52 protein-coding genes (1 of these 52 only partly in view) are annotated in these 55,065 nt (G+C 71.9%); 30 read left to right on the forward strand and 22 right to left on the reverse strand.

Translation table 11 applies throughout. The annotated features are described in order from the left end of the window. Position 1 precedes the first annotated feature (1 nt). A complete protein-coding gene (locus tag ACLBWX_RS13330) occupies positions 2 to 1,690 on the reverse strand; it encodes a HAMP domain-containing methyl-accepting chemotaxis protein (protein WP_447677541.1) in 1,689 nt (562 codons plus the stop codon). A 368-nt stretch (positions 1,691 to 2,058) separates the two neighbouring features. Here ACLBWX_RS13330 and ACLBWX_RS13335 point away from each other — a divergent pair, with 368 nt between their 5' ends. Further along, complete coding sequence (locus ACLBWX_RS13335; RefSeq protein ID WP_447677542.1) at positions 2,059 to 2,415, forward strand: hypothetical protein; 357 nt, start codon at positions 2,059 to 2,061, stop codon at positions 2,413 to 2,415. 18 nt (positions 2,416 to 2,433) lie between these two features. Here ACLBWX_RS13335 and ACLBWX_RS13340 read toward each other — a convergent pair whose 3' ends face one another. Beyond that, positions 2,434 to 3,060 carry a TetR/AcrR family transcriptional regulator gene (locus ACLBWX_RS13340; RefSeq protein WP_447677543.1) on the reverse strand — a complete coding sequence of 209 codons (627 nt, stop codon included), beginning with the start codon at positions 3,058 to 3,060 and terminating at the stop codon, positions 2,434 to 2,436. Between the two features lie 211 nt (positions 3,061 to 3,271). On the opposite strand from ACLBWX_RS13340, the gene ACLBWX_RS13345 reads away from it, so the two are divergent. Both ACLBWX_RS13345 and ACLBWX_RS13350 read left to right on the forward strand, forming a co-directional pair. Beyond that, on the forward strand, positions 3,272 to 6,685 hold the full coding sequence (locus tag ACLBWX_RS13345) for an acyl-[ACP]--phospholipid O-acyltransferase (protein WP_447677544.1): 3,414 nt from the start codon (positions 3,272 to 3,274) through the stop codon (positions 6,683 to 6,685). Positions 6,686 to 6,987: 302 nt separating this feature from the next. Further along, complete coding sequence (locus ACLBWX_RS13350; protein WP_447677545.1) at positions 6,988 to 7,389, forward strand: hypothetical protein; 402 nt, start codon at positions 6,988 to 6,990, stop codon at positions 7,387 to 7,389. Between the two features lie 13 nt (positions 7,390 to 7,402). Here the strand turns inward: ACLBWX_RS13350 and ACLBWX_RS13355 are convergent, their stop codons facing one another. Further along, positions 7,403 to 8,587: an aminotransferase class I/II-fold pyridoxal phosphate-dependent enzyme gene (locus tag ACLBWX_RS13355; protein ID WP_447677546.1), complete on the reverse strand. Its 1,185-nt coding sequence runs from the start codon at positions 8,585 to 8,587 to the stop codon at positions 7,403 to 7,405. 222 nt (positions 8,588 to 8,809) lie between these two features. Between ACLBWX_RS13355 and ACLBWX_RS13360 the strand changes: the two genes are divergently transcribed. After that, positions 8,810 to 9,193, forward strand: coding sequence for a response regulator (locus tag ACLBWX_RS13360; protein WP_018046001.1), 384 nt, complete (start codon positions 8,810 to 8,812; stop codon positions 9,191 to 9,193). A 50-nt stretch (positions 9,194 to 9,243) separates the two neighbouring features. Next, complete coding sequence (locus ACLBWX_RS13365) at positions 9,244 to 9,777, forward strand: protein phosphatase CheZ (RefSeq protein ID WP_447677547.1); 534 nt, start codon at positions 9,244 to 9,246, stop codon at positions 9,775 to 9,777. Here the strand turns inward: ACLBWX_RS13365 and ACLBWX_RS13370 are convergent, their stop codons facing one another. Together ACLBWX_RS13370 and ACLBWX_RS13375 are read right to left on the reverse strand one after the other, a co-directional pair. Continuing rightward, a complete protein-coding gene (locus ACLBWX_RS13370) occupies positions 9,778 to 10,692 on the reverse strand; it encodes a TIGR01459 family HAD-type hydrolase (RefSeq protein ID WP_447677548.1) in 915 nt (304 codons plus the stop codon). It lies immediately after the preceding gene. 88 nt (positions 10,693 to 10,780) lie between these two features. Continuing rightward, the gene (locus tag ACLBWX_RS13375) at positions 10,781 to 12,244 is read right to left on the reverse strand and encodes an EAL domain-containing protein (RefSeq protein WP_447677549.1); all 1,464 of its coding nucleotides are present in this window, start codon (positions 12,242 to 12,244) and stop codon (positions 10,781 to 10,783) included. 236 nt (positions 12,245 to 12,480) lie between these two features. Between ACLBWX_RS13375 and ACLBWX_RS13380 the strand changes: the two genes are divergently transcribed. The 3 genes from ACLBWX_RS13380 to ACLBWX_RS13390 all read left to right on the forward strand — a co-directional run bounded on the left by ACLBWX_RS13380 (position 12,481) and on the right by ACLBWX_RS13390 (position 15,503). After that, positions 12,481 to 12,702, forward strand: coding sequence for a heavy-metal-associated domain-containing protein (locus ACLBWX_RS13380; protein WP_056472567.1), 222 nt, complete (start codon positions 12,481 to 12,483; stop codon positions 12,700 to 12,702). 231 nt (positions 12,703 to 12,933) lie between these two features. Next, entirely contained in the window at positions 12,934 to 14,607 is a 1,674-nt protein-coding gene (locus tag ACLBWX_RS13385; protein WP_447677550.1) for a formate--tetrahydrofolate ligase, read from the forward strand. A gap of 218 nt (positions 14,608 to 14,825) precedes the next feature. Beyond that, positions 14,826 to 15,503: a spermidine synthase gene (locus tag ACLBWX_RS13390; protein ID WP_447677551.1), complete on the forward strand. Its 678-nt coding sequence runs from the start codon at positions 14,826 to 14,828 to the stop codon at positions 15,501 to 15,503. 7 nt (positions 15,504 to 15,510) lie between these two features. Here ACLBWX_RS13390 and ACLBWX_RS13395 read toward each other — a convergent pair whose 3' ends face one another. The 3 genes from ACLBWX_RS13395 to ACLBWX_RS13405 all read right to left on the reverse strand — a co-directional run bounded on the left by ACLBWX_RS13395 (position 15,511) and on the right by ACLBWX_RS13405 (position 16,829). Then, positions 15,511 to 15,726 carry a hypothetical protein gene (locus tag ACLBWX_RS13395; protein ID WP_447677660.1) on the reverse strand — a complete coding sequence of 72 codons (216 nt, stop codon included), beginning with the start codon at positions 15,724 to 15,726 and terminating at the stop codon, positions 15,511 to 15,513. A 124-nt stretch (positions 15,727 to 15,850) separates the two neighbouring features. Beyond that, a complete protein-coding gene (locus tag ACLBWX_RS13400; protein WP_447677552.1) occupies positions 15,851 to 16,165 on the reverse strand; it encodes a hypothetical protein in 315 nt (104 codons plus the stop codon). 94 nt (positions 16,166 to 16,259) lie between these two features. Then, complete coding sequence (locus ACLBWX_RS13405) at positions 16,260 to 16,829, reverse strand: N-acetyltransferase family protein (protein WP_447677553.1); 570 nt, start codon at positions 16,827 to 16,829, stop codon at positions 16,260 to 16,262. Between the two features lie 245 nt (positions 16,830 to 17,074). Between ACLBWX_RS13405 and zapE the strand changes: the two genes are divergently transcribed. The 4 genes from zapE to ACLBWX_RS13425 all read left to right on the forward strand — a co-directional run bounded on the left by zapE (position 17,075) and on the right by ACLBWX_RS13425 (position 22,322). Then, positions 17,075 to 18,310 (forward strand): cell division protein ZapE, encoded by a 1,236-nt coding sequence (zapE, locus tag ACLBWX_RS13410; RefSeq protein ID WP_447677554.1) that lies wholly within the window; start codon positions 17,075 to 17,077, stop codon positions 18,308 to 18,310. Between the two features lie 410 nt (positions 18,311 to 18,720). Next, entirely contained in the window at positions 18,721 to 19,200 is a 480-nt protein-coding gene (locus tag ACLBWX_RS13415) for a (2Fe-2S)-binding protein (protein ID WP_447677555.1), read from the forward strand. A gap of 17 nt (positions 19,201 to 19,217) precedes the next feature. Then, positions 19,218 to 21,560: a molybdopterin cofactor-binding domain-containing protein gene (locus ACLBWX_RS13420; RefSeq protein ID WP_447677661.1), complete on the forward strand. Its 2,343-nt coding sequence runs from the start codon at positions 19,218 to 19,220 to the stop codon at positions 21,558 to 21,560. 369 nt (positions 21,561 to 21,929) lie between these two features. Continuing rightward, positions 21,930 to 22,322 (forward strand): hypothetical protein, encoded by a 393-nt coding sequence (locus ACLBWX_RS13425; RefSeq protein ID WP_447677556.1) that lies wholly within the window; start codon positions 21,930 to 21,932, stop codon positions 22,320 to 22,322. A 110-nt stretch (positions 22,323 to 22,432) separates the two neighbouring features. Here ACLBWX_RS13425 and ACLBWX_RS13430 read toward each other — a convergent pair whose 3' ends face one another. Further along, a complete protein-coding gene (locus ACLBWX_RS13430; RefSeq protein WP_447677662.1) occupies positions 22,433 to 22,660 on the reverse strand; it encodes a hypothetical protein in 228 nt (75 codons plus the stop codon). A 393-nt stretch (positions 22,661 to 23,053) separates the two neighbouring features. On the opposite strand from ACLBWX_RS13430, the gene ACLBWX_RS13435 reads away from it, so the two are divergent. The 6 genes from ACLBWX_RS13435 (at position 23,054) to ACLBWX_RS13460 (ending at position 28,523) form a co-directional block, all read left to right on the forward strand. Continuing rightward, positions 23,054 to 23,242: a hypothetical protein gene (locus ACLBWX_RS13435; RefSeq protein ID WP_447677557.1), complete on the forward strand. Its 189-nt coding sequence runs from the start codon at positions 23,054 to 23,056 to the stop codon at positions 23,240 to 23,242. A 704-nt stretch (positions 23,243 to 23,946) separates the two neighbouring features. Then, on the forward strand, positions 23,947 to 24,993 hold the full coding sequence (locus tag ACLBWX_RS13440) for a sulfate ABC transporter substrate-binding protein (RefSeq protein WP_447677558.1): 1,047 nt from the start codon (positions 23,947 to 23,949) through the stop codon (positions 24,991 to 24,993). 82 nt (positions 24,994 to 25,075) lie between these two features. After that, the gene (gene cysT / locus ACLBWX_RS13445) at positions 25,076 to 25,930 is read left to right on the forward strand and encodes a sulfate ABC transporter permease subunit CysT (RefSeq protein WP_447677559.1); all 855 of its coding nucleotides are present in this window, start codon (positions 25,076 to 25,078) and stop codon (positions 25,928 to 25,930) included. After that, on the forward strand, positions 25,923 to 26,807 hold the full coding sequence (gene cysW / locus ACLBWX_RS13450) for a sulfate ABC transporter permease subunit CysW (protein WP_447677560.1): 885 nt from the start codon (positions 25,923 to 25,925) through the stop codon (positions 26,805 to 26,807). The genes cysT and cysW overlap by 8 nt, the downstream gene beginning before the upstream one ends. 79 nt (positions 26,808 to 26,886) lie before the next feature. After that, positions 26,887 to 27,873 (forward strand): sulfate/molybdate ABC transporter ATP-binding protein, encoded by a 987-nt coding sequence (locus ACLBWX_RS13455; protein WP_447677663.1) that lies wholly within the window; start codon positions 26,887 to 26,889, stop codon positions 27,871 to 27,873. Between the two features lie 89 nt (positions 27,874 to 27,962). After that, entirely contained in the window at positions 27,963 to 28,523 is a 561-nt protein-coding gene (locus tag ACLBWX_RS13460; protein WP_056472524.1) for a DUF4337 domain-containing protein, read from the forward strand. Positions 28,524 to 28,574: 51 nt separating this feature from the next. On the opposite strand, the gene ACLBWX_RS13465 is transcribed toward ACLBWX_RS13460, so the two are convergent. Both ACLBWX_RS13465 and ACLBWX_RS13470 read right to left on the reverse strand, forming a co-directional pair. Further along, positions 28,575 to 30,905 carry a Tex family protein gene (locus tag ACLBWX_RS13465; protein ID WP_447677561.1) on the reverse strand — a complete coding sequence of 777 codons (2,331 nt, stop codon included), beginning with the start codon at positions 30,903 to 30,905 and terminating at the stop codon, positions 28,575 to 28,577. Positions 30,906 to 31,115: 210 nt separating this feature from the next. Continuing rightward, positions 31,116 to 32,591 (reverse strand): glucan biosynthesis protein, encoded by a 1,476-nt coding sequence (locus tag ACLBWX_RS13470; protein ID WP_447677664.1) that lies wholly within the window; start codon positions 32,589 to 32,591, stop codon positions 31,116 to 31,118. Between the two features lie 226 nt (positions 32,592 to 32,817). Between ACLBWX_RS13470 and mdoH the strand changes: the two genes are divergently transcribed. Further along, positions 32,818 to 34,752 carry a glucans biosynthesis glucosyltransferase MdoH gene (mdoH, locus tag ACLBWX_RS13475; protein ID WP_447677562.1) on the forward strand — a complete coding sequence of 645 codons (1,935 nt, stop codon included), beginning with the start codon at positions 32,818 to 32,820 and terminating at the stop codon, positions 34,750 to 34,752. A gap of 15 nt (positions 34,753 to 34,767) precedes the next feature. Here mdoH and ACLBWX_RS13480 read toward each other — a convergent pair whose 3' ends face one another. Continuing rightward, positions 34,768 to 35,190 (reverse strand): hypothetical protein, encoded by a 423-nt coding sequence (locus ACLBWX_RS13480; RefSeq protein WP_447677563.1) that lies wholly within the window; start codon positions 35,188 to 35,190, stop codon positions 34,768 to 34,770. A gap of 136 nt (positions 35,191 to 35,326) precedes the next feature. Further along, positions 35,327 to 36,508, reverse strand: a complete 1,182-nt coding sequence (locus ACLBWX_RS13485; protein ID WP_447677564.1) for a trans-sulfuration enzyme family protein — start codon at positions 36,506 to 36,508, stop codon at positions 35,327 to 35,329. Between the two features lie 136 nt (positions 36,509 to 36,644). Between ACLBWX_RS13485 and ACLBWX_RS13490 the strand changes: the two genes are divergently transcribed. Beyond that, positions 36,645 to 37,178: a TspO/MBR family protein gene (locus ACLBWX_RS13490; RefSeq protein WP_447677565.1), complete on the forward strand. Its 534-nt coding sequence runs from the start codon at positions 36,645 to 36,647 to the stop codon at positions 37,176 to 37,178. Positions 37,179 to 37,223: 45 nt separating this feature from the next. Here the strand turns inward: ACLBWX_RS13490 and hemA are convergent, their stop codons facing one another. Next, positions 37,224 to 38,561: a 5-aminolevulinate synthase gene (gene hemA / locus ACLBWX_RS13495; RefSeq protein ID WP_243214510.1), complete on the reverse strand. Its 1,338-nt coding sequence runs from the start codon at positions 38,559 to 38,561 to the stop codon at positions 37,224 to 37,226. A gap of 361 nt (positions 38,562 to 38,922) precedes the next feature. Between hemA and ACLBWX_RS13500 the strand changes: the two genes are divergently transcribed. Then, on the forward strand, positions 38,923 to 39,120 hold the full coding sequence (locus ACLBWX_RS13500; protein ID WP_447677665.1) for a hypothetical protein: 198 nt from the start codon (positions 38,923 to 38,925) through the stop codon (positions 39,118 to 39,120). Positions 39,121 to 39,294: 174 nt separating this feature from the next. Continuing rightward, entirely contained in the window at positions 39,295 to 40,584 is a 1,290-nt protein-coding gene (gene murA / locus ACLBWX_RS13505) for a UDP-N-acetylglucosamine 1-carboxyvinyltransferase (protein WP_447677566.1), read from the forward strand. A gap of 46 nt (positions 40,585 to 40,630) precedes the next feature. Here the strand turns inward: murA and ACLBWX_RS13510 are convergent, their stop codons facing one another. Together ACLBWX_RS13510 and ACLBWX_RS13515 are read right to left on the reverse strand one after the other, a co-directional pair. Then, complete coding sequence (locus ACLBWX_RS13510; protein ID WP_447677567.1) at positions 40,631 to 40,972, reverse strand: hypothetical protein; 342 nt, start codon at positions 40,970 to 40,972, stop codon at positions 40,631 to 40,633. A 99-nt stretch (positions 40,973 to 41,071) separates the two neighbouring features. Further along, positions 41,072 to 42,199 carry a glycosyltransferase gene (locus ACLBWX_RS13515; protein WP_447677568.1) on the reverse strand — a complete coding sequence of 376 codons (1,128 nt, stop codon included), beginning with the start codon at positions 42,197 to 42,199 and terminating at the stop codon, positions 41,072 to 41,074. A 205-nt stretch (positions 42,200 to 42,404) separates the two neighbouring features. Here ACLBWX_RS13515 and ACLBWX_RS13520 point away from each other — a divergent pair, with 205 nt between their 5' ends. From ACLBWX_RS13520 to ACLBWX_RS13535, 4 genes are read left to right on the forward strand one after another with little or no spacing between them, the layout of a single operon-like run. Beyond that, positions 42,405 to 42,929: a DUF2948 family protein gene (locus ACLBWX_RS13520; protein WP_447677569.1), complete on the forward strand. Its 525-nt coding sequence runs from the start codon at positions 42,405 to 42,407 to the stop codon at positions 42,927 to 42,929. Then, complete coding sequence (hisD, locus tag ACLBWX_RS13525) at positions 42,929 to 44,224, forward strand: histidinol dehydrogenase (protein ID WP_447677570.1); 1,296 nt, start codon at positions 42,929 to 42,931, stop codon at positions 44,222 to 44,224. Before ACLBWX_RS13520 ends, hisD begins: the two co-directional genes overlap by 1 nt. A 7-nt stretch (positions 44,225 to 44,231) precedes the next feature. Beyond that, positions 44,232 to 44,765: a UPF0262 family protein gene (locus tag ACLBWX_RS13530; RefSeq protein ID WP_447677571.1), complete on the forward strand. Its 534-nt coding sequence runs from the start codon at positions 44,232 to 44,234 to the stop codon at positions 44,763 to 44,765. A gap of 53 nt (positions 44,766 to 44,818) precedes the next feature. Then, on the forward strand, positions 44,819 to 45,280 hold the full coding sequence (locus ACLBWX_RS13535; protein ID WP_447677572.1) for an arsenate-mycothiol transferase ArsC: 462 nt from the start codon (positions 44,819 to 44,821) through the stop codon (positions 45,278 to 45,280). Here ACLBWX_RS13535 and ACLBWX_RS13540 read toward each other — a convergent pair. Beyond that, positions 45,258 to 46,130 carry a C40 family peptidase gene (locus ACLBWX_RS13540; RefSeq protein ID WP_447677573.1) on the reverse strand — a complete coding sequence of 291 codons (873 nt, stop codon included), beginning with the start codon at positions 46,128 to 46,130 and terminating at the stop codon, positions 45,258 to 45,260. The genes ACLBWX_RS13535 and ACLBWX_RS13540 overlap by 23 nt on opposite strands. 248 nt (positions 46,131 to 46,378) lie before the next feature. On the opposite strand from ACLBWX_RS13540, the gene ACLBWX_RS13545 reads away from it, so the two are divergent. Further along, positions 46,379 to 46,756 (forward strand): hypothetical protein, encoded by a 378-nt coding sequence (locus tag ACLBWX_RS13545; protein WP_447677574.1) that lies wholly within the window; start codon positions 46,379 to 46,381, stop codon positions 46,754 to 46,756. Positions 46,757 to 46,832: 76 nt separating this feature from the next. Here the strand turns inward: ACLBWX_RS13545 and ACLBWX_RS13550 are convergent, their stop codons facing one another. The 5 genes from ACLBWX_RS13550 to ACLBWX_RS13570 all read right to left on the reverse strand — a co-directional run bounded on the left by ACLBWX_RS13550 (position 46,833) and on the right by ACLBWX_RS13570 (position 52,170). Beyond that, positions 46,833 to 47,516 carry an SDR family oxidoreductase gene (locus ACLBWX_RS13550; RefSeq protein WP_447677575.1) on the reverse strand — a complete coding sequence of 228 codons (684 nt, stop codon included), beginning with the start codon at positions 47,514 to 47,516 and terminating at the stop codon, positions 46,833 to 46,835. Between the two features lie 145 nt (positions 47,517 to 47,661). Continuing rightward, positions 47,662 to 48,378 carry an MgtC/SapB family protein gene (locus ACLBWX_RS13555; protein ID WP_447677576.1) on the reverse strand — a complete coding sequence of 239 codons (717 nt, stop codon included), beginning with the start codon at positions 48,376 to 48,378 and terminating at the stop codon, positions 47,662 to 47,664. Between the two features lie 51 nt (positions 48,379 to 48,429). Then, on the reverse strand, positions 48,430 to 49,131 hold the full coding sequence (locus ACLBWX_RS13560) for an orotate phosphoribosyltransferase (RefSeq protein ID WP_447677577.1): 702 nt from the start codon (positions 49,129 to 49,131) through the stop codon (positions 48,430 to 48,432). Between the two features lie 162 nt (positions 49,132 to 49,293). Further along, complete coding sequence (locus tag ACLBWX_RS13565) at positions 49,294 to 50,985, reverse strand: methyl-accepting chemotaxis protein (protein ID WP_447677578.1); 1,692 nt, start codon at positions 50,983 to 50,985, stop codon at positions 49,294 to 49,296. A 270-nt stretch (positions 50,986 to 51,255) separates the two neighbouring features. Beyond that, complete coding sequence (locus ACLBWX_RS13570; protein ID WP_447677579.1) at positions 51,256 to 52,170, reverse strand: alpha/beta fold hydrolase; 915 nt, start codon at positions 52,168 to 52,170, stop codon at positions 51,256 to 51,258. 445 nt (positions 52,171 to 52,615) lie between these two features. Here ACLBWX_RS13570 and ACLBWX_RS13575 point away from each other — a divergent pair, with 445 nt between their 5' ends. The 3 genes in view from ACLBWX_RS13575 to ACLBWX_RS13585 are tightly spaced (at most 42 nt apart) and all read left to right on the forward strand, a layout consistent with a single transcriptional unit that may run on beyond the window. Then, complete coding sequence (locus ACLBWX_RS13575) at positions 52,616 to 53,626, forward strand: AAA family ATPase (protein ID WP_447677580.1); 1,011 nt, start codon at positions 52,616 to 52,618, stop codon at positions 53,624 to 53,626. 8 nt (positions 53,627 to 53,634) lie between these two features. Further along, a complete protein-coding gene (locus ACLBWX_RS13580; protein WP_447677581.1) occupies positions 53,635 to 54,579 on the forward strand; it encodes a DUF58 domain-containing protein in 945 nt (314 codons plus the stop codon). Positions 54,580 to 54,621: 42 nt separating this feature from the next. Further along, positions 54,622 to 55,065, forward strand: partial view of a DUF4381 family protein gene (locus ACLBWX_RS13585; RefSeq protein ID WP_447677582.1) — the 5' portion only. The gene runs 15 nt beyond the window's last position; only the first 444 of its 459 coding nucleotides appear in the window; its start codon is at positions 54,622 to 54,624; its stop codon lies off the right edge, out of view.

Genomic DNA, 55,065 nt, shown 5'->3' on the forward strand with positions numbered 1-55,065 from the left:
CTCAGGCGGCGCGTACGGTGGCGAGGAAGCGCTGGACCTCGGCGCTGAGATGCTCGGACTGGCGCGACAGCTCGGAGGCGGCGCCCAGCACCTGGGCGGCGGCCGCGCCCGTCTCCTCGGCCGCGCCGGCCACGCCCGCGATGTTGGTCGTCACCGCCCCCGTGCCCTGCGCCGCCTGGGCCACGTTGCGCACGATCTCCTGGGTCGCCGCCCCCTGCTCCTCCACCGCCGCCGAGATCGAGGTGGCCACGCCGCTGATCTCGCGGATGCGCGCCGCGATCCCGCCGATCGCCTCCACCGCCTGGCCCGTCGAGCCCTGGATCTGGGCGATCTGCCCGCCGATCTCCTCGGTGGCCCGCGCCGTCTGGTTGGCCAGCTCCTTGACCTCGGCCGCCACCACCGCGAAGCCCCGCCCCGCCTCGCCGGCCCGCGCCGCCTCGATGGTGGCGTTCAGCGCCAGCAGGTTGGTCTGGCCCGCGATCGAGGTGATCATCGTCACCACGTCGCCGATGCGCGCCACCGCCGTGTTGAGGGTCTGCACGAAGGTGGCGGTCTGGGCGGCCTCGGCCACGGCGGTCTGGGCCATGGCGGCCGAGTTGCTGACCTGGCGGCCGATCTCCTGCACCGAGGAGCCGAGCTCCTCGGCCGCCGCCGCCACGGTGTTGACGTTGCAGGCCGCCTCGTCGGCGGCCGCGGCCACGCTGGTGGACTGGTTGGCCGTCTGGGTGGCGGTGCCGGCCATGCTCTGGGCGGTGGCCTGCAGCTCGGTGGCCGAGCTCGTCACCATGCTGATGATGCCGCCCACCGCCCCCTCGAAGCTCTCGGCCATCGCCCGCATCGCCGCCTTGCGCTGCGCCTCCGCCCCGGACCGCGCCAGAACCGTCTCCTCCTCGAGACCCCGCATCCGGATCAGGCCGTCCTTGAACACCTGAACGGCGTCCGCGATGGTGCCGATCTCGGTCCGGGCGCCCTGGTGCGGGATGGTCGCGGAGAGATCGCCGCCCGCCAGCGCCTGCATGGGTCGGACGACGGCGCCGATGCCGCGCGTGACGCCGCGGATGATGACGAAGGCGGACGCGGCCGACAGGACCAGCGCCAGCACCATCGCGACCAGGCCAACGGTCTGGGTCTGCTCGAAGGTGGCCTTGCTGCGGGCCTGCGCCTGGGTGGCGCCGTCGTTGTTGAGGGCCGTGAGCTTCTCGAGGGCGCTCGACGCGGCGCGGCGCACCGGCAGGCCCTTGCTCTCGTAGAGCTCGAAGGCCTGGGTCTTCTGCCCGCTGCGCGAGAGATCCATGATGGCCTGGCGCACCGGCAGGAAATTGGCCGCCTCGCGCAGGTAGCTGTCGTAGAGGGCGCGCTCCGCCGGTGAGGCGATCATCGGCTCGTAGATCGCCCGGCGCTCGCCCAGCATCTTGTCGAAGCGCACGAGGTCCGCCTCGATCGATGCCGCGAGTTTCGGGTCGGTGGCCTGGGTGTGCCGAAGGACGACGGCGCTGATGCGAGCCGTGACGGTGTCGATCTCGCCCAGGACCCGGATGCTCGGCAGCCAGTTCGTCTCGATCTCGAGGCTCTGCTCGCGCATGCGCTGCGTGCCGAGGAGCCCAAGGAAGCCCAACCCCACCGCGAAGAGCGTCAGCAACGAGAAGGCCGCGATCAGCCGGGCGCGGATGGACACATTCTGGAAGGACACGACGGACCTCGTTCGGGAAGCCGCCCTGGCTCGACTTACATGCGGGGCAGGAGACGAGGTTGCTCAGAGAATCCTTAAAAGATTACGCGCCAATACCGTCACTCTACTTCTGATTGCATGTCTCCAGCCCATGCAGGCACCGCTTTGGTCGGACGGCATCGCGATGTCCTGAATTCATCCCGCGATTCTCGATTCACCTTCGGTCCCCTTTCCCGGGGCGTTTCCTTTCGAAAGGATCGTCGGCCTCCCCGGATCGACAGATCGGTCCGCCAGGGAACCCATTCGGCCGTCCTCCGCGTCGCGATACTTCTACAAATTGAATCGATTGCCTCACGGGTTCGTGATCGCCGCGCGGCAGGATGGCTCCGATGACCATCGATCCCTTCTCTCCGCGCAACCTCGCCGCGGTCTTCGCCCTGGGCGGGCTCGGCACGATGATGCTCGCGCCGGAACCGAGCTGGCACTCCGTCGGCATCGGCCTCGCCTGCCTCGCGGCCTTCGGGGTCCTGTCGCTCCTCCCCTCGTCCCGGCCGGGCGGGGATGAGACCGAGACGGCGGCCGCGTACCGGAGCGGCCGGCGGAAGGGGGCGGAGCGGCGCGCGCGCGAGGCTCCGCCGGGGCCGAACCCCGGCAGCCCGGGGCCACCGGCCCCGCGCGGCCTCAACGACCCCCATCCGGCCCTGTTCAAGGGCCTGCGCACCCGCCACAGCGGAACCTCGCGCTGAGTCTCCGGCCGGAATCGCTCACGCGTCCGGCCGGCTCGGCGCTCCGAGAAACCGGCGGATCAGCAGGCGCGCCAGGTCGCGGGGCGATTCCGGGGTCAGCACCGCGAGCTTGCGCGAGGTCGAGAGGGAAGCCAGTCCGTGCAGGGCGGCCCAGAGGGTGGCCACCGCCTGCCGGCGCTCGTCCGGGTCGGGGATCATCGGCGCGAGCACGCGGGCGACGAGATCGGTCGTCTGCCCCAGGGCCTCGGCGTACCAGTCCGGGAAGGCGCTGTCCGGCGCGATCTGGTGCTCGTAGACGAGGCTCCAGACCTGCGGGTCCGCGGCGACGAAGGCGAGGTAGGCATCGGCAAGGGCCAGGGCCTTGTCCTGCGGCACCGCATCGGCGGCCACCGCCGCCTCGAGGGTCGCCTGCAGGCGCGCCAGGGTGCGGGCATTGACCCGCATCGTCACCGCGTCGAGGTCGCCGACGGCGTTGTAGATCGAGTTCGGTGCGTAGCCGATGGTGCTGGCGAGGCGCCGCATTCCGAGGCCCCGCAGTCCCTCGCGCCGGACCAGCCCCTCCGCGGCCTTCGTCACCAGGGCCAGGAACTCGTCGCGATTGTGCTCGCCGCGCGGACCCGTCCCGCGCTTCTCCACCCGCGCCATCGCCACTCCCGCTCCGCTGCCTCTGGTTCCGAAGGATGTCGCCGGTGCGCCGCCGCACGGGCCCGCCGCCAGGATTGTACGCCGTGCAATCTCGCTGTTGAACCCGATCTGCGGCGACGATATGTTTTGAACGACGTTCAAAGAGCGTCCGGTTCACCATTTGACGCTACCGCCGCGTGCGGGCAGTCATGCGTCGTCCGAGGAGACTTTCATGTTTCGTACCTTGATGACGACGCGCCGGTTCGCACCCCTGTTCTGGTGCCAGTTCTTTTCGGCCTTCAACGACAACTTCCTCAAGAACGCCCTGGTGTTCCTGATCCTGTTCAAGGTGGGCGGCGAGGGCGGCGGCTCGCCGATGCTGGTGACCCTGGCGGGCGCGGTCTTCATCGGCCCGTTCTTCATCCTGTCGGGCCTCGGGGGCCAGATGGCGGACCGCTACGACAAGGCCCTCATCGCCAAGCGGCTGAAATTCGCCGAGATCTTCGGTGCCGCCGCCGCCGCGCTGGGGTTCTGGATGCACTCCGTCCCGGTGCTGTTCGTGGCGCTGGGCCTGTTCGGCACGATCGCGGCCCTGTTCGGGCCGATCAAGTACGGCATCCTGCCCGACCACCTGCGCCGGGACGAGCTCACCGCCGGCAACGCGCTGGTCGAGGCCGCGACCTTCCTCGCCATCCTGCTCGGCACGATCGTGGCGGGGCTGGCCACCGCCATGGGCGGCGGCGCGCTCGCCTTCAGTTCGATGATCATGGTGTTCGCCGTCCTGTGCTGGCTCTCGGCCCGGGCGATCCCGTCCACCGGCGAGGCCGCCCCGACCCTGCGGGTCGACCCCAACGTCGCCCGCTCCACCGGTGCCCTCCTGCGCGACCTGTGGGGCGACACCCGGCTGTGGCGCGGCTCGCTCATCGTGAGCTGGTTCTGGCTCGTGGGCGCCGTGGTGCTGTCGCTGCTCCCCGTGCTGGTGCGCCAGAGCCTCAACGGCTCCGAGACCGTGGTGACGACCCTGCTCGCGGTGTTCTCCATCGGCATCGCGGTGGGCTCGGGGCTGGCCTCCTGGCTCGCCAGCGGCCGCATCGTGCTGCTGCCTACCCCCATCGGCGCCCTGCTCATGGGCGCGTTCGGCCTCGATCTCGCCTGGACGGTGGCGCACCTGCCCCCGGTCTCGGGCGATCCCGCCGGGGCCCTCGCCTTCCTCACCACCGGCACGGGTCTGCGCGTCACGATCGACCTGTTCGGCCTCGCGGTGGCGGGCGGCCTCTACATCGTGCCCTCCTTCGCGGCCGTGCAGGCCTGGACCGACAAGGACAAGCGCGCCCGCGTCATCGGCGCCGTCAACGTGCTCACCGCCGCCTTCATGGTGACGGGGGCGCTGGGCCTCGCCGGCCTGCAGGGCGCCGGATGGTCGATGACCGCGCTCCTGGCCCTGCTCGGCGTGCTCAACCTCGTGGCGGGCGTGATCATCCTCGCCGTCCTGCCGACGAGCGCGTTCCGCGACTTCCTCTCGATCCTGTTCCGGGCCTTCTACCGCCTGGAGGTGCGCGGCCTGGAGAACGTCGAGAAGGCCGGTCCGAACGCCATCGTCGCGCTCAATCACGTCTCCTTCCTCGACGCGCCGCTGGCCCTCTCGCTCCTCGACCAGGAGCCCGTCTTCGCCGTGGACCACGGAATCGCGCAGCGCTGGTGGGTGAAGCCGTTCCTGGCGGTGACGAAGGCGATGCCGCTGGATCCGACCCGTCCGCTGGCCACCCGCACCCTGATCAATGCGGTCAAGAACGGCGAGACGCTGATCATCTTCCCCGAGGGGCGGCTCACCGTCACCGGCAGCCTGATGAAGGTGTATGACGGGGCCGGCCTCATCGCCGACAAGTCGGGCGCCATGGTGGTGCCGGTGAAGATCGAGGGCCTGGAGAAGACGGTCTTCTCGCGCCTGTCGAAGAACCAGGTGAAGCGCCGCTGGTGGCCGAAGGTCACCGTCACGATCCTTTCGCCGGTGGCCCTTACCGTGGACCCGGCCCTCAGGGGCAAGGCCCGTCGGCAGGCGGCGGGCGCCGCGCTCTACGGAATCATGTCCGACCTCGTCTTCCGCACCACGGATATCGACCGCGGCCTGATGCAGGCTCTGATCGAGGCGGGCGACCGCCACGGCTGGCGCCGCACGGCCGTCGAGGATCCCACCGGATCCTTGAGCTTCTCCCGCCTGGTCATGGGCGCCAACATCCTGGGTCGCAAGCTGCAGGGGCTCGGCGCCCCGGGCAAGCCGCTCGGCGTGATGCTGCCGAACGCCAACGGCGCGGCCGTGACCCTGTTCGCCCTGGCCTCGGCCGGACGGGTGCCGGCGATGATCAACTTCTCGGCGGGCGCCGCCAACATCCTGTCGGCCTGCAGAACGGCCGAGGTCGACACCGTCCTGACGTCCCGCGCCTTCATCGAGAAGGGCCGGCTCGGCGCCCTCGTCGAGGCCATCAAGGGCGCCGTCACCCTGGTCTACCTCGAGGACATCCGCGCCGGGATCAGCACGGGCGACAAGCTCCGGGGCTTCCTCGCCAGGCGCGCGCCCCTGGTGGCCCGGCGCGGGGACGACCCGGCCGCGATCCTGTTCACCTCCGGCTCGGAGGGGGCGCCCAAGGGTGTGGTTCTGGCCAACCGCAACATGCTCGCCAACACCGCGCAGGTGGCCGCCCGGATCGATTTCGGGCCGACCGACAAGGTGTTCAACGTGCTGCCGGTGTTCCACGCCTTCGGCCTGACGGCGGGCCTGGTGCTGCCCCTGGTCTCCGGGGTTCCGGTCTACCTCTATCCCTCGCCGCTCCATTACCGGATCGTGCCGGAGCTCATCTACGGCTCCAACGCCACCGTCCTGTTCGGCACCGACACCTTCCTGTCGGGCTATGCCAAGACCGCCCATTCCTACGACCTGCGCTCCCTGCGCTACGTCGTGGCCGGCGCCGAAGCGGTGAAGGATTCCACCCGCAGGACCTGGGGCGAGAAGTTCGGCCTGCGCATCCTCGAGGGCTACGGCGTCACGGAGTGCGGACCGGTGGTCGCCCTCAACACGCCGATGTTCAACCGCTTCGGCACGGTCGGCCGGCTCCTGCCCGGTCAGGAGTGGCGCCTCGAGCCGGTACCCGGCATCGAGGCGGGCGGGCGCCTGGTCCTGCGCGGACCCAACATCATGCTGGGCTACCTGCGGCCCGAGCGCCCCGGCAGCATCGAGGCGCCCCCCGAGGGCTGGCACGATACGGGCGACATCGTCGCCGTCGACGCCCAGGGCTTCGTCACCATCAAGGGCCGGGCCAAGCGCTTCGCCAAGATCGCGGGCGAGATGGTGTCGCTCGCGAGCGTCGAGGCGATCGCGGCCGAGCTGTGGCCGGACACACCGAGCGCCGTCGCCGCCGTGCCGGATGCCCGCAAGGGCGAGCGGCTGGTTCTGTTCACGGAGGCCAAGGACGCGACCCGGGCCGCCTACCAGAGCTTCGCCAAGGGCAAGGGCGCGCCGGAGATCGCGATTCCCGCCGAGGTGGTGGTGCTGGAGCGCGTGCCCATGCTGGGGACCGGCAAGGTCGATCAGGTCAGCGTGGTCAAGCTCGCGCGCGAGCGCGCCGCCGGCGAAGCGCCCGCGGCGGCCTGAGCCGGGGCTCCGTCACGGGTCCGGGCGCCGGATCCCGGCTGTCCGGATCTTCGTCCGGCCCGAGGTCTCGCGCGACCGGCGGCGGGCCGTGGCGCCTCGGACATCGCCGCTCGGAGGTCGGTTTGGGACGCCGAGACAACAGATATGGACTCCCAGACCAAGCAATCGGCTCAACCCGGCGTCGGGATTGACTATGTTGTTGCATACGCTGCAGGACCCGAATGCCGGGCCGCGCGGCGGGTCGGGATCACGGGTGCGCGCGGCGTGCCGCGCTGGATCTCGCGCAGATGGCAACAGGCGAGATGACCGCTGACATTCGCACGATTCGATCCCCCCGCGTCCGGCCCGGCGACGACGCGTCCGGCCTTCCGGACGCCACGGCGGTCGCCCGCCCCGTCGTGCTCGCGCGCATCGCCCTGCCCGCCGACGGCAACGCCCAGAATTCCCGGGGGAGACTCAAGGTTGTGACGGAAAAGACCCATCCCGAAGCCTTCGGCCACGACGCGCCCGCCGGCGAGGCCCGCCCCGGGGACGAGGCAGCGGAGACCGGCGAGAGCAAGTCCGCTGTGCCGATCGTGCGCCGCCGCGGCCCGCTGGTCACGCGCTGGATCGGGTTCTCGGCCCAGCGCCGGCGGGCGCGGGAGCGCTCGAACCAGCTCCAGGCCAGGCATCGCGGGGCCGGCGAGGCCCGCTCCAACTCCTGAACCCACATCCGGCTCAGGGCTCGCGAGCGCCCTGCGGGCCGATGCCGAGCGCGCGCAGGGCATCGGCGAGGCCGTCGACCTGATCCGCCTCGTGCGCCGCCGAGAACGCCACCCGCAGCCGGGCCGTGCCGGGTGGCACCGTGGGCGGACGGATCGCCACGACGAGGTAGCCGCGCGCCTCCAGGGCGGCCGAGAGCGCCAGGGCCGCCTCCGCCGCCCCGACCAGGACGGGCACGATGGGGCTCGCCGCCTCGGGCAGGCCGAGCCGCGCGGTGAAGCGGCGGGCCAGGGCCAGGGGCCGGGCCGCCCGCTCGGGCTCCGCCTCGATGATCTCGAGGGCGCGCAGGGCCGCCGCCGCCGAGGCGGGCGGGAGGCCCGTGGTGTAGACGAAGCTGCGGGCGCGGCTCGTCATCAGGTCGATGACGTCGCGCGAGGCGCAGAGATAGCCGCCGTAGGAGCCCAGCGACTTCGACAGGGTGCCCATTTCGAGGGGCGCCCGGGCACCCGCCTCCACCACGCCGAGGCCGTGGGCATCGTCCACCAGGGTCCAGGCATCGTGGGCGGCGGCGAGTTCCAGGATGGCTTCGAGGGGCGCGCGGTCCCCGTCCATGCTGAAGACCCGCTCGGTCAGGATCAGCGCCCGCCCGTGCCGGCCCCGACGCGCGGCGAGGATGTCCTGCAGGTGGCCGAGGTCGTTGTGGCGGAAGCGCAGCATCGTCGCCCCCGAGACCTGCGCGCCCGCGAACAGGCAGGAATGGCCGAGCGCATCGACGAGGACGAGATCCTTGGCGCCGGCCAGGGCCGGCACGATGCCGAGATTGGCCATGTACCCGCTGCCGAACACGAGGGCCGCATCCTTGCCCTTGTGAGCGGCGAGCCGGGCCTCCAGGGCGGACAGGACGGGATGGTTGCCGGTGACGAGGCGGGAGGCTCCGGCTCCGGCCCCGTGGCGCGCCAGCGCCTCCTGGCCGGCGGCGATCACCCGGGGGTCGTCGGAAAGGCCGAGATAGTCGTTGCAGGAGAACGAGACGAGGCTCCGCCCGGCGCGACGCGCGACCGGCCCGGGACCGCGGGCGGTGTCGACGAGACGGCGGCGCAGGGCGCGCGCGTCGAGGTCGGCCAGGGTCTCCCGGGCGAAGGCGTCGAGACTGGACGGCGAGGAATCGGCGGTGTCGGGCAGGCGCGGAGCGAGGGACATGCCGTCCGCATGGGTGCGAGGGCGACGGTCTTGTCAAGGCGAACGCGGTGCATCTCCGCCACGCCGGGTCACGCGGAAGGCTGGACCGCCGGGCAGTTAACCGCTTCGCAATGCGATGCTGCGTAGTTTCATCGCCAAGGGGCGCCCAAACCTTGGCGCTCCGGCCCATTCTGGAGGGCCGTGCCCCGGCACGGGCCTTCCCCCGACGGAGCACACCGACCCATGGCCCTCGATCTCGGCATGCCGATCCTCGTCGTCGACGATTATCAGACGATGGTCCGTATCATCCGCAACCTGCTCAAGCAGCTCGGCTTCGAGGAGGTCGACGACGCCTCCGACGGCACCGCTGCCCTCGCCCGGCTCAAGAACCGCAAGTACGGCCTCGTGATCTCCGACTGGAACATGGAGCCGATGACCGGTTACGAGCTGCTGCGCCACGTCCGCGCCGACGAGGCCCTGCGCACCACCCCGTTCATCATGGTCACCGCCGAATCGAAGACGGAGAACGTCATCGCCGCCAAGAAGGCGGGCGTGAACAACTACATCGTCAAGCCGTTCAACGCCGCGACGCTCAAGAGCAAGATCGAAGCCGTCTGCGGCGCCTGATCGATCCGGAACGCAGACCAGGAACACCGTATTCGGGGAGCCGGGAGCCCATGGCACTCGCCAAGCAGGCGCGGACGTCGAGACCCGCGCCGGATAAGCCGTCCTTGATCCGCGAGCTTGTCGAGATCGCGGACTACATCGCCCACCTGCGCAACGAAATCGCTGCGCTGCGGGCCAACGAGCTCACTCGGGACCGCCTGCCGATGGCGCACGAGGAGCTCGGCAGCGTGGTGGCCGCCACGGCGGGTGCCACGAACGCCATCATGAACACGGCCGAGGAGATCCTCGGCCTGCCTGACGACCGGAACTACCGCGCCACCGTCGAGGCGCGGATGAACGACATCTTCGAGGCCTGCACCTTCCAGGACATCACCGGGCAGCGCATCGCCAAGGTGGTGGAGGCCCTGCGTCAGCTGGAAAGCCGGCTCTCGCGCTTCGCCAACGCCGTCAAGGCCCGGGACGAGGGCGGCATCGACCCGGAAGAGGTCGAGCGCCGGGTCCGCAACGAACTCCTCATCCTCAACGGCCCGCAGCTCCACGGCCCGGCCGTCGCCCAGGACGAGATCGACGCGCTGTTCGCCTGATCACCAGACCAGGCGCTCGATCACCGCGTCCGGCCGGACCGCCTGGCGGTCGAGCCAGCCGGCGATGTCGCCGAGGGTCGCGTGCGCCGCGGAGACGCCGAGTTCCTCGGCGTGGATGCCGCGGGCCACCAGCAGGCTGGGAATTCCGAAGGCAGACGCGCCCGCGATGTCGGTGCGCAGGGCATCGCCGATGGCGAGGACCCGGGCCGGCTCCGGCGGTGCCCGGTCGTCGAGGCCGCCCGCCAGCGCCAGCGCCGCTTCGTAGACGGGGCGATGGGGCTTGCCCGCATAGGTCACGGCACCGCCCATCGCCGCATAGGCTTCCGCGATCAGTCCCGCACAGGGGATCAGCTCGCCCCGGCGTTCCACCACGAGGTCGGGATTGGCGCAGATCATCGGCACGTTCCGGGCCCGCATCGCCTCCAGCGTCCCACGGTAATCCTCGGCGGTCTCGCAGGTATCGTCGAACAGGCCGGTGCAGACGACGCGCTCGGCCTGCGCCACCGCGACCAGGGTCACGTCGAGGCCATCGAAGATCGTGGCGTCGCGTTCCGGCCCGAGGTGGTGGAGGCGCGCCCCGGGGCGATCCGCGATCAGGCTGCGCGTCAGGTCGCCCGAGGTCAGGATCGCGTCGTAGGCGCCGCGGGGCACGCCGAACCCGTCGAGGATCGCCTGCACGCCGGCCCAGGGACGCGGCGCGTTCGAGACGAGGACCACCCGGCGCGGACGCCCGGCCTCCGGCAGGGCGCGGAAGCGGATCAGCGCGTCGCTGGCCCCCCGGTGCGCGTGGGTGCCGTCGTGCAGCACGCCCCAGACATCGCACAGAATCAGGTCGTGATCCGCCGCGATCGCGGCGAGGCCGTCCAGGGTCGGGACGGGCCGGGGCGCAGCGGGGCGTGCGGGCGTATCGGGCATGCGGCGGGCCTCAACCTGTACGGCGGACGTGGCGGGGAGCGCGGTCCGGTTAGGCGGGACGTCCGCGAAAATCAACGCCGCACGGGTTTCAGCCGGCCCGGCGCAGGAAGTCGCGGAAGGGCCTGCGCTGGGGCGGGGGCTCCGGATCCTCGTTCGGCGGACCCGGCTCGGGCGCCGGCGGGGCCGCGTTGAGCACCTCGGCGCGCACCACCCGGGCCGGCGCGAACACGCTGCCCTGGGCCAGGGGCACGTCGAGTTCGATGAGGTCGGGCACGTCGGTCTCGCGCTCCACCCGTTCGGCGACGAGCCGGATGCCGGCGCGCGCCAGGGAGGCCACGAGGTCCTCGAGGGCGATGTCGGGCATCGCCTGGCGCGAATCCGGGCGCAGGAGCAGGTCCGCCGGGATCTTCACCTGCGCGACCCCGCGGTCGGCCAGCGCCAGGGGATCGAGGCGCAGGTCGAGGGGCCGGTCCAGGATGAAGCCGATGCGGCCGCGCAGGTCGGCCAGCGCGCCGGCCTGCTCGGCGTCGAGGCTGCGCCAGCTCACCTGAGGCAGGGCCAGCATGACCCGGCCCGACAGGTCCGGCGTGCCCTCGACGAGGCGGCCCAGGGAGCGCAGGAAGCCCGGCTCGAACAGGGAGCGCGGCGACAGGCCGTAGGCGACCGCCGCCTGGCTGCCCCGTCCGGCGAGGTGCTGCGCGATGGTGGCGACGCGCTGGATCATGCGGCGGTCGAGATCGGTGGTCCGCCCGTGGCGCTCCAGCACCGGCACGAACGCCTCCGGCATCAGGGTCTCGCCGGCCAGCCGCAGGCGCGCCATCGCCTCGTAGGACACCACCTTGCGCTGGGGCAGCGACACGATGGGCTGGAGGTGGACCTCGAGGCCGGCCGCGTCGAAGGCGGCGATCAGCGCGGCATCGCGCTCGGGGTCCTGGGCCGGGGCGTCGGCCCGGGACAGAGCCCGCGGCGTCCAGGGGGCGACCGGGGTCGGGTCCGCGCGGCGGGGTGGCGCCGCCTCGAAGCGGGGTTCCCCGCGCAGATCGGGATCGGGGGCGATGACCCGCGGCGCCGGACGGAGCGGGGGTGCGGCCGGCGGGGCGACCGGAGCCGGAGCGGCCTTGAGGCCGGCGATCTCGCCGTCCTGCGCCGCGACCACGGCCGCGAGTTCGCGCACGATGCCGCTGAGGAGGCCGATCTCGGCCGTGACCTCCTCGAGGCCGGCGCTGAGGTCGCGGCTGTCCGGACCGGGCGCGGATGCGCCCGCAGCCGTTCCGGCATCGACGGCGCGGACCTGCTGCTCGGCCAGGGCGCGGGTGACCGTCTCCAGCCGGACTAGGCGCTGCGAGAGCACGTCGACCTCGCCCGACAGCTTCTCGCAGCGGGCGTTGAGCGTGCCGGCCCGGCGATGGGCGACGAGGGCTGCCGCCAGCCCGATCCCGGCCAGCCCGAGGCTCGCCCCGAGCGGGGAGAAAACCGCCAGCGGCCCGAGGAGACAGAGCCCGAGCAGAATGAGGGCCCACAGGCTCGTACGCCGGCCGACGATCCGGGCCATCGGAGTCTTCGATCCTCGAAACCAGGGGACATAGGGGTGCCGTTCCGGCCTCGGCCGGTCCGCAGCCCTTTTGTTGCCGAGACGCCGCTGTCCCACAAGCCATGGGCCGGCCCTGGAAACGGATTTTCCCGAACTGTGACTTGCGGTTCCGGTCCTCGGCGCTGCGGCGCAGCTTGCATCGACGGGTCCGAGCGCCACAATGCGCGTCGCGGAACGAGAAGCCCGGAGCGAACCTCATGGACGCGACGCCATCGGACCTCCTGATGCAGGTGGAGGGCATGACCTGCGACGGCTGCGCGGCGGCGGTGCGCCGGGCCATCCAGCGCCTCGATCCCGAAGCCCGGGTCGCGGTCGACCTCGACCACGGCCGCGTCGCGGTGACGACGACCGCCCAGGCCCTGAGCATCGCCGAGGCTCTGACCGAGGCCGGATACACGGCCAGTGCCATGACGGGCTGACGGAGATCTGATCCCAAACAAATTTTTGCCTGCAAATTCAAAATTTCCGACGCGCTTTTGCTTGTCCGTTCACGCAAACTGATGCGATCGATGATGCGTGGCCGTTCGGCCGATCCGCACGGCCCAACGTCGGCGGATCCGGTCCTGGCGGCAGACGACGAACGCCAGCGGACGGGATGCGGCCACGTACCGGTCCCGGGCGCACAAGAACAATCCGGGAGAAACGCAACCATGCCCTCAGATATCGAGATCGCGCGCGCGGCCACGCTTCAGCCGATCACCGACGTGGCCGCCCGGATCGGCATCCCGGACGACGCGCTGCACCATTACGGCCGGCACATCGCCAAGATCGACCACGCCTTCATCAAGTCCCTGGAGGCCAAGCCCGAGGGCAAGCTCGTCCTCGTGACGGCGATCAGCCCGACGCCGGCCGGCGAGGGCAAGACCACCACCACGGTCGGCCTCGCCGACGCGCTCAACCGCGTCGGCCAGAAGACGGTGGCCTGCCTGCGCGAGCCCTCGCTCGGCCCCTGCTTCGGCATGAAGGGTGGTGCCGCCGGCGGCGGCAAGGCCCAGGTCGTGCCGATGGAGCAGATCAACCTGCACTTCACCGGCGACTTCCACGCCATCACCTCGGCGCACAGCCTGGCGGCCGCCCTCATCGACAACCACGTCTACTGGGCCAACGAGCTCAACATCGATGTCCGCCGCATCCATTGGCGCCGGGTGGTCGACATGAACGACCGGGCCCTGCGCGCCATCACCCAGTCGCTGGGCGGCGTCGCCAACGGCTTCCCGCGCGAGGACGGCTTCGACATCACCGTGGCCTCCGAGGTCATGGCGGTGTTCTGCCTCGCCCGTGACCTCGACGACCTCGAGGCGCGCCTCGGCCGCATCGTCATCGCCGAGACCCGCGACCGCAAGCCCGTGACGCTCAAGGACGTCAAGGCCACGGGCGCCATGACGGTGCTCCTGAAGGACGCCCTGCAGCCCAACCTCGTGCAGACCCTGGAGGGCAACCCGGCCCTGATCCATGGCGGCCCCTTCGCCAACATCGCCCATGGCTGCAACTCGGTGATCGCCACCCGCGCCGGCCTCAAGCTCGGCGACTACGTGGTCACGGAGGCCGGCTTCGGCGCCGATCTCGGCGCGGAGAAGTTCATCGACATCAAGTGCCGCCAGGCGGGCCTGAAGCCCTCCGCGGTGGTCATCGTCGCCACCGTGCGCGCCCTCAAGATGCATGGCGGCGTCTCGAAGAAGGAACTCGGCTCCGAGAACCTCGACGCCCTGGAGAAGGGGTTCGCGAACCTGGCGCGCCACGTCGCCAACGTGCGCAGCTTCGGGCTGCCCGTCGTCGTCGGCGTCAACCACTTCTACGCCGACACCGATGCCGAGCACGCCAAGCTGAAGGAGCTGTGCCGGGACAGGCTCCAGGTCGAGGCCATCACCTGCAAGCATTGGGCGGAGGGCGGCGCCGGCGCCGAGGCACTCGCCCATGCGGTGGTCAAGCTGGCGGAGGGCGAGCAGAAGCCCCTGACCTTCGTCTACGAGACCGAGACCAAACTGACCGACAAGATCCTCGCCATCGCCACCAAGCTCTACGGCGCCGGCGACATCCAGGTGGAGTCGAAGGCCGTCACCAAGCTCGCCCAGTTCGAGAAGGACGGCTACGGCCACCTGCCCGTCTGCATGGCCAAGACCCAGTACTCGTTCTCCACCGATCCGAGCCTGATGGGCGCCCCCTCGGGCCACCTCATCGCGGTGCGCGACGTGCGCCTCTCGGCGGGGGCCGGCTTCGTCGTGGTGATCTGCGGTGAGATCATGACCATGCCGGGCCTGCCCAAGGTCCCGGCCTCGGAGGGCATCCACCTCGATGCCGACGGGCAGATCGAGGGGCTGTTCTAGCCTGCAAGAACCCTTCCCCCCTCTGCGGGGGAGGGTGGTCGCGGAGCGACCGGGTGAGGGGCAGCGCGCGATCCGGACCGGTCGCCCCCGCTCGCGGGACTTCGCCCCGGCCCACCTGCTCCGCGAAGGGGGAGGGCCGGCGTTGCGGTATGGCGTGATCCGGTGCGCCGCCCGTGCTAGCCGGGTCGCATGACCGCCCCTCGCCCCGAGCCCCGCCCGTGATCCCCTGGGTCGTCCTCGACACCGCGCCGATTCCCGGCGGCACGGAATCCCTGCGCCTGCTGCAGCGCGGCACCGAGTTCTCGATCCAGCTCGGCCACAACGAGCTGATGAACAGCCGGCTCAGCGGCTCCGAAGAGGCGCTCGCGACCCTGGCCGCCGAGCGGCTCGGGACGCGGGCGAATGCCTGCTGGCTGATCGGCGGCTACGGCATGGGCTTCACCCTCCGGGCCGCCCTCGACGCGCTGCCCGGGGAGGCTCGGATCGTGCTGGCCGAGCTCGTGCCGGCGGTGCTGGACTGGGGTCGCGGCCCCCTGGCGGAGATCTCCGCCGCGGCGCTGTCGGACCCCCGCGCCGAGGCGCGGGTGGCCGATGTCGCCGAGGTGATCCGCGCCGGGCGCGGCCGCTACGACGCGATCCTGCTCGACGTCGACAACGGTCCCGACGGCCTGACGCGCCGCGCCAACGACCGGCTCTACGACGCCGCGGGCCTCGCCGCCGCGCGAGCGGCGCTGCGTCCGGGCGGCGTCCTGGCGGTGTGGTCGGCCCATCCCGATCCCGCCTTCACCCAGCGCCTGGCGCGGGGCGGCTTCCGGGTCGAGGCGGTCGGCGTCCGGGCCGGGCGCGCGCGCGGCGCGCGCCACACCATCTGGCTCGCCGAGCGGCCGGCCCGGTAGCGGGACCTCAGGCGGAGGCGCGCCCGCGCTCGCGCTGCCGGCTGAGGCGGGTGGCGCCGTAGATCTCGGCGAGATGGCGCCGGGCGGCCTTCACCGGGGCTTCGTTCCGCTCGTCGCAGGCGGCCCTGATGACGCGCAGGGCATCGGCCACGGAGCGCTCGAGACGCGCCTCGGCCGGCCGGCTCGATGGGCGGGTGGTGTGGGAGGTCTCGCTCAGGTCCATGTCTACGCCCCGCATCGGCGAGCCCGTCCTCTGGCGGAACGGGTCTCGGCCGGGAGCATCGGCAGTGGGCGGGGCGGCAACATGGCAGCTTGGCCGTATGACCCCGTGAGGGGCGGCGCCGGTCTCAGTCGCGGCCCTGGCCCTCGTTGAACTTGTCGCGGCAGGTATAGCCGACGAAGCACTTCGGGTCGTCCCGGGTGATCTCCCAGGACGGCTGGGTGGTTTCCGGCAGCGGGCAGAACCCGCCGTCGCGCACGAAGCGCGCATAGGTCACCGGCCCCGTACTCAGCACGATGGCGCCGGCCCGGGCCACCAGGGCGGAGGCCTCGGCGCAGGTCATCGCTCGGGTATCGGGGCGGGCCTGGGCCTGGGCGACGCCCGGCAGGAGGACGATGCCGGCGAGGAGGGCGGACAGGCTCCGCCGCGAAACGTCGATCATGATGTGCCCTCGGCCGTCGCGGGCGGGAGGAGCCCGGCCGGACGGTGTGTCGTGGGCGACGATAGCCCCGGGACGAGGGCCGGAAAAGGCGCGCTCACGCCGCCGTGAGGGCGAGGGTGAAATCCACCGCCTCGGTGACGCCCTCCTGCCACAGGGAGGCCGGGGTCGGGCGCGCGAGGTGGAGCGCGCCGTCCGCCTCGCCGCCGGTGATGCGTAGGTCCGCGCCGACCTTGGCGGCCAGGCCCCGCATCGGCCGGTTCCAGGGCAGGCAGCGCACATGCAGGTCGCGCACGCCGCGATTGCGGGCGGCGGCGGCGATGCGGCCGAACAGGGCCTGACCGAGGCCGTTGCGGCGAAACGCCTTCTCCACGGCGAAGGCGGCCTCCGCCTCCGTGCCGAGGGCGAAGCCGGGCGGCGGCGCGGAGGCGGGCCGCAATTCGCCCAGGCCCCGCAGGGTGCCCTCGACGAAGCTGCCGTACATCAGGCCCTCGGCGCCCATGGCGTTGCGCGCATAGGCGACGGCGGCCGCGTCGCTCAGGGCGCCCATGAAGCGGCTGGCGCGGGTCTCCGGATCGAGCCGCAGGAAGTAGGCTTCCACCGCCGGGCCATCGTTGGGCCAGAGGCGGCGGATGAGCGGGTGTAGGGTCGGATGCGTATCGGGCATCGGGTGCCGGTCTCCGGTTTCAGGGCGCGCGCGGCGCGCCGGTTCCGGGCGTAGCCTCCCTCAAGGCCCACCAGATTTGGCATCGCTGCCATGTTTGTGCAATGCAGCAAATCGACCGGCAGCCGCGCGTCCGGCGCCGGAACGGTTTCCGGGGCTTGATCCGGCGTGGTGACCGCGTCAGACCGGCGGGCCCGCCGGCCGCTCGGTCCCGAACCCGATCCCTTCGCGAACAGGTCGCCCACGCCGTGAACGCCCCCTTTCCTCCGGGTTCCGAGCCGTCGAGCCAGGCCAAGGCCGGCGCCGCGTCCCCGGGTCCGGTCGCCGACCGCTACGAGGCCCTGGTCCGCGCGGCCGCCATCGAGCGCGACCCGGCGCAGATCCATCTCGTGCGCGCCCTCGACCGGCTGGTGCTGGAACTCGGCCGGCGCAAGCGCGCCCGCAAGGGCAGCGCCCTCGGCTGGCTGTTCGGTCGGCGGGACGACGCCGCGACACCGCCGAAGGGCCTCTACATCTGGGGCTCGGTGGGGCGCGGCAAGACCATGCTGATGGACCTTTTCCACGAGGCCGCCCCCGAGCCGAAGCGCCGGGTGCACTTCCACGGCTTCCTCGCCGACGCGCACGAGCGCATCCACGCCCACCGCCAGGCGCTGAAGGCCGGCACCGCCAAGGGCGACGATCCGATCCCCGTGGTCGCCGACGCCCTGGCCGACGAGGCGACGCTGCTCTGCTTCGACGAGTTCACCGTCACCGACATCGCCGACGCGATGATCCTCGGCCGCCTGTTCGGCGCCCTGTTCAAGCGCGGCGTGACCGTGGTGGCGACCTCCAACGTCGAGCCCGACCGGCTCTACGAGGGCGGCCTGAACCGCGCCCTGTTCCTGCCTTTCATCGCCGAGCTGCAGGAGCGGGTCGACGTGCTGCGCCTCGATGCCCGCACGGATTTCCGGCTGGAGAAGCTCGGGGGGGCCTCGGTCTACCACGTCCCCGCGGATGCGGCGGCGGAGGCCGCCCTGGCGGCCGCCTTCAAGGGTCTCACCGGCAAGGCGAAGGGCCGGCCCGCGACGCTGCGGGTGAAGGGCCACGACGTCCCGGTGCCCGAGGAGACCGGCGGCGTCGCCCGCTTCGGCTTCGCCGACCTCTGCGCCCGGCCCCTCGGCGCCTCCGACTACATGGCGGTGGCCCGCGCCTTCCACACGGTGATCGTTTCCGACATCCCCGTGATGGGACCGGAGAACCGGAACGAGGCCAAGCGCTTCATCACCCTGGTCGACACCCTCTACGACGGGCACGTGAAGCTCGTCGCCTCGGCCGCCGCCGAGCCGCAGGACCTCTACACGGCCACCGAGGGCCGCGAGGCCTTCGAGTTCGACCGCACGGTCTCAAGGCTGATCGAGATGCGCTCGTCGGAATACCTCGCCCTGCCGCATGGCGCCGGTGATTCCGAGGCGTCGGGCGCCAGCACCGGCCTCGTCGAAACCTGAGGGAATACGGACCGGACCAGGCAATTCTTCTTGGGTCGGGCCGATGCGTGAGCGAGTGAACGTGCGAAACCGTGCCTCGGATCACACCATCGTCTTCGGCTCGTGCGCAACAGCACATGGAAGCCGGATCGGCGAATCCGTGACGGATGAGGGTGGGGCTGTCCGGTTGCGCCGCAACGGACCGCGCGTTTAATTGTATTCATTCCGAGGTACGGGGCGTGGGGGCTTCGTGCGCTGCGACGGCTCTCCCGAGAGAGCTGGATCCGCCGCCGTGCCTCAGGACCCATCCGGGGGGCGGCCAACGCCCCCGAACGCCCGACATGTGACCCCGACGGCTTCCCGCCGGTTGACGGATTGGCGTGACGCCGATCCCGACCGGCCCGTGGCCTGATCCATGACAGGATACACCGATGATCAAACTGACCGTGAACGGAGCTGAACGCAGCTTCGACGGCGACCCCGACATGCCGCTGCTCTGGTACCTGCGCGACGAGGTCGGGCTCACCGGAACCAAGTTCGGCTGCGGGCAGGCCCTCTGCGGCGCCTGCACCATCCATGTCGGCGGCACGGCCGTGCGCGGCTGCGTCACCCCCGTCTCGGCCGCCGAGGGGCAGGCCGTCGTCACCATCGAGGGCCTGTCCCCCGACGGCAATCATCCGGTCCAGGTCGCCTGGCGCGATCTCAACGTGGCGCAGTGCGGCTACTGCCAGTGCGGGCAGATGATGCAGGCGGCCTCCCTCCTCACCGATACCCCGAAGCCCACCGACGCGCAGATCGACGAGGCGATGAGCGGGAACCTGTGCCGGTGCGGCACCTACCCGCGCATCCGCGCCGCGATCCATCAGGCCGCTGGCCAGCAGCCGACCGCGAACAAGGGAGAGCGCCTGTGATCCACGACGCGCAGACCATGGCGGGCGACGCCACGCTTCCGGCCGAGGCCGGCTCCACCCCGACGGCGCTGGCGCAAAGTGCGCTCGCCAATGTCAGCCGCCGCGCCCTGCTCGGCGGGATGGGCGCCCTCGTGCTCGCCCTGTCCTGGCGGGATTCGGCCCAGGCCGAGGACAAGAAGGACGAGCCGAAGAAGTACGGCGCCGACGCCATGCCGCATGGCTGGCAGGACGATCCGAAGGTGTTCGTCGCGATTGCCCCCGACGGCACCGTGACGGTGACCTGCCACCGCTCCGAGATGGGTCAGGGCGTGCGCACCTCCATCGCCCTGGTGGTGGCCGACGAGCTCGAGGCCGACTGGTCGAAGGTGAAGATCGCCCAGGCCTGGGGCGACGAGGTTCGCTTCGGCAACCAGGACACGGACGGGTCGCGCTCGCTGCGCCACTTCTTCCCGCACCTGCGCCACGCGGGCGCCGCGGCCCGCGCCATGCTGGTCCAGGCCGCCGCCAAGCAATGGGGCGTGCCGGCTGGCGAGGTGAAGGCCGAGAACTCGGTTCTCACCCACGCCAGGTCGAAGCGCACGATCGGCTACGGCGAGATTGCGGCGGCGGCGGCCGAACTGCCGGTGCCGGCCCGCGAGAGCGTGACGCTCAAGAAGCAGGACGCCTTCCGCTACATCGGCAAGGGCAAGATCGGCCTCATCGACAACCACGACTTCACCACGGGCCGCGCGATGTACGGCATCGACACCCGCCTCGACGGGATGCTGTACGGCCTGGTCGCCCGCCCCGCCGTCTATGGCGGCAAGGTGGTGAGCTTCGACGACACGGAGGCGAAGAAGGTCCCCGGCGTCGTGAAGATCTTCAAGATCGACGCGCCCGAGATCCCGTCCGAGTTCCAGCCCGTCGGCGGCGTCGCGGTCGTCGCGAAGAACACCTGGGCGGCGATGAAGGCCCGCGAGGCCCTGAAGATCACCTGGGACGACGGCCCGAATGCCGGTTACGATTCGGTCGCCTTCCGGGGCGAGTTGGAGAAGGCGGCGCGTGCCCCCGGCAAGGTCGTGCGCGACCAGGGCGACGTGGCCGGCGCCATGGCGAAGGCCAAGACCAAGGTCGAGGCCGAGTACTTCGTGCCTCACCTCGTCCAGGCCCCGATGGAACCGCCGGCCGCCACCGTGCGGATCAAGGACGGATTCTGCGAGGCCTGGGCCAATACGCAGGCCCCTCAGGCGACCCATGATCGGCTGGCCAAGAAGCTGAACCTCCCCGCCGACAAGGTCCGGGTGAACGTGACGCTGCTCGGCGGCGGCTTCGGCCGAAAGTCGAAGCCCGACTACGTGCTGGAAGCCGCCCTGTGCAGCCAAGCCGTCGACGGTGCCCCGGTCAAGCTGATCTGGACCCGCGAGGACGATCTCCACCACGGCTACTACCACACCATCTCGGTGGAGCGCCTGGAGGCCGGACTCGACGACAAGGGCATGCCGGTCGCCTGGCTGCACCGCTCGGCGGCGCCCACCATCGGCTCGATCTTCGCCCCCGACCCCAAGCACGAGCTGCCCTTCGAGCTCGGCATGGGCCTGACCAACACCCCGCTGAACATCCCCAACATCCGCCTCGAGAACCCGGCGGCGGATGCCCATGTGCGCATCGGCTGGTTCCGCTCGGTCTCGAACATCCCGCACGCCTTCGCGATCCAGTCCTTCGTGGCCGAGCTCGCGCATGCGGCGGGCAAGGATCCGAAGGAATACCTGCTCGCGCTGCTCGGCCCCGACCGGGTCATCGACCCGACGAGCATCAGCGACGTCTGGAACTACGGCGAGGATCCGGCCCGCTACCCCATCGATACGGGGCGCCTGCGCCGGACCATCGAGGCGGCCGCCAAGGGCATCGGCTGGGGCCGGAAGATGGAGAAGGGCACCGGCCTCGGGATCGCCGGCCATTACAGCTTCGTCACCCACACGGCGGTGGCGGCGGAGGTGGCGGTCGGTCCCAAGGGCGAGGTGCGGGTCAAGCGCGTCGACATCGCCGTCGATTGCGGGCCGCAGGTCAATCCGGAGCGGATCCGTTCGCAGATGGAGGGCGCGGTCGTCATGGGCATGGGCCTCGCGCTCTCGGCGGAGATCACCTTCAAGGACGGGCGCGCGCAGCAGAACAACTTCGACGGCTACGAGATCACCCGCATCGACGCGGCGCCGAAGGAGATCCACGTCCACCTGCTGCCGAATCCGGACTTCACCGCGCCGCTCGGCGGCGTCGGCGAGCCCGGCGTGCCCCCCGTGGCCCCGGCGATCGCCAACGCGATCTTCGCCGCCACCGGCCGGCGCATCCGGCAGCTGCCCATTCGCGATCAGCTGAGCGCCTGATCGGGTATCGCCCTCCCCTGCCTGGGCAGATCCCCTACCTGGGCAGATCCCCTGCCCGGGAACGTCCTCTGGCTAGGAAGGGTACCGGGGCGCAGGACGGCCACCCGCCGTCCTGCGCCCCGATTCGTCTCCGGCCGTCGTCTCTCGCCGGTCGCCCCGCAGGGGGCGACGCGCTCCCGGCGAGCCGAACTCCGTCGTCGTGTCGTACCCATGGGGGCTGCGTCGGCGGGTGTTCTCCCGTTTTCGCTTCTTCCGCCCTCGCATTTCCCGCTCCGCGAAGGGAGCCCGGCCTCGCCCCCGTGGGTTGACCCCGCGACGCAGGCGGCCCGGTCGGGCCGGCCCCACCTTCCGAATCAAGGACAGCAATCGATGACGCGTTTCGTGTGGCCCGTTGCCGGGTGTCTCGCCGCCGGTCTCCTCGCCGCGGGTGCGGCGCCCGCCCTCGCCTCTCCCTGCGGCGACCGGATCGCGACGCTCGAGGGGCCGGTGAAGGATCTGGCCAAGGAGGCGATTTCCGCCAACACCAGCGGCAAGGCCGCGGCCAGCGCCCGGGGCGGCCAGGGTGTCACGGGAAGCGGCGGCGGCGCCTCGGCCGAGGCCGCCCCCCCGGAAAAGTCGGCGGAGGCCGGAAAGGGCGGCGACAAGGCGCTGCAGGCGAAGGTGGCCCTCGACGAGGCGCGTACCGCCGACAAGAAAGGCGATGCCAAGGCCTGTGGCGAGGCGGTGGACCGGGCGCAGAAGCAGGTGGACAGCGCGCCCTGAGACGCGGCGCCGGCAGAGTGCCGGGGAAGCGCTGGCCCCGTCGCTCAGGGGCCGGCGCGGGTGTCGGCGCGGGTGTCGGACGGCGTTCGCCCCGCGCGCAGGCGACGAACTCAGGCGCTGGTGACGGCCGCGAGGGCGTGATCGTTGCCGTGCAGGCCGGCGCACAGATCATCAATCTCCGCGAGATCGAGTGCATCGCCGGAATCGCTCGCGATTGCGTCGATCAGGTGATCCTGATGCGGACTAAACGGATGTCCCTGAAGCCGATAGAATTGATAATAGCGAAGCGCGGCTAATACAGCATCACGTTCCCGGTCTGTAATTGTAATATTCTGCATGCCGGTTATAATTCCCGTTGTTGGTTGCGGGAGTTCGAAAACAACCACTCTGCGGCGCCGTGAGCTTGGATGTTGTAAGCGAATCTCACCGGATTCGTCCACAACCGGAAACCATCCGTTAGCCATCCCGACCCTCGGGCGTCCCGGTTCCGAACGGCCAAGTCTTTGTCCGATCGCTGTTTCCCCATGCGGTCGACCGCGGAGGATTTTTTTAACACCGCCCTTCGATCCGAAGCGCTTGACAACCTTTGATAAGGCACGTCGCGCCGTCGGGCGGCGACGGAGGCGGATCCTCGTAGCGTCAGCTTATCCTTAACCGATCGGTGCGATTGTCACGCTTCGGCCGCGTCTGCCTCCGGCACGCCGCGGATGGTCGAGGACGGGGTCCGATTCATGCCCAAGACCCGAAGCGAATGCGATTCGGACACGGATGCGGCGCGTCCCGTCATGCCGACGCTGAGCCCCGGCATCCGCCGTCACCTCGGGCACGCCCTGCGCACGGCCTACGCCGACATCCTGGCCGATCCGCCGGGCGCACGGCTCGAGGCGCTGCTCGCGCGCCTCGGCAAGAGAAAGGGCTGAGCCCACGCGGTGTGGCGCGTTTACCGCGTTTCCGGATGTTCCCGTGTCCTGTGCGGGAATTCACTGACGGTTCACGCCGGGACGGGTAGGTGAGCGTTGATCCGACGCGCGCATGCACTCCGCGGCGCGCTCACATGAAGCCGCTCCATGATCACGCTCGCCCTCGTCGTCGTCGGCAACATCCTGCTGGCGTCCCTGTTCTCGCTGATCGCCGTCGCGGCGGACTGAGCGGCCGGACGTTTCGCGCCGACGCGCGAGGCCGGCGCACCCAAACCTTCCAACGAATCGATCCGTCCCGCTGCCCGCGCCGTTCGATCGCCGAGGCGCGTCGGGCCTCGCCCCGGTGCCATGGCGACCGCGGCACGGGAATCGGCACGCAGCCAGGCGCGGCCGACAGCCATGCTATGCGCACCGGCCGATGTCCCGTGACCGGATAAAATCTGGCGCAACGTCCTTTCTATAGAACCCGCGGACAACGAACAGGTTCTTCTCTCGCGGCGTTCGGAGAGAGGACTCCGTTCTCCTTCGCGAAAAAGCATCCTCCGCCAGAGCGAATGCGGGGAACGGATCTGTTCCGGCCGCCTTGTCCCGCCGAGCCGTGGTGCTTGACAACGTTCGTTAAAACGAACGAAACCAGCGTCGCCGGAACGGTGAGGCGGTTGCTTCCGCTCCGGCCGCCTAAGCCAGATTCGGAGCCCCCCCCCGTGAGCGAGACTTCTTCCCGGACCACCGGACGCCCCCGCCGCCATGCGCTCCTGCTCGGCGCCGGCCTCGCCGCGGCCCTGCTCGCGCCCACCCTGGCCTGCGCCCAGACCGAGCTCCTGAACGTCTCCTACGATCCGACCCGCGAGCTCTACCGTGAGATCAACGCGGCCTTCTCCGAGGAGTGGAAGGCCAGGACCGGCGAGACCCTCACGGTGCGCGCCGCCCATGGCGGCTCGGGCTCGCAGGCCCGGACCGTGATCGACGGCATCCCGGCCGACGTGGTGACCCTCGGCATTCCGTCCGACATCGACGCGATCAGCCGGATCTCGAAGAAGATCGTCCCCGACTGGCGCACCAAGCTGCCCAACCAGGGCCTGCCCTACACCTCCACGGTGGTGTTCCTCGTGCGCAAGGGCAATCCGAAGGGCGTGAAGGACTGGGGCGACCTCGTGAAGCCCGACATCAAGGTCATCACGCCGAACCCCAAGACCTCGGCGGGCGGGCGCTGGAACTTCCTCGCGGCCTGGGGCTACGCCTACGAGAAGGAAGGCAGGAACGCCGACAAGGCCAATGCCTTCGTGGGCGAGGTCTACAAGAACGTTCCCGTCCTCGACACCGGCGCCCGCGGCTCCACCGTGACCTTCGCGCAGCGGGGCCTGGGCGACGTGCTGCCCACCTGGGAGAACGAGGCCTACCTCGTCTTCGAGGAATTCGGCCGCGACAAGTTCGATGTCGTGGTGCCGCCGACCTCGATCTACGCCGAGCCGCCGGTCGCCCTGGTCGACGCCAATGTCGACAAGAAGGGAACCCGTCGCCAAGCCGAGGCTTATCTCCAGTTCCTCTATTCGGACCGGGCGCAGGCCATCTTCGCCAAGCACCATTACCGTCCGCTCAACCGGGCGGCGGCCAAGCCCGAGGATCTGGCGCAGCTGCCCGAGCTGAAGCTGTTCAAGATCGAGGACCTGCAGGGCGACTGGGACGAGATCCAGAAGAAGAATTTCGACAACGGGGGCCTGTTCGACCAGCTGAGCAAGGCGGGACGCTGACGCAGCGCCCCGTCGCCCCCTCCCTGCGCGGGGCCCGAGGCCTGCGCCGGGAGGGGGTTCGCCCTTGCAACAGGATACCCCCATGGCTCCGCCCAAGCGCGCCAAGCGGCGCTTTCTCCGCCCGAGCGTGATCCCCGGTTTCGGGCTCGCCTTCGGCTACACCCTCACCTGCCTCGGCCTGATCGTGCTGCTGCCCCTGGCGGCCCTGGTCACCCGGGCCTCCGGTCTCGGCCTGGCGGGGATCTGGGAGGTCGCCACCGATCCGCGGGTCGCCAGCGCCCTGCGGGTCAGCTTCGGCGTCTCGCTGCTGGCGGCGCTGACCGCCTCGGTGTTCGGCTTCCTCATCGCCTGGGTGCTGACCCGCTACCGGTTCCCGGGGCGTCGCATCGTCGACGCGGTGGTCGACCTGCCCTTCGCGCTGCCCACGGCCGTCGCCGGCATCGCGCTGGCCGCCCTCTACGCCCCCAACGGCCTCGTCGGCGCGCAGCTGGCGCGGCTCGGGATCGAGGCGGCCTACACCCCGGTGGGCATCTACATCGCCATGGTGTTCATCGGCCTGCCCTTCGCCGTGCGCACCGTGCAGCCGCTGATCGCCGAGATCGACAAGGAGATCGAGGAGGCCTCGGCCACCCTCGGAGCGGGCCGCGCCCACACCCTGGTGCGGGTGGTGCTGCCGCCGCTGATCCCGGCGGTGCTCACGGGCTTCGCCCTCGCCTTCGCGCGGGGAGTCGGCGAGTACGGCTCGATCATCTTCATCGCGGGCAACCTGCCCTACGTCTCCGAGATCGCGCCGCTCCTCATCGTCATCAAGCTGTCCGAGTACGATTACGGCGGCGCCTGCGCCATCGCGACGATCATGCTCGGCATTTCGTTCCTCACCCTCCTCGCCATCAACCTGATCCAGGCCTGGAGCCGACGGAGATTCGGCTATGTCTGAGACCTTCGCCCCCGTGACCCTGACCGAGGCCCGGCCGGCCAGCGTGGTCACCGAGGGGTTCTGGATCCGGGGCCTGCTGATCACGGTCGCGATCCTGTTCCTGGCCCTGTTCCTGGTGCTGCCCCTGGTCACCGTGTTCGCCCAGGCGCTGGCCAAGGGCTTCGGCGCCTACCTGGCGGCCTTCACGGAGGCCGACGCCCACGCGGCGATCCGCCTGACCCTGCTGACAGCGGCCATCGCCGTCCCCTTCAACCTCGTCTTCGGCATCATGGCCTCCTGGGCCATCGCCAAGTTCGAGTTCTGGGGCAAGAACCTGCTGGTCACGCTGATCGACCTGCCGTTCTCGGTCTCGCCGGTGGTCTCGGGCCTGATCTACGTGCTGGTCTTCGGGGCGCAGGGCCTCCTCGGCCCCTGGCTGCTCGCCCACGACCTGCAGGTCATCTTCGCGGTGCCGGGCATCGTGCTGGCGACCATCTTCGTCACCTTCCCGTTCGTCGCCCGCCAGCTCATCCCGCTGATGCAGGAGCAGGGCACGGCGGAGGAGGAGGCGGCCCTGACGCTCGGCGCCTCCGGCTGGCACGCCTTCCGGACGGTGACGCTCCCCAACATCCGCTGGGGCCTCCTCTACAGCGTGCTCCTCTGCAATGCCCGCGCGATGGGCGAATTCGGCGCGGTCTCGGTGGTCTCCGGCCACATCCGGGGCCTCACCAACACCCTGCCGCTCCACGTGGAGATCCTCTACAATGAGTACAACTTCGTTGCCGCTTTCGCCGTCGCCTCCCTCCTGGCCGGCCTCGCCCTCGTCACCCTCCTCGTCAAATCCCTCCTCGAATGGCGCTACGCCGACGAGATCAAGGCCGGTGCCCGGGGCCACTGAGGGGGGGGCCTCCGAGCGGGCGGGCGGCTCCACCGCCATCCGCGTCGAGAACCTCTCGAAGACCTTCGACACGGCCGCCGTGCTGCACGACTTCTCGCTGGACGTGCGGGCCGGCGAACTCCTGGCCCTGCTCGGCCCCTCGGGCTCGGGCAAGACCACGCTGCTGCGCATCATCGCGGGCCTCGATTTCCCCGATGACGGCCGCATCGTGTTCGGAGCCGAGGACGCGACCCGGCTCCCCGTGCAGCAGCGCGCGGTGGGCTTCGTGTTCCAGCACTACGCCCTGTTCAAGCACATGAGCGTGGCCGAGAACATCGCCTACGGGCTCAACGCCCGGAAGCGGTCCGAGCGTCCGGCCAAGGCCGAGATCAAGCGCCGGGTCGGCGACCTCCTCGATCTCATCAAGCTCTCCGGCTTCGCCGACCGCTATCCGAGCCAGCTTTCCGGCGGCCAGCGTCAGCGCATCGCGCTGGCCCGGGCGCTGGCGGTGGAGCCCCGCGTCCTGCTGCTCGACGAGCCGTTCGGCGCCCTCGACGCCCAGGTGCGCAAGGATCTGCGCCGCTGGCTGCGCGAGATCCACGACCGCACCGGCCAGACCACCATCTTCGTCACCCACGACCAGGACGAGGCCCTGGAGCTCTCCGACCGGGTCGCCGTGCTCGACAAGGGCCGCCTGGAACAGGTCGGCACGCCGGACGAGGTCCAGGAGGCGCCGGTCTCCGCCACCGTGCTGAAGTTCCTCGGCGACACGATCGAGGTCGAGGCGATCGCCCAAGGGGGCGAGGTCCGCGTCGATGGCCGCCTGACTCCGGTGCGGGCACCCGGCGGCCTCGTCGGCCCGGTCAAGCTCTATGCCCGCCCCTGGCAGCTCCAGTTCGCGGACGGCGACGGGGCGCATCTCCAGGGCGTCGTGCGCTCGTCCTACCGCACCCAGGGGCGCCAGCGTATCGAGGTCGACCGGCCCGAGGGCAAGACCGTGGTGGTGGAGGCCGCCGACACCCACCGCTTCGCCGCCGGCAGCCCGGTGGGCCTGCGGATCACCGGCGGCCACGTGTTTCCGAACTAGCGCCGGTTTTCCGGGCTGACGGGAAAGCGTCTTGCGCTCGCCGGCGCAATCGGGTGTGACTGCCGCCGTCCAGATCAGGAGGAGGCAGCATGTCGGGTGGTCACGGGGCGGGCGGCAGTTCGAACAAGCGCGTGGCGCTGCTGATCTCGGTGCTGGCGCTGTTCCTGGCGCTGGCCGAGACCCTGGCGAAGGGTGCGCAGACCGATGCCCTCGGGGCCAATGTCGAGGCCTCCAACCAATGGGCCTACTTCCAGGCCCGCACCATCCGCGGCACCGTCCTCAAGACCGCCGACGAGACCCTGGCGCTGCTGCCGCCGGAGGTGGCGAATTCCGAGGCGGTGAAGGCCAAGCGCGCCGAGTGGGCCAAGACCATGGCCCGCTGGGACAGCGAGCCCGCCACCGGCGAGGGGCGCAAGGAACTGGCCGAGAAGGCGCGGCACTCGCAGGAGGTGCGCGACCTCGCCCTGCACCGCTACCACCATTACGAGTTCGCCTCGGCCGCCTTCCAGATCGGCATCGTGCTGGCCTCGGCGGAGGTCATCACCGGCATCTTCGCCCTGGTGGTCGGCGGCGGGCTCCTGGGCATCGCCGGGCTGGCCCTCCTCGGCTTCGGCCTCTACGCGCCGCACGCGCTGCCGTTCTTCCACTGATACCGGACCCCGACGGGCCTGACGCAGCGAGGTCTGCCCGCGCGGCGGCGCTCAGCGCTTCGGCATTCCCTTGGCGAGGGCCGCGCGCCGCAGGGCCTCGGCCAGGGCGCCGCCCGCCTCGGGGGCCGGTGCCGATGCCGCCCGCGGGGCGGGTCTCGCCGGCGGAGCGGCCGGCGCCTCGCGGCGGGCGGCGGGACGCGGAGCACCGGCTTCGTCCGAGCGCATGGTGAGGGCGATGCGCTTGCGGTTGGGGTCGACCTCGACCACCCGCACCTGCACCACGTCGCCGGGCTTCACCACCTCGCGCGGGTCCTTCACGAAGCGGTCGGCCAGCATCGAGATGTGCACCAGCCCGTCCTGGTGCACCCCGACATCCACGAAGGCGCCGAAGGCCGCCACGTTGGTGACGACGCCCTCGAGGCGCATGCCCGGCTTCAGGTCGGAGATCTTCTCGACGCCCTCCTGGAAGGTCGCGGTCCTGAAGGCCGGGCGCGGGTCGCGGCCCGGCTTCTCCAGCTCCGACAGGATGTCGGTGACGGTGGGCAGGCCGAAGGTCGCGTCGGTGAAGGTTTTCGGGTCCAGGCTCCGCAGCGCGCCGGTATTGCCGATCAGCGCCTGGATCGGCTGGCCGGTGGCGGCCAGGATCCGGCGCACCACCGGGTAGGCCTCCGGGTGCACGCCCGAGGCGTCGAGGGGATCGCTCCCGTCGCGGATGCGCAGGAAGCCGGCGGCGAGTTCGTAGGCCTTGGGCCCGAGCCCCGCCACCTTCTTCAGGCTGGCGCGGCTGCGGAACGGGCCGTGGGCGTCCCGATGCACGATGATGTTGGAAGCGACCCGCGCGGTCAGGCCCGAGACCCGCGCCAGCAGCGGCGCCGATGCGGTGTTCACGTCGACCCCGACGCCGTTCACGCAATCCTCCACCACGGCGTCGAGGGAGCGCGCGAGCTTCCCCTCGGCCAGATCGTGCTGGTACTGGCCGACGCCGATGGCCTTCGGCTCGATCTTGACGAGCTCGGCCAGGGGATCCTGCAGGCGCCGGGCGATGGAGACCGCGCCGCGGATCGAGACGTCGAGCTCGGGCAGCTCCGCGCTGGCATAGGCGGAGGCCGAGTAGACCGAGGCGCCGGCCTCCGAGACCATCACCTTGGTGAGTTTCAGCTCGGGCTGCTTGGCGATGAGCTCGGCGGCGAGCTTGTCGGTCTCCCGCGAGGCGGTGCCGTTGCCGATGGCGACGAGCTCCACCTTGTGCGCCCGGCAGAGCTTGGCCAGGGCGATCAGGGCGCCGTTCCAGTCGCGGCGCGGCTCGTGCGGGTAGATCGTGTCGGTGGCCACCACCTTGCCGGTGGCATCGACCACCGCGACCTTCACCCCGGTGCGGAAGCCCGGGTCGAGTCCGAGGGTCGGCCGCGTCCCGGCCGGGGCCGCGAGCAGGAGGTCGCGCAGGTTTCCGGCGAAGACCGTGACCGCGCCGGCCTCGGCCACCGCCCAGAGGCGGGCGCGCAGGTCCGTGTCGAGGGCGGGCTTCAGGCGGGTCCTCCAGGCGCGCCGGACCGTCTCCATCAGGAAGGCGTCGCCCGCCCGTCCCTGGTCGCGGATGCCGAAGGTTTTCGCGATGCGCAGTTCCTGCGATCCGGGCTGGCCCTTGGCCGGCGCCTCGCCCAGCGCGTCGGCGATGGCGAGGTCGAGCACCTCCTCCTTCTCGCCGCGGAACAGGGCGAGGATGCGATGCGAGGGCAGCTTCGCGAGGGCTTCCGAGAAGTCGAAGTAATCCGAGAACTTCTCGCCGGCGGCGGCCTTGCCGGCCTTCACGGTGGCGACCATCCGGCCGCGCTGCCAGCCGGTCTCGCGCAGCGCGCCGACCAGCTCCGGGTCCTCGCTGAAGCGCTCGATCAGGATGGCGCGCGCGCCCTCCAGGGCGGCCTCGACGTCGGCGACGCCCCTGCCCGCATCGACGTAGGCCCGGGCGGCGCCCTCGGGGGATTGCTCGGGCCGGGCGAGGAGGGCTTCGGCGAGGGGTTCGAGCCCGGCCTCGCGGGCGACCTGCGCCTTCGTCCGGCGCTTCACCTTGAAGGGCAGGTAGAGGTCCTCCAGCCGGGCCTTGGTGTCGGCGGCGAGGATCCGGGCCTTCAGCCCGGCCTCCAGCTTGCCCTGGGCCTCGATCGCCTCCAGCACGGCGGCCCGGCGGGCTTCCAGGTCGCGCAGATAGGCGAGGCGCTCCTCCAGGGTGCGCAGCTGCGCGTCGTCCAGGGTGCCGGTGACCTCCTTGCGGTAGCGGGCGATGAACGGCACCGTCGCGCCGCCGTCGAGCAGGTCGACCGCGGCCTTCACCTGCCATTCCGCGACGCCGAGTTCGGCGGCGAGACTCGTGTTGATGGCGGCCATGAGGCGTCTCCGGGTGGGGCCGGGTGTCTACAGGGCCGCCCACCGGGCGGTCAAACCCGGCGCCTCGAGAAACCCTGCACGCCCTGCCGGCTCGTCCCTGCCGGGACGCCTCACGCGCTTCGGCCGATTTTTCCAGCCTTCCGCGGCGAGGCCCCGGACGGACCCCGTCTCCGGTCCCCCCGCCCCGATCGGCCCGAGGCCGCCGGAACCTCAGGCGACCATGTCCCAGGTCTCGGTCACGGCGCGGCCGTCCTGGACGAGGCGGGCGCGCAGGATCGCGTCGCCGGCCGGCATCGGCGCGGGCGGGCGCCACTCGACGTAGAGCCGCCAGCCGCCGGTCTGAGGCACGAACTCCACCACCGGGTCGACCAGGGTGCCGGCGCTCGCCGAGACGTCGGCGGCCAGCACCGTCCCACGGTCGGCGGGCAGGCCCGGCCCCGCGAAATCGACGACGTAGAGTCTGCGATGCGGGCTCGGCGGCGTCGTCGGGCGCAGGCGCTCGGCCGAGCCGACGCGCGTGGAGACGACGCGGCCGAGGAGACCGGGCACGGCCGCCGCCGGCTCCGCGCCGATCGTCGTGAGACGGTAGGACACGTTCCGCTCGGTCCCGGCCGGTACGGAGGCGCCGGGCACGAAGGCCGCCACGATGTTGTCCATGTACTCCTCGCGCGACGGGATCTCGAACAGCCGGACCGCACCGGCTCCGAACCCCGATTCCGGCGTGACCCAGAGCCCGGGGCGCGCCTCGTGCCGGGCCTGCACGTCGAGATAGGCGGGAAAGTCGCGCGCGCGCTGGAGCAGGCCGAAGCCCTCCAGCGGGTCGACCCCGAAGGCCGAGATCTGCGGCTGCGCCCGGCCATTGACGAGAGGCCGCCACAGCCGCTCGCCCCGGGTCACCACCGACAGTCCGTCGGAATCATGCACCTGCGGACGGAAATCGTCGAACGGCTCGGCCCCGCGTCCGCCGGGCCCGTTTTCCCCGTGCAGGAACATGCTGGTGAGGGGGGCGAGCCCGAGATGGTCGAGGGCGGCGCGGGGGTGCAGCGACGCCTCGACCCGCATCACCGAGGGGTCGCTGGGCTCTACGCGGAAGCGGTAGGCCCCGGCCAGGCTCGGTGAGTCGAGCAGCGCCCAGATCTCGATGGTCCGGGACTCGGCTTCCGGCTCGCGGATCCAGAAGGCGGTGAAGTCCGGGAATTCCTCCGCGCCCGGTCCCCCGGTGCGGATCGCGGCGCCGCGGGCCGAGAGTCCGTATTCCTGGCCGAACCCGCGCAGCCGGAAGTAGGAGGCGCCGAGGAAGACCAGGAATTCCTCCTGGTCGCCCGGCCGGTCGTCCGCGAAGGCGTAGTGCAGCCGGAAGCCGGCAAAGCCGAGATCCGGCGCGAAGCTCTGCCCCTTCAGGTCCGGCCCGAGGTCGAACAGGTCCGGCGCGTAGGGGATGGCCCGGGCCGGGCCGTCGCGGGGCTGCAGGTACAGGGCGACGCGCTTGCGCTGCAGGAAGCCGCGATGGAACAGCTGGGCCGAGAAGCGGCGGCCGAGGGACAGGCTCGCCTCCGGCCGGAAGGTGATGGCGCGGTAGCCGTCATAGGACAGTCCCGCCAGGGCCGGCGGCAGATCGTCCTGCGGCGCCCGGTAGGGGCCTGCCGCGAGGGTGCGCGCCTTCGCCTTCACGGCCTCGAATGTTATGGGGTCGAGGGCCTCCGCGCGCGTTCGGCCCGCATTCAGATCATGCGCGGTAGGCAGGATCATCCCGACGGCCGCGCTGAGCGTGGTCCGCAGGGCCTGCCGCCGCGAGAAGGGTACGGTCCACCCGGATCCTTCGAGACCCTCGCCATCGTGCATCGCTTCCCCTTCGCCGGCATCGCGCCCGGTGGTGGATCGCGGTGTCCCTCCTTCGAGTTTCCCGCGCCCCATGTCCCACAGGTTGTCGCACGACGCTTCGGCTGCCGAAATCCCGGGTCCGCTGGAAATCGCTCCCGAGGCGGCCGCCGGAGCTTCCGCCCCCTCGTCCGCCCTTTCGCCCGCCGGCTTCCTGGGCCGCCGCCTGCTGCTGGCCCTGCCGCCGCTCGCCCTGGGAGCGGCCGTCACCGCCCTGGCGCTGGCCGCCTACGGAACGCCGTCCGGTCTCCTCGGCGCGGCTTTGCTGGGGCTGTTCGCCCTCGTCATGACCTGGCAGGCCTTCGTGGCCTGGCAATACGTCTACGGCCTCGTCGCCACGGCCTTCGGCGACCGGGCGAAATCCGCCCTGGAGCGCCGCTCCCTCACCATCCCGGCGGAGGCCTCGGGCCTGAGCCGCACGGCCGCGGTCGTGGCGATCCACGCCGAGGACGCGGTCGCGGTGTTCGCGGCCCTGCGCGTGATGGCCCGCTCGCTGCAGCGGGCCGGGGGCGATGGCGGCGACATCGACATCTTCGTCCTCTCCGACACGCGGGACGGCGCCATCGCGGCGGTGGAGGAGCATGAATTCGCGCGCATCGAGGCCTGGACCCGCCAGCACGGCCCCGGCCTGCCGCGGATCCGCTACCGCCGGCGCCGGGACAATGCCGGCCGCAAGGCCGGCAACATCGCCGAGTTCTGCAAGACCCACGGGCCCGAATACGACTTCATGATCGTGCTCGACGCCGACAGCCTGATGACCGGCAGCGCCATGCGCCGCCTGGCCCGGCTGATGGAGGAGAGCCCCCGCGTCGGCCTGATCCAGACCGTGTCCTACGCCACCGGGCGCGACACCCTGTTCGCCCGCATCCAGCAATTCGCCGTGCGGCTCTACGCGCCTCTGGCGATCCGCTGCCTGGAGACCTGGCAGGGGCCGGACGGCAGCTACTGGGGCCACAACGCGATTCTGCGGGTCGCGGCCTTCGCCGACAACGCCGAGCTCCCCGTCCTGCCCGGCAAGGCGCCGCTCGGCGGCGAGATCCTGTGCCACGACATCGTCGAGGGGGCGCTGCTGCGCCGGGCCGGCTGGGAGGTCCGCCTGCTCCCGGAGATGGGCGGCACCTGGGAGGAGATGCCCACGAACCTCGTCGATCTCCTCGGGCGCGAGCGCCGCTGGTGCCAGGGCAACATGCAGCATCTGCGCGTCACCGCGATGCCCGGCCTGCGCCCGGCCAGCCGCTGGCACCTCGCCGTCGGCATCCTGTCCTACATGGCCTGCCCGCTCTGGGTCCTGTTCCTCGCCCTCGGAACGCTCCAGGCGGCGCGGAGCGGCGACCTCGGCCTCCTCGGCTACGGTCTCACCGGAACGGGCGCCGCCGCCCATGCGCTGGCCGCCCTCGTCCTGGCGATTCTGGCCCTGCCGAAACTCCTCAGCCTCGGCCACGTCCTGGCTTCGCGCGAACGGCGCGCGGCCTTCGGCGGCACCGCATCGCTCCTGAAGAGCGCCGCCCTCGAACAGGCGGTCTGGGTCCTGCTCTGGCCGGTGATGACCCTGTTCGCGGCGGGCGCCGTCGCCACCACCTTCGTCGGCCGCGTGGTGCGCTGGGACGCGCAGGTCCGCGACGACCGCCGCGTGCCCTGGGCCGAAGCCTGCCGGCTCCAGGTCGACACCCTCGTGGCGGGCGCCCTCCTGGCGGCCGGCCTCGCCTGGGCCGGCGATGTCTGGCTCGCCCTCTGGATGGCGCCGGTGGTGATCGGCCTGCTGTCGAGCCCGGCCCAGAGCGTGCTGACCAGCAGCGCCCGCCTCGGCCGGATCTCGCAGGGCCGCCGCCTGTTCCTGACGGTGGACGACACCGCCCGCGCCCCGGAGCTCACCGCCCTGGCCCACAGCCGGGGCGGGGCGCCCGAGCCCGGCCGCGGCCGGCCGCAGCCCGCCTGGATCGCCGACGAGGTCCCGGTCTCGTCGCGCTGAGGTGGGCGTGTCGTCCTACTTCTGCTCGAGCACCTTGATCGGGTCGGTGCGCTGGGCGGGGCTCGGCTCCTTCGTGACGCTGCTGGCGCCCCGGCCGGCGCGCGGATCGTCGGGCTGCTTCGGCAGGCCGGTACCGCTCGCGAGTTCGAGGCAGGTCACCATCTCGACGTAGGACGGGAAGCCGCCCGCCTCGAACTGCTTCTCGCACTGGCGCTTGGCGGCCGGGGTGAATTCGCTCCAGCGGCGCTTGACCTCGTCGCGGGAGGCCCGCTCGGAGCGCAGGCACCCCTCCTGGCTGGCATTGTCGCTGACGCTCGCGGACGCCGCCGACTTGCAGGTCCGCTCGATGTTCAGGTCCGGCGGCCCGCCCTCGGCCCGGGCGGGGGCGCCGAGGAGCAGGAGGGCGAGGGCTCCGGAGAGGAGGACGGGCTTCATCATGGTCGGGTGGTCTCTCGGGGCATGATCCCGCCCCGGCATCCGGGCAGGGAATCGGTCAAGGGTAATCGGGCAAGGAATCCGGGTCGGGATCTGCCGCACCAACGCGCGAACGCCCTCCGCGGCACCACCGAAACGTTCAGGCGCCCCGCAGGGCCGCGTCGAGGTCGGCGAACAGGTCGTCCACCGCCTCGATCCCGGTGGAGAGGCGCAAGAGATCGGGCGGACAGGGCGAGTCCGGTCCCTCCACCGAGGCGCGGTGCTCGATCAGGCTCTCGACGCCGCCGAGGGAGGTGGCCCGCTTCCACAGCCGCACCCGCGCCGCCGCGCGGATCGCCGCCGCCTCGCCGTCGCGCACCCGGATCGACAGCATGAAGCCGAAGCCGCCCTCCATCTGCCGGGCCGCCACCGCGTGGCCGGGATCGTCCGGCAGGCCGGGATAGAGCACGTGCGAGAGACATGGGTGCCCCTGGAAGCGGCGCGCGAGTTCGGCGGCCCCGGCCGATTGCGCCGCCGCCCGCAACGGCAGGGTGCGCAGCGAGCGCATCAGCAGGTAGGCCTCGAACGGACCCAGGATCGCGCCGCCGCCGGAGCGGATCGCGACGAGGCGCTCCCAGAACCCGTCCGCCCGGGCCCCGGCGAGCACGCCCGCCACCACGTCGGAATGGCCGTTCAGGATCTTGGTGGCCGAGTGCATCACGAGGTCGGCGCCCAGCGTCAGCGGCCGGGTGTGGATCGGCGAGGCCGCGGTGGAATCGACGGCGAGCCGCGCGCCCGCCGCCTGCGCGAGGCGGGCGGCTTGCGCGATGTCGGTGACCGTCCAGAGCGGGTTGCCCGGGGTCTCGATCCAGACGAGCTTCGTGGCGCCCGGCCGGATCGCCCGGTCCAGGGCGGTCGGATCGTCCATGGCGACGAAATCGACCGCGATCCGCCGGCGCGGCATCTCGGCCTGGAGCCAGCGCTTCAGACCCCAATACATCACGCGGGGCGCCACCACGTGGTCGCCGGGCTCCAGGGCGGTGAAGACGGCCGTCGCCGCCGCCATGCCGGAGCCGAACAGCAGGGCGCCGGCGCCGGCGTCCTCCAGCATCGCCAGCACGCTTTCCGCCTCGCGCACCGTGGCGTTGTCGGGCCGGGCATAGGAGAACCCCGAGCTGTAGCCGTTGTCGGGATCGCGCAGGAAGGTGGTGGCGACATGCAGGGGCGCCACCACGCCCCGCGTCACCGGATCGACGCGGCCCAGCGCCTGCGCGGCGAGGCTGCGCTTCGAGGGCACGAGCGGGGCATCCGAAGGAGAGTTCGGCGCGTTCGATTCCGACATGGGCCTGTTTCCGTGAAGTCCGCCTATGACGTGAGCCGCGCCTCGGAAAACGGGCGCGGCGCACGATCGGGGGTTTCGACGGGGGATTCCCGCCCCATCTCCATCCCGAATCTATGACTAAGGAAATCCGTTCGACATGTCCCGCGCACCCGCATCGTCACCGATCCACGTTCCCGCCGAACCCGCCCTCGCCCTGCCCGGGCGCCTGGCGGCGGCGATCCTGCCCGTGGTGGCGACGGCCGTGCTGGGCTCGGTCGCCACGGGACCGAACATCGAGGGCTGGTACGCGGGCCTGACGAAGCCGTCCTTCAACCCGCCGAACTGGGCGTTCCCGGTGGCCTGGACGATCCTCTACGCGATGATCGCGCTCTCGGCCTTCCGGCTCCTCGGGGCGAAGCCGCGCACCGGCCCGACGGTGGGGGCGTGGCGCCTGGCGCTGGCCGCCTTCGCGGCGCAGCTCGCGCTCAACGCCGCCTGGACCCCGACCTTCTTTTCCGCCCACGCCCTCGGGGCCGGCCTGGTGGTCTCGGCCGCGATGTGGGTGATGATCCTCTGGACGATCCGCCTGTCCTGGCGCTTCGACCGGGCGGCGGCGTGGCTCCTGGTGCCCTACGCCGCCTGGGTCGGCTTCGCCACCGTGCTCACCGGGGCGATCTGGCGCCTGAACTGAGCCGGCGGAGACCCGGCCTGGACCGACCCGGCCTGGACCCCCGGCCTACTCGGCGGCCTCGACGAAGACGGTGCCGGCGCGGGGGAGGTCCAGGGTGTCCCAGGTCTCGGTGAGCGCCGCCGTGAGCTTGGCGATGCGGGCATCGTCGTGGAAGGGCGAGGGCGTGATGCGCAGGCGTTCGGTGCCGCGCGGCACGGTGGGGTAGTTGATCGGCTGGATGTAGATGCCGTGATGCTCCAGCAGGTGGTCGGCCGCCGCCTTGCACAGCTCGGCGTCGCCCACCATCACGGGCACGATGTGGGTCTCGGTGTGCAGCACCGGCAGGCCGGCGGCCTCCAGGGCCGCCTTGGTGCGGGCGGCCTGGCGCTGATGCGCCTCGCGCTCGCCGTTCGAGCGCTTGAGGTAGCGCACCGAGGCGATGGCCGCCGCCGCGATGGCCGGCGGCAGGGCGGTGGTGAAGATGAAGCCCGGGGCATGGCTGCGGACCGCGTCGCAGAGGACTGCCGAGCCGGTGATGTACCCGCCGACGCAGCCGAAGCCCTTGGCCAGGGTGCCCTCGATCACGTCGACCCGGTGCATCACCCCGTCGCGCTCACTGATCCCGCCGCCGCGGGGTCCGTAGAGGCCGACCGCGTGGACCTCGTCGAGGTAGGTCAGGGCGCCGTACCGGTCGGCGAGGTCGCAGATCGCGCCGATGTCCGAGACGTCGCCGTCCATGGAATAGACGCTCTCGAAGGCGATCAGCTTCGGGCGGTCGCCCGCCGCGATCAGCAGCTCCTCGAGATGGGCGAGGTCGTTGTGGCGGAAGACGCGCTTCTCGCAGCCCGAATGGCGCACGCCCTCGATCATCGAATTGTGGTTGAAGGCGTCCGACAGGATCAGGCAGTTCGGGATCAGCTTGGCGATGGTGGAGATGCCGGCCTGGTTCGAGACGTAGCCCGAGGTGAAGACCAGGCCCGCCTCCTTGCCGTGCAGGTCGGCGAGCTCCCGCTCCAGGTCGACGAGCGGCGAGTTGTTGCCGGCGATGTTGCGGGTGCCGCCCGCGCCCACGCCGCAGCGGGCGGCGGTGCGGGTCATGGCGCCCACCACGTCCGGGTGCTGGCCCATGCCGAGGTAGTCGTTGGAACACCACACCGTGATCTCGGAGGTGCCGCCGTCGGGCTTGCGCCAATGCGCGGTCGGAAAGCGCCCCGCGATGCGCTCGATGTCGGCGAAGACCCGGTAGCGGCGCTCGCCGTGCAGGCGGTCCAGCGCGGTGCGGAAATGCGACTCGTAGTCGGTCCGGCCCACCGCCCCGGTGTTGCACCCCTGCCCGGATTCCTGGCCCGCTCCCTGCTTGGTGTCGCTGATCTTGATCGTCGCGGGCATGCGGTTCACGGGCATCCGTCCTTCACGCTTGGGCTGAGGGGCCGGCGGTGGGGTCGCGGCCTCTGGCGGGATCGTTTCCACGCGGACCCTCGTGCGGGGGCCCCCGATGCAACCGATCTCGATGACGAGCCTGGCGCACACTCCGCGGAGAAGTTGCTGGCGACGCTCGCCCTGGCTCGGGTTTCCCCGACGCGGTGGCGACGATACAGGTGAACTTGGAATTGGTTCAAGTCGACATCCGCATTCCTGCTTTGCATCCATCGACCCGCGGATGCAAAGCCGACACGACGACGTGGCGACGATGCGTCGCGTCGGCCTTCCCGAGCCTTCGTGCCGCGCGCTATGCTTCACCCGCAGCCGGATCCCGCGACGCATGATGGACGACGAGACCGAAACCGGGCCTTCCCGCACGGAAACGCCCGAGGACACGTCCGGGCAAGCACCGACGAGCGCCGCCGATCAGAGGGCCGCGCGCCTGAAGGCGGCCCTGCGCGACAACCTGCGCCGGCGCAAGGCCCAGTCGCGGGGCCGGTCGGAATCCGGGCGAGCCGCCCCGCGCGACGGGGACGCATGATCGCGCGCCGCGAACCTCCTTTTCGACAAAACCCGGCTATAACGGTGCCGTTTCCACGTGGACGGCGCAGGTCCTGCCAGGTTTCGATCTGCCGGGTCTCGATGTCGAATGTCTCCGGCCGGCGGCGCGTGACGCGCCCTGGCCGGACCAGGTTTTGGGCAAGGTTTTAGAACGATGGACCGCATCAACATCATCGGCGGACGGCCGCTGCACGGGGTGATCCCGATCTCGGGCGCCAAGAACGCCGCGCTGCCCCTGATGATCGCCAGCCTGATGACCGGCGAGACCCTGGAACTCGGCAACGTGCCGCGGCTGGCCGACATCAACGCGCTCCTGCGCATCCTCGGCAATCACGGCGTCGACCACATGGTGGTGGGCAAGCGCCCGGGCCAGACCACCGAGACCGGCCAGACCATCCGCCTCACCGCCTCCAACGTCATCGACACCACGGCGCCCTACGAGCTCGTCTCGACCATGCGGGCGAGCTTCTGGGTGATCGCGCCGCTGCTCGCCCGCTTCGGCGAGGCCCGGGTCTCGATGCCGGGCGGCTGCGCCATCGGCACGCGTCCCGTCGACCTGCTGCTGATGGCGCTGGAGCGCCTCGGCGCCACCGTCGAGGTCGATGGCGGCTACGTCGTCGCCCGGGCCAAGAACGGACTGCGCGGCGGCGAGATCCACTTCCCCAAGGTGACCGTGGGCGGCACCCACGTGGCGCTGATGGCGGCGGCGCTCGCCAACGGCTCGACCCTGATCGAGAACGCGGCGCGCGAGCCCGAGGTCGTGGATCTCGCCGCCTGCCTCACCAAGATGGGCGCCCGCATCGAGGGCGCCGGCACGCCCCGCATCACCGTCGAGGGCGTCTCGCGCCTGCACGGCGCCCGCCACGACGTGCTGCCCGACCGGATCGAGACCGGCACCTACGCCATGGCGGTGGCGATGACCGGAGGCGACGTCACCCTGGAGAACACCCGCGCCGACCTGCTGCATTCGGCCCTCGACGTGCTCGCGACCACGGGCGCCGAGATCACCAGCGGCACCGACACGATCCGCATCCGGCGCAACGGCGGCGGCATCGCCGCGGTCGACGTCACCACCGATCCGTTCCCGGGCTTCCCCACCGACCTGCAGGCGCAGTTCATGGCGCTGATGACGCTGGCCAAGGGCCAGTCCAACATCCGCGAGACGATCTTCGAGAACCGCTTCATGCACGTGCAGGAACTGGCCCGCCTCGGCGCCCGGATCCGGCTCGAGGGCGACCTGGCCATCGTCGAGGGCGTCGACCGCCTCAAGGGCGCGCCCGTGATGGCCACGGATCTCCGCGCCTCCGTCTCCCTCGTCATCGCGGGCCTCGCGGCCGAGGGCGAGACCAGCATCAACCGGGTCTACCACCTCGACCGCGGCTTCGAGGCCCTGGAGGCCAAGCTCGCCCGCTGCGGCGCCGGGATCACCCGCGTCCGCAGCTGACGGCGGCGGCTCTCCGCCCCGGCCGGGGTGGAGAGCGCCCGGACGATCAGCCGCCGATCTCGCCGTGCTTGCGGCCGAATCCCGGGATGTCGCAGCCGCAGCGCGAGCCGTAGGGCTGCGGGCTGGTGACGCAGTTTCCGCGCTGGGTCAGGCAGAGGCGGCCGAACCCGCCACCGTAGCCGCGGGGGCGCCGGTCGTACCGGTCCTCGTCGTAGCGCCGGCGCTCGTAGCGGTCTTCGTCGTAGCGGCGCTCGAAGCGGCGCGGCCGGTCGTCGTCGCCGTAGTACTGCGCCCGCGCCTCGAAGGCGCCGAGGCCGGTGCCCAAAGTCGCCGCCGTGGCGAGCGCGAGGATCGTGGTCCTGATGGTCGTCATGGTCTTGCGCGTCATGGCGGGCTTCCCTCGCATGTGCCGTCTCGTCGCGGTCGGATCTAGCGGCCCCGGGCTGAACGCCAACTGAGGGCCGCGCCCGCGCGAGGCGGTGCCGTCTCAGCCGAGGATCCGCGTCACGAGGCGCACCAGCGGGAGCACGGCCCGGGCGACCCGGATCTGGCCCGGCAGCTGGCGCGGGCCGAGGGGACGATGGACGAGCCGCGGGCTGGCGCGCTCGGCCTCGGCCACGGCATGGCCGGCGAGGGGATGGGCCGCGACGCGGGCGGCGTCCGCGGCCCCGATCCGCAGGGCCCGGGCCCAGCCCCGCTCGGTGCCGAGGCGGCCCGCGGCGTGGAGCCGGCGGAGGCGCCGGCGCCAGGCGTAGCGGAACAGCGCCCGCGGCACCGATTCGAGGCGGGCGTCGCACAGGCTGTCGGGCTTCTCGCAGCGGGCCCGGATGGTGTCGGCCACGCCCCCCGGCGCCCGGCCCACGAGCCGCCCCGAGACCGTGACGAGGATGGAGGGGTCGTGCCGGACGTGCCGCCCTTGCGCGAGCAGCAGCGCCACGAAGGCGCCGTCCTCGCCCAGCGCGATCGCGGGCATGCCGCCCACCGCCCGGTAGGCCGCGACGCTGACGCTCAGGGTGGCGCCGATGGTGGTGCGGTGGCAGGGCCAGGGATCGTGCGGATCGGGATCGATGCGCGCCTCGGCCTCGGTGAGGAGGTCGCTGTAGATGTCCTCCCGGTCGCCGCGCCAGTGCAGGGAGGGCGGCAGCAGGGCGCGCTCGTCCGGATCGAGCTGGATGCGGCCGGCCACCGCGTCGGCGCCCCGATCCAGGGCGGCGCGGTTGCGCGCCACCCAGTCGGGGGGAACCCGGCTGTCGGCATCGGTCGAGAGGATCATCCCGTCGGCGCCGAGCCATTCGGCCGCCTGGTCCATCGCCTCGCGCCGGGCCCAGCCCGCATGCGCCCCGGCATGGTCGACGTTCGTGACCCGGACCGGGACCGACATCCGCGGCACGAGATCGGCGACGATCGCCGCGGTGGCATCGGTGCAGTTGTTGAGGAACAGCACCACCCCGAGGCTGCCCGGCGCGAGGCCGGTCTGGGCGTCGATCGCCTCCAGGCAGGCCGCGATGCGCTCGGCCTCGTTGCGCACCGGAATGGCGATCACCGCGCCGGGCGTGGCGGTCACGCCGGGCGGCACATAGGCCGCGCCGGGGAGAGAGGGGGATTCGGCCGACACGTCACGACTCCGTTCGCCGGCGAAGGGCCGGTGCAGCGACGCGTCCCTATCAGGTTCGCCAAGCGGGACAATGGCCGCGTCCGGCTCCCGGAATTCGGTCCGCCTGTTGCCGTGGACGGGTCGCCTCGCTACCTACGGCTCCCACACCTCGAACGGCCGCCTCCGCACCCGGGCCGGCCCGCCCACAAGAGCGCGACACCCGATCATGGAGTTTCTCAGGCTCGCCGCCCTCGACGCCGAAGACCTGGGCGTCATCTCCGCCCACCTGCAGGACGCGATCCTGAAGGCGAGCGACCTCGCCTATCTCGGGGGGCAGCACCGCTTCGTCCTGGTGGCGCGCCGCTTCGACTGGTCGGCGGAGGACGGCGCGCCCCCGCGCCGCCGCCTCACCGGCATGCATTTCGACCGGGTGCTGCGGGTGCGCAGCCGTGGCCTCACCCCGGGGGCCGGATCCGACGCGCCCCTCGAACTCCTCGCCATCACCTTCGCGCCCACCGAGGCGCCCTCCGGCACCGCCACCCTGGTCTTCGCCGGCGGCGCGGCGATCCAGCTCGACCTCGAATGCATCGAGGTGCAGCTGAAGGATCTCGGGCCGGTCTGGGAGGTGGGGGGGCGGCCCGACCACGAGGCGGTGGCCGCCGGCCGCGCCGCGATCGCGGGCGACGGCTCCAGGGAAAACGCCGGGGGGGAAAACGCCGGCAGGGAAAACGCCTCCGAGGGAAACGCCTGATGGTCCGCCTCGATTCCCGCGACGAAGACTTCGCCGCCGCCTTCGCGCGCCTGCTCAGCGTCAAGCGCGAGATCTCGGAGGATGTCGACGAGACCGTCCGCGGCATCATCGCGGGCGTGGTCGCGGGCGGCGACGCGGCGCTGGTCGACTACACCCGCCGCTTCGACCGGTTCGGCGCGGAGTTCACCGTCGACTCCCTGCGGGTGACGCCGGCCGAGATCGCGGCGGCCGTCGCGGCCTGTCCGGCCGAGGCCCTGGAGGCCCTGCGCTTCGCGGCCGCCCGCATCGAGGCGTTCCACGCCGCGCAGGTGCCGGGCGACCACATGGCCACCGACAGCCTGGGCGTCACCGCCGGCTGGCGCTGGACGGCGCTCGAATCCGTCGGCCTCTACGTGCCCGGCGGCACCGCGAGCTATCCCTCCTCGGTGCTGATGAACGCGATTCCCGCCCGCGTCGCGGGGGTGCCCCGGGTCGTCATGGTGGTGCCGATGCCGGAGGGCACGATGAATCCGCTGGTGCTCGCCGCCGCGCAGCTGGCCGGCGTCGACGAGGTCTACCGGGTCGGCGGCGCCCAGGCGGTGGCGGCGCTGGCCTACGGCACGGACACGATCGCGCCGGTGGCCAAGATCGTCGGCCCCGGCAACGCCTGGGTGGCGGCGGCCAAGCGCCGGGTGTTCGGCCAGGTCGGGATCGACATGATCGCCGGCCCCTCCGAGGTGCTGATCCTGGCCGACGCGCATGCCAATCCCGACTGGGTGGCGGCCGATCTCCTGGCCCAGGCCGAGCACGATGCCGCGGCCCAGTCGATCCTGATCACCGATTCCGAGGTCCTGGCCGACAACGTCGCCGAGGCGGTGGAGCGCGCCCTGACCACCCTCCCCCGCGCCGAGATCGCCCGGGCGAGCTGGCGCGACTACGGCGCCATCGTGGTGGTGCGCACCTTCGACGAGGCGGTGCCCCTGGTCGACCGCCTCGCCCCGGAGCACCTGGAGATCGAGACGGCCGACGCCGAGACGCTCGCCGCCAAGGTGCGCAACGCGGGGGCGATCTTCCTCGGCGCGCACACGCCGGAGGCCATCGGCGACTATGTCGGCGGCCCCAACCACGTCCTTCCCACCGCCCGCTCGGCGCGGTTCTCCTCCGGGCTCGGCGTCCTCGACTTCATGAAGCGCACCACGATCCTGCGCTGCGACCCGGCGGCCCTCCGGGCGCTGGGACCCTCGGCCATCGCGCTGGGACGGTCGGAGGGCCTGGAGGGCCACGCCCGCTCCGTGGCGATCCGCCTGAACCTGTGAGGGCCTGATGTCCGGTGCGGCCAAGTCGAGCGTAGCGAATTCCCAGGACGCCAAGGCGCCGGAGGCGAAGGCGAAGTCGCCGCACCGCCTCGCGGTGGTGACCCTCGACGAGGAATCGATCGGCCGGGGCAACCCGGACCAGGAGCACGAGCGCGCCATCGCGATCTTCGACATCCTGGAGGACAACAGCTTCACGATCCCCGGCCGCGAGGGCCCCTACGCCCTCACCCTCGGCCTCGTGGAGAGCAAGCTCGCCTTCGTCATCAAGCGCGAGGACGGCGAGCCGGTGATGACCCACCTCCTGTCGCTGACCCCGTTCCGCCGGGTGATCCGCGACTACGAGATGATCTGCGAGAGCTACTACAACGCGATCCGGACCGCCTCGCCGACCCAGATCGAGGCGATCGACATGGGCCGGCGCGGCCTGCACAACGAGGCCTCCGACCTGCTGCGCCAGCGCCTCGAGGGCAAGGTCGACCTCGACCACGACACCGCGCGGCGCCTCTTCACCCTGGTCTTCGCCTTGCACTGGAAGGCCTGACCGGTAAGCCCTGAGCCGCGATCCCTCTCGAAGTGCGAGGCTGAGACGACCGGATGGCGGACGCGACCGGCCCGAAGAAGACGCGCGTGCAGTCGGCCCTGTTCATGTGCAACTTCAACGCCGTGCGCTCGCTCGCGGCGGAGGCCATCGCGCGCCACTACTTCGGCAGGTCGATCTACGTGCAATCGGCCGGGGTGCGCTCCGGCGAGCCGGCCGACCCGTTCATGGTGGCGGCGCTGGACGAGATCGGCATCGACGCGGCGCGCCACAAGCCGCGCACCCTGGCCCAGCTCGAGGAGTGGGAGGGGCTGAACTTCGACCTCATCGTCACCCTGGCGCCGGAGGCCCACCACGCCGCCCTGGAGCTGACCCGCACCAACGCGGTCGAGGTCGAGTACTGGCCGACCCCCGACCCGACCGTCATCCAGGACGGCACCCGCGAGCAGCGCCTCGACGCCTACCGCGACGTCCGCGACGGGCTGGTCTACCGGATCAAGATGCGGCTGAAGGGCTGAGGCGCCGGAGCGACCTCACCGGGCCGTAGCTCTTCTCGCGGATGCGGGCGACGGCCTCGCGCAGGGGTTCCACCGCCACCGCCATGTGGTGGCCGTTGGCGTGGATCAGGCGGGTGGCGTCGAGCATCAGCCCGACATGGCCGCGCCAGAACACGACATCGCCGCGCTCCAGCCCCTCGAAGTCCGGGGGCAGGGCCTCGCCGAGGCCGCGCTCCTGCTGGTCGGCGTCGCGCGGCGCCGCGATCCCGGCCTGCGCGAGGCAGAGCTGGAGGAGGCCCGAGCAGTCGAGGCCGAGGCTGGTCCGCCCGCCCCACAGATAGGGCGTGCCGACGAGGCGCTCGGCGGTGGCGGCGTAGTCGGGCTCGACCGCAGCGAGGGGCGCGCAGTGGCCGGCGAAGACGTAGCCGCCCGCGATCCGGAGATAGTCGCCCTGGCTCTCCGTCGGACGGATGCGGGCGCCCAGGGTGAGCCAGCCGCTGGCGGGCTGCTTCAGGTCGGGCCCGGGATAGAGGAAGCTGCGCAGGGCGATGACGCGATGGGTCGGCGTCTCGGCGAGGCCGAGGGCCGCCTCGGGCAGGTAGCCGACATAGCCGTCATGGGCGAACTGGACGAAGGCGAAGCCCTCCTCGGCGCCGTAGGCGGTCACCGCGTCGCCCATCACCGCCTCGGTCTCGAGGCCGGCATCGAAGCGGGGCGTGCGGCGCAGGGGCGCCGAGGGCACCACGACGGAGCGCGCCTCGCCCGCCACGTAGCGCTCGGCCTCGACATGGCCCCGCAGGCGGATGTCGGCGATCTCGGGCCGGGCCGGCACGAGGCGGGAATCGGAGAGATCGAACGGACAGGCCTGCATGGCCGGGACTATCCGCCCTCGCCGGCCGCACCGCAACCGGTCGGATGGGTCGGCGGGCGGCGCGTCATTTCGACGCCCGGGCCTGCCCAATCCACCGGCAGGGCGCTTCCGGCCCATGCAGGTTCCCTCACGGAGGCTCCGGCAGCGCTGACCGAAAATCCATCACGCCGCCGCGATGCACCGAACGCGCGGGTCTCCCGCGAATGTGTGCACTGCACAAATCCACGGAACGCGCGTATGTTCGATCGATGCCCCAAGCGAGTCGCGCCGTGAAGAAGACCTCGAAGTCCTTCCAGGATCTCCCGCCGATCCGCGTGCGGCGCGAGCCGCCGACCATCCCCGAGGCCGTCGCCGCGGCCCAGGACCTCGCGGACGACATCGAGCAGCAGGTGGAGATCGCCGCCGGGCTCATCGGCCTGCCGGCGGAAGCGGTCCGCGAGCACGTGGTCGCCGCCGCCAAGGCGAAATCCGAGGCCAGGCCCGAGCGACATTCCGAGCGGATGCCGGAGCGCATCCTCACCGCCGCCGGCCCGAGCCGGGCGCCGCGCACGGTCATCGTCGAGCGCCGGACCCGGCCGCCGGTGGTGGTCGAGCGGCGCGGGCGCCCGCCGATCGGGCGCCCCTGACCGCGGGTCCGGCTCTCGCCCCGACCCGGAGCGTTTGACCGGCCACCGGTCCAGCGTCCTTGCCAGTCCAGCGACTTTACCAGTCCAGTGTCTTGCCGGTGTAGTCGAGATAGGCCGTGCCGGTCCGTCCGAGCTGGGCCGTGATCACGTCCACCATGCCGGTCACGCTGGTGCCGACGTCGATATCGGCATCGGCCCCGCCCATCTCGGTGCGGACCCAGCCCGGATGCAGCAGCAGCACCCCGAAGCCGGCCTCGTGGTGGCGGATCTCGAAGCTGCGCACCAGGGTGTTGAGGGCCGCCTTGCTCGCCCGGTAAGTCTCCCAGCCGCCGGATTCGTTGAGGCCGACGCTGCCGAGGATCGAGCTCATGAAGGCGACGAGGCCCTGGGGCGCGAGCTGGTCCAGGAAGGTCTCGGCGAAGCGCACCGGGCTCACCGCGTTGGTGAGGTAGACCTGGGTGGCGACCTCGCGCGGCACCAGGTGCAGCGGCTCGTGGGCCTGCGTCGCCACGCCGGCCACCACGAAGATCAGGTCGAAGCTCTGTCCCGCCAGGCGGTCGTGCAGGGCGGCCACGGCCCGATCGTCGTCGATGTCGGCGGTCTCGACCGTGAGGGCGTCGGAGGCGAGCGCGGCGAGGCCCGGGGAGGCCGAGCGCTGGGTCGCGGTCACCCGCCAGCCGCGTTGGAGAAAGGTCTCGACGAGGCCGAGCCCGAGGCCGCGCGAGGCCCCGACGATGAGGGCGTTCTTCTGGGATGCCATGGTGATCCGTGTCCCTGGTTCGCGAATAAGGGCCGGTCGCCCGGGGGCCGCGCCGCCCTTCGCTCGGTGGGGAGGTTGGACGGATGAGCGGCTCCGGCAATCCGGGCCGCCGGCGCCGAGGTGTGCGGGCGCACCCGCGCGTCCCTCAATCCGCCGTCTGCACCGACCAGGTCGCGTGCTCGATGCTGGGCATCCGCCCGAGCTCCGCCACCACGGCGTCGAGTTCGGCGCCGGCCACGGCCGTCGCCACCAGGGTCGCCACCACCTCGACGGTGTCCTCGCCCCGCTCCACCACCTCGATGCCGCCGACGGGGTACTGCGCCGCTTCCAGGCGCTCGACCAGGAGGTCGCGAGAGGGGCCGGCGGCCTCCGCCTGAACCGTCACCTGCACCTCGTAGGTCGCCTCGGTCTGGCTCTCGTCGATGGGCGCGCGGTTGATCGCGTTGACCAGCGGCCGCAGCAGGGTGTTGCCGGCGAGCACGGCGGCCGTGACGAAGGTCGCCTCCAGGGGAAAGTCGGCCCCCGCGAAGGCGCCGACGGCGGCCGAGCACCACAGGGTCGCGGCGGTGTTGAGGCCGCGGACGTTCATGCCCTCCTTCATGATCACGCCGGCGCCGAGGAAGCCGACGCCCGAGATCACGTAGGCCACGGTGCTCACGGCGCCGCGCGAGCCCTCGAGCCGCATGCCGAGGTCGACGAAGGCGGCCGCCCCCACCGCCACCAGGACGTTGGTGCGCAGGCCCGCCGTGCGCTGCCGGTACTGGCGCTCGGCCCCGATCAGGGTGCCGAGCCCGAAGGCGACGAGGAGGCTGATCGCCGAGTTGACGGCTTCGGGCAGCGGCCCGGACAGGAAGGGGGTCATCGTCCTGCCCTGACGCGGTCCCGTGACGGGACCATGACGGCGCGGCCGGGATCAGGCCTGCGGGTAGTCGGAGATGCCGCCATGCGCGGCCGACCACTTGGCGGGCTCGTGCAGGAAGCTCTCGACCTCGGCGAGGATCTTCGGGTCGAAATGGCCGCTCTCCTTGGCCACCGCCAGCACGTCCCACCAGGTGGTGAGGTAGTGCAGCTGGATGCCCAGATCCGCCATGAGTTCGCGGCTGTTGGGGAAGATGTCGTAGAAGAACATCACGAAGCAATGATCGACCTGGGCGCCCGCGTCGCGCAGGGCCTTGCAGAACAGCGCCTTGCTGCGCCCGTCCGTCGCCAGATCCTCCACCAGCAGGGTCTTCGCGCCCTCCACCACCTCGCCCTCGATCTGGGCGTTGCGGCCGAACCCCTTGGCCTTCTTGCGCACGTACTGCATCGGCAGCATCAGCCGGTCCGAGATCCAGGCCGCGAAGGGGATGCCGGCGGTCTCGCCGCCGGCCACGTGGGTGATCGACTCGTAGCCGATGTCGCGCACGATGGTGGCGGCGGCGAAGTCGTTGAGCGTCGAGCGCAGGCGCGGATACGAGATGATCTTGCGGCAGTCGATGTAGACCGGGCTCGCCCAGCCCGAGGTGAAGGTGAAGGGCTTGTCCGCGTAGAAATGCACCGCCTTGATCTCGAGGAGCATCTTGGCCGCCTCGCGGGCGATCACGGCGCGGTCGATCGGCAGGAAGGAGGTCGTCATGCGCGGGGTTCGCTCTCGTGCGGGCGGCGGCCGCGGCCCGTCCCGCCTCCGGGAGGGGCCGCGCATCCGTCTGAAGGGTGGGTTCTCCTTCCCGCCAACCGCCAGGGGCGTCAACCCTGAGGAGCCGCCAAAGCCCCGCTCGGGCCGTCTTCGAAGCCCCGCTCAGGCCGCCTTCACGTCGGCGAGGAAGCTCCCGACCTCGCGGGTCAGGCTCTCCGAGTGCCGGGCGAGTTCCTGGGCGGCCCCGAGCACCTGGGAGGCCGCGGCCCCGGTCTGGCCCGCCCCCTCGCGCACCCCGGCGATGTTCGTGGTGACCGCGTCGGTGCCGTGCGCCGCCTCCAGGACGTTGCGGGTGATCTCCTGGGTCGCCGCGCCCTGCTGTTCCATGGCGGCGGCGATCGAGGCGGCGTGCGCCGACATCTCGGCGATGATCCGGCCGATGGCCTCGATGTCGGTCACCGCCTCCTGGGTCGCGCTGCGGATCTCGGCGATGCGCTCGCCGATCTCGCCCGTGGCCCTGGCGGTCTGGCTGGCGAGTTCCTTCACCTCGGTGGCGACCACGGCGAAGCCTCGGCCCGCCTCCCCGGCGCGGGCCGCCTCGATGGTGGCGTTCAGCGCCAGCAGGTTGGTCTGCGCGGCGATGCCGGAGATCACCTCGACGAACGCGCCGATCCGCTCCGTGGTGCCGGCCAGGCGCCGCACGGTGGCGTCGGTGCGGGACGCGTTCTCCACGGCCTGATCGGCGATGCGGGCCGACAGGCTGACCTGGCCCACGATCTCCTGCACGGAGGCCGACATCTCCTCGCTGGCGGCGGCCACGGTGCGGACGTTGGCGGAGGTCTCCTCGGCGGCGTCCGCGACGATCACGCTCTGCTGGTTGGTCTGGGACGCGACGCTGCTCATCGACTGGGCCGTGGCCTCCATCTCCGTGGCGGCGCCGGCCAGGCCCTGGGTCAGGGCGGAGACGTTGGACTCGAAGCGCTTCGTGAGGGCGTCGAGGCGCTGTGCGCGGCGCATCTTGGCCTCGTCCTCGACGGCCTGGGCGGCGGCGAGGCGGCGGGTTTCCGTGGCGTTGTCCTTGAACACCTGCAGCGAGCGGGCGAGCTGACCCACTTCGTCCCGGCGCGCGGTGCCCTCGACCGCCACCGTGAGGTCGCCCGAGGCGAGACGGCCCATCGCCGCCGTGATGCGGGCGAGCGGACGGGTGACGCCGTAGACCATGATCAGCACGAGGAGACCGGCCGCGAGGGTCAGACCGATGGCTGCGGTCACCACGAGGCTGCGAGACGCGCGCTCCGCCGTCTCGGCGGCGTGCTGCCTGGCCGCCTCCAGATCCCTCTTGAAACTCACGACACGGGCCGCCAGGGTCCCGGTCACGTTGTCCCTGGCAGGGGCGACTTCGCTTCGGGACATGCGGGCGGCCATCTCGGTCTCGTTGCGCAGGCCATGCGCGATCGAGCGGTCGGCGGCGGCGAAGAACGTTTCGAGATCGGCGCGGATGGCGAGGTTGACGCTCCGGCGCTCCGGGGAATCGGCCAGGGCGGTGAGCTGATCGATCGCCGCGAAGGCCGCCTTTGGCCGGGCGCGATACTTGGCGTTTTCGTCCTGCATCACCGCCATATCCGTCTCGATGATGATATTCTTCTCCGCGATCACCGCGTCCTTGACGGCCAGGGCCATGTCCTGGGCCACGAGCGCCCGGGTCGCATGCAGATCCGTGATCTCCTTCGTGTTCCGATTGAGATCGGCGAGGCTGGTGCAGGCCAGAAACACCAGTCCCACGGCCACGAGCATGAGAATCACGCTCGGAACGAAGACTTTTCCGAGCATCTTGAGGTCGTTGAAGGCGCGCACCACAGCTCTCCGATACCGCATCGGCGTGGATCCACCCCGGATCGCGCCAACGTCCGATGCTCAGCGCGGCTTCGTACACGCCTTGATTGAATCAAAGATTAATCCCTCGTTTTATTTCTGCTCTGCTCTGGAATGTCAGTCGAGACCGAAACTTTGTTCGACTGATTGGAACCCTTTTCAGAATACCGGAGTTCCACGGCTGGCTTTCGTCCATCACGGGCTGGCCCTGTCCCTTCGCCGCCATCGCGACCGCAGGGACCATCCGCGCGTTCACCCCAGGAAGGTTTGCAGCGCCGCCAGGGTCGCTTCGGGGTTCTCCTCGGCCAGGAAATGGCCGGAGGCGACCTCGGCGGCGACGGCGCCCGGCGCGAAGGTCCGCTGCCAGGCGGCGAGCGGCGTCTCCGCGCCGCGGTCGAGGTAGCCGTCGCCGGTGAGGATCAGGGTCGGGCAGGCGAGCCGGCGCCCGGCGGCGAGGTCCGCCAGATCCGCCTCGCGGTCGCGGGTGGCGCCCGCCCGGTAATCCTCGCAGAAGGCATGGATGCGCTCGGGCACGCCCCAGGCCTGCCGGTAGAGATGGAGAGCGGCGGGGGCGAAGGCCTCGAGGGACTTGTCCCCGCTCCAATCGCGCAGGAGCCCCTCGAAATAGGAATCCGCATCGCGGCCGATGGCCTGCTCGGGTCCCGGCGCGGCCCCGGCCAGGAAGTGCCAGTGCGAGGACCGATGCGGCGACGGCTTGCGCGGGTCGGCCTCGATCCGCTCCCACTGGACCAGGGTCGGCAGGATGTCGAGGAGGGCGAGGCGCGCGATCCGCCCCGGCTCGTCCAGCGCGAGGCGGTAGCCGATGCGGGCGCCCCGGTCGTGCCCGACGAGGGCGAAGTGCACGTGGCCGAGGGATTCCATCACCGCCGCCACCTCGGCGCCCATCGTCCGCTTGGCGTAGGCCTCGTGGCGCGGGTCGCCCTCGGGCGCGGCGGACCAGCCGTAGCCCTTGAGGTCGAGGCAGATCACGCGGTGGCGCTCGGCGAGGGCCGGCGCGATCCGGTGCCAGCAGGCATGGCTCTGCGGGAAGCCGTGGAGGAGCAGCACCGGCGTCCCGTCCTCCGGCCCGCCGATGCGGGCGAAGAAGCGCCCGGCCGGAATGTCGATCCAGGGGGCGGCGAAGCGGGGGAAGAGATCGGTGGTCACGGGCGGCGCCTCCGGCGGGGACCGGGGGAACGCACGGGGCCGGACGCCGGTTCGCGGTCGCGGACGGCACCGTTTCCGGTCGGGGGTCGGGGAGGTCCCGGCACAGCCCTGACCGATCGTCAGGATTTCGTCCCGTGAAGGCCGCCGGGTGCTGCGCGGGCGTGGCCCCCAGGCGAAAGCGCTCTGAGCCGGAACGGACAAGGTTCCCCGCAGACCTCGCCCGCAAAGTTGTGTTCGGACAGGGCGCCCGGGCGGTGCCCTGCGGCCTCGCGGATGCCGGGGCGGGATTGACGCCCGCCCCGCGCAGCGGGCACACCCGAAGGCGGCGGATCACGCAAGAATCCGACCCAAAAAACATTTCCGAGGAGACGCGCATGGACCGGCCCACCGTTCCGGCCCCACACATGATCCGGGCGCTCCGTCCGGCCGACGCGAGCCCGTCCGCATGAGCGGCGCGGCCCTCGCCGAACGGCCGGCCACCGGCGCCCCCCCCGTGGACGCCGCCCTGCGGGCACGCATCCTCGCGCTCCGGGACGGCCTTCTGCACGGGCTCATCGGCGCCGACGCCATGGTCGAGCGCCTCCTCATCGGCCTCCTCACCGGGGGCCACCTCCTCATCGAGGGCGCCCCCGGCCTCGCCAAGACCCGCGCGGTCAAGCGCCTGTCGGACGGGCTCGACGGCAGCTTCGCCCGCATCCAGTGCACCCCCGACCTGATGCCGGCCGACCTCACCGGCACCACGGTCTGGCGCCAGGATGCCGGCGACTTCGCGTTCCTGCCCGGTCCCCTGTTCCACTCCCTCGTCCTCGTCGACGAGGTGAACCGCGCGCCGCCGAAGGTGCAGTCGGCGCTGCTCGAGGCCATGGCCGAGGGCCAGATCACGGTCTCGGGCCACACCCATGCCCTGCCCGACCCGTTCATGGTGGTGGCGACCCAGAATCCGATCGAGCACGCGGGCACCTTCCCGCTGCCCGAGGCGCAGCTCGACCGCTTCCTCCTCCACGTCCTGGTGGAGATGCCCGACGAGGCCGCCGAGCGCCGCATCCTCGATCTCGTGGAGGGCGAGCTCAACCACCACGCCGAGGCGATGCCGGTGCGGCTCTCCGTCGAGGAGATCCGCGCCGCCCGCGCGGCCGCCCTCAACGTCTACGTCTCGCCCGCCCTCAAGGACTACCTCGTGCGGCTGGTCGCCGGGACCCGCACGGACGCGGCGGCCCCGGACCTGCGCGCCGCCATCGAGCACCCGGCCTCCCCGCGCGGCACCCTGGCGCTGATGGTGGCCGGCAAGGCGCGGGCCTACCTGCGCGGCCGCGACCACGTCATCCCCGAGGACGTGGCGGAGCTCGCCGCGGACGCGCTGGCCCACCGCATCGGCCTGACCTGGCGCGCCGCCGCCGAGGGCCAGACGGCCCGGGGCATCATCCGCGGCCTCGTCCAGCGCGTGCGGGCGCTCTGAGCGCGCCCATGACCGTGCCGAGCCCGGCCCCCGCCGACCCGCCGGGCACCGACCCGCTGATGGCGCCGGGCATCCACCTGTCCGGCGAGGCGCTGATGGGTCTGCGCCACCTCGCCCGGCGCGGCTCCGGCCCGGCCACCCGGACGCTGGCGGGTCTGCCCGGCGGGATCGTGACGCGGCGCCGCGGGCGCGGCTCCGAGCCGGACGACGTGCGCCTCTGGTCCGAGGGCGACGACCGCCGCCACATCGACCGCAACGCCACCGCCCGCACCGGCATCCTGCACGTGCGCACCCACCACGACGAGCGCGACCGCGCCGTGGTGCTGCTGGCGGACATGCGGCCCTCGATGCTGTTCGGCACCCGCCGCGCCCTGCGCTCGGTGGCGGCGGCGGAGGCCCTGGTCCTGCTCGGCTGGCGCATCGCCGGCGACGGCGGCCGCATCGGCCTCGTCGCGATCGGTGCCGGCGAGCCCGTGGTGGTGCGGCCCGCCGGCGGCGAGCGGGCGATGACCGCGCTCACCGGCGCCCTGGCGCTGGCCCATGCCCGCGCCCTGGCCGACGGCGCCGCCGAGGACCCGCCCCTCGCGCCGGCCCTGACCCTCGCCCGGAGCCTGCTGCCCTCCGGCGGCCACCTCGTCATCGGCAGCGCCCTCGACGCGCCGGGCACGGATTTCGACCCGCTCCTGACGATCATGGCCGAGCGCCTGTCGATCCGCCTCGTCCTCGTGAGCGACGCCTTCGAGCGCGCCCGGCCGCCGGGCTTCTACCCCTTCGCCACGCCGGACGGCCGGCGCGGCACCGTGCAGGCGAGCCGGGCCGACCGGGCCTCACCCGGCACCGATGCCCGGCTCGTCGCCTATGCCCAGCGCGGCATCGCGGGCCTGCGCCTCGACGTCGAGGCCGGTCCGGAAGCCTACGCGCCGCTGATGGAGCGCCTCGATGCGATGCTGTAGGGCGCCAGGCTCTCGGGTCTTAAGTCGACCGGGAGCGGCACGGTGACGCCCGAGGCCCCGGCGGGGCTCGAGCAGCTGCGCGGCCTGCACCTGCCCGCCGAGACGGGCGGGGCGCAGGGCGCGGTGATGCTGGCCATCGCGCTCGGGTTCACGGCGGCCCTCGTCCTCGGCCTGCTGCGCCTGCTGCGGGCGCGCCGGCGCGGCTCGGTCCGGCGCGCGGCCCTGGCCGACCTCGCCGCCGCCGGCGCCCTGCCGCCGGAGCGCCGCCGGGTGGCGCAGGCGCAGCTGCTGCGCCGCCTCGCCCGCACCCTCCAGGGCGACGCGGCGGCGGATGCGCAGGGAATCGCCTGGGCCACCGCCCTCGACCGTCTCTTCGCCACGACCTTCTTCACCGCCGGCGCGGGCCGCGTCTTCGCCGAGGGGCTCTACCAGCGCGGCGCGCCCGAGCCCGGCGCGGTGGATGCCGAACTCGCCCGGCTGTTCGCC

The sequence above is a fragment of the Methylobacterium sp. M6A4_1b genome (assembly GCF_053345175.1).

Excerpts from the sequence above, each read along its gene's own strand:
- ACLBWX_RS13335 (WP_447677542.1), top strand. The coding sequence starts at position 2,059 with ATGACCATCGATCCCTTCTCTCCGCGCAACCTCGCCGCGGTCTTCGCC.
- ACLBWX_RS13340 (WP_447677543.1), bottom strand. The coding sequence starts at position 3,060 with ATGGCGCGGGTGGAGAAGCGCGGGACGGGTCCGCGCGGCGAGCACAAT.
- ACLBWX_RS13345 (WP_447677544.1), top strand. The coding sequence starts at position 3,272 with ATGTTTCGTACCTTGATGACGACGCGCCGGTTCGCACCCCTGTTCTGG.
- ACLBWX_RS13350 (WP_447677545.1), top strand. The coding sequence starts at position 6,988 with ATGACCGCTGACATTCGCACGATTCGATCCCCCCGCGTCCGGCCCGGC.
- ACLBWX_RS13355 (WP_447677546.1), bottom strand. The coding sequence starts at position 8,587 with ATGTCCCTCGCTCCGCGCCTGCCCGACACCGCCGATTCCTCGCCGTCC.
- ACLBWX_RS13360 (WP_018046001.1), top strand. The coding sequence starts at position 8,810 with ATGGCCCTCGATCTCGGCATGCCGATCCTCGTCGTCGACGATTATCAG.
- ACLBWX_RS13365 (WP_447677547.1), top strand. The coding sequence starts at position 9,244 with ATGGCACTCGCCAAGCAGGCGCGGACGTCGAGACCCGCGCCGGATAAG.
- ACLBWX_RS13370 (WP_447677548.1), bottom strand. The coding sequence starts at position 10,692 with ATGCCCGATACGCCCGCACGCCCCGCTGCGCCCCGGCCCGTCCCGACC.
- ACLBWX_RS13375 (WP_447677549.1), bottom strand. The coding sequence starts at position 12,244 with ATGGCCCGGATCGTCGGCCGGCGTACGAGCCTGTGGGCCCTCATTCTG.
- ACLBWX_RS13380 (WP_056472567.1), top strand. The coding sequence starts at position 12,481 with ATGGACGCGACGCCATCGGACCTCCTGATGCAGGTGGAGGGCATGACC.
- ACLBWX_RS13385 (WP_447677550.1), top strand. The coding sequence starts at position 12,934 with ATGCCCTCAGATATCGAGATCGCGCGCGCGGCCACGCTTCAGCCGATC.
- ACLBWX_RS13395 (WP_447677660.1), bottom strand. The coding sequence starts at position 15,726 with ATGGACCTGAGCGAGACCTCCCACACCACCCGCCCATCGAGCCGGCCG.
- ACLBWX_RS13400 (WP_447677552.1), bottom strand. The coding sequence starts at position 16,165 with ATGATCGACGTTTCGCGGCGGAGCCTGTCCGCCCTCCTCGCCGGCATC.
- ACLBWX_RS13405 (WP_447677553.1), bottom strand. The coding sequence starts at position 16,829 with ATGCCCGATACGCATCCGACCCTACACCCGCTCATCCGCCGCCTCTGG.
- ACLBWX_RS13415 (WP_447677555.1), top strand. The coding sequence starts at position 18,721 with ATGATCAAACTGACCGTGAACGGAGCTGAACGCAGCTTCGACGGCGAC.
- ACLBWX_RS13420 (WP_447677661.1), top strand. The coding sequence starts at position 19,218 with ATGGCGGGCGACGCCACGCTTCCGGCCGAGGCCGGCTCCACCCCGACG.
- ACLBWX_RS13425 (WP_447677556.1), top strand. The coding sequence starts at position 21,930 with ATGACGCGTTTCGTGTGGCCCGTTGCCGGGTGTCTCGCCGCCGGTCTC.
- ACLBWX_RS13430 (WP_447677662.1), bottom strand. The coding sequence starts at position 22,660 with ATGCAGAATATTACAATTACAGACCGGGAACGTGATGCTGTATTAGCC.
- ACLBWX_RS13435 (WP_447677557.1), top strand. The coding sequence starts at position 23,054 with ATGCCCAAGACCCGAAGCGAATGCGATTCGGACACGGATGCGGCGCGT.
- cysT (WP_447677559.1), top strand. The coding sequence starts at position 25,076 with ATGGCTCCGCCCAAGCGCGCCAAGCGGCGCTTTCTCCGCCCGAGCGTG.
- cysW (WP_447677560.1), top strand. The coding sequence starts at position 25,923 with ATGTCTGAGACCTTCGCCCCCGTGACCCTGACCGAGGCCCGGCCGGCC.
- ACLBWX_RS13460 (WP_056472524.1), top strand. The coding sequence starts at position 27,963 with ATGTCGGGTGGTCACGGGGCGGGCGGCAGTTCGAACAAGCGCGTGGCG.
- ACLBWX_RS13465 (WP_447677561.1), bottom strand. The coding sequence starts at position 30,905 with ATGGCCGCCATCAACACGAGTCTCGCCGCCGAACTCGGCGTCGCGGAA.
- mdoH (WP_447677562.1), top strand. The coding sequence starts at position 32,818 with ATGTCCCACAGGTTGTCGCACGACGCTTCGGCTGCCGAAATCCCGGGT.
- ACLBWX_RS13480 (WP_447677563.1), bottom strand. The coding sequence starts at position 35,190 with ATGATGAAGCCCGTCCTCCTCTCCGGAGCCCTCGCCCTCCTGCTCCTC.
- ACLBWX_RS13485 (WP_447677564.1), bottom strand. The coding sequence starts at position 36,508 with ATGTCGGAATCGAACGCGCCGAACTCTCCTTCGGATGCCCCGCTCGTG.
- ACLBWX_RS13490 (WP_447677565.1), top strand. The coding sequence starts at position 36,645 with ATGTCCCGCGCACCCGCATCGTCACCGATCCACGTTCCCGCCGAACCC.
- hemA (WP_243214510.1), bottom strand. The coding sequence starts at position 38,561 with ATGCCCGTGAACCGCATGCCCGCGACGATCAAGATCAGCGACACCAAG.
- ACLBWX_RS13500 (WP_447677665.1), top strand. The coding sequence starts at position 38,923 with ATGGACGACGAGACCGAAACCGGGCCTTCCCGCACGGAAACGCCCGAG.
- murA (WP_447677566.1), top strand. The coding sequence starts at position 39,295 with ATGGACCGCATCAACATCATCGGCGGACGGCCGCTGCACGGGGTGATC.
- ACLBWX_RS13510 (WP_447677567.1), bottom strand. The coding sequence starts at position 40,972 with ATGACGCGCAAGACCATGACGACCATCAGGACCACGATCCTCGCGCTC.
- ACLBWX_RS13520 (WP_447677569.1), top strand. The coding sequence starts at position 42,405 with ATGGAGTTTCTCAGGCTCGCCGCCCTCGACGCCGAAGACCTGGGCGTC.
- hisD (WP_447677570.1), top strand. The coding sequence starts at position 42,929 with ATGGTCCGCCTCGATTCCCGCGACGAAGACTTCGCCGCCGCCTTCGCG.
- ACLBWX_RS13530 (WP_447677571.1), top strand. The coding sequence starts at position 44,232 with ATGTCCGGTGCGGCCAAGTCGAGCGTAGCGAATTCCCAGGACGCCAAG.
- ACLBWX_RS13535 (WP_447677572.1), top strand. The coding sequence starts at position 44,819 with ATGGCGGACGCGACCGGCCCGAAGAAGACGCGCGTGCAGTCGGCCCTG.
- ACLBWX_RS13540 (WP_447677573.1), bottom strand. The coding sequence starts at position 46,130 with ATGCAGGCCTGTCCGTTCGATCTCTCCGATTCCCGCCTCGTGCCGGCC.
- ACLBWX_RS13545 (WP_447677574.1), top strand. The coding sequence starts at position 46,379 with ATGCCCCAAGCGAGTCGCGCCGTGAAGAAGACCTCGAAGTCCTTCCAG.
- ACLBWX_RS13550 (WP_447677575.1), bottom strand. The coding sequence starts at position 47,516 with ATGGCATCCCAGAAGAACGCCCTCATCGTCGGGGCCTCGCGCGGCCTC.
- ACLBWX_RS13555 (WP_447677576.1), bottom strand. The coding sequence starts at position 48,378 with ATGACCCCCTTCCTGTCCGGGCCGCTGCCCGAAGCCGTCAACTCGGCG.
- ACLBWX_RS13560 (WP_447677577.1), bottom strand. The coding sequence starts at position 49,131 with ATGACGACCTCCTTCCTGCCGATCGACCGCGCCGTGATCGCCCGCGAG.
- ACLBWX_RS13575 (WP_447677580.1), top strand. The coding sequence starts at position 52,616 with ATGAGCGGCGCGGCCCTCGCCGAACGGCCGGCCACCGGCGCCCCCCCC.
- ACLBWX_RS13580 (WP_447677581.1), top strand. The coding sequence starts at position 53,635 with ATGACCGTGCCGAGCCCGGCCCCCGCCGACCCGCCGGGCACCGACCCG.